Source organism: Kitasatospora sp. NPDC059817 (assembly GCF_042731835.1).
Taxonomy (GTDB): domain Bacteria; phylum Actinomycetota; class Actinomycetes; order Streptomycetales; family Streptomycetaceae; genus Kitasatospora.
Genome location: NZ_JBHWIR010000010.1, coordinates 1 through 55,095 on the forward strand (window position 1 = coordinate 1; position 55,095 = coordinate 55,095).

Here is a 55,095-nt window from a genome sequence, read left to right on the forward strand (position 1 = left end):
GTTCTTACACCCCCCCAATCCAACCACACAAAAATCGCGCCCGCCCCCCCCCCCCCGCGGGCCCCCCCCCCCTCGACGACCCAAGACCGATAGAAATGGGAGGAGCTCGAAAACTCCCGGTCGACAATCAGCTCCGCCACGAGTCGAGAGAGACGCTCGGGCCATCGGTGAGATAGCTGATCAGAGCGCCCCTGGTAGTGGAGACGAATTCCTCCGGTACGGCACCGACGCCGACCCACGCAACGTCCGAGTGCTTGGCGGGTTCCCCGTTCGCGAGCTCACCGGACCACCGGTGAGCCGCGAAAACGACGGTCAGGAAGCCGTTGGGAGCCTCGACGCCGCGAGCACCATGGATGACGTGGACAAGTTGCAAGTCCTCGGGAGCAACGACGAGCCCGGTCTCCTCCCTGAGCTCGCGAACCGCCGTCTCCGTGATCGGCTCGCCTGGTTCGCTCTTGCCGACCGGCAGATCCCACAGGCCCTGCGCGAACTTGGCCTTGGGCCCCCGCCGGAGCAGAACGACACATTGAGCTTCAAGGTCATGGACGATGACGGCGGCGACCAACAGAGTCATCGACTCCGTAGCGGGCTTGAGAGCAGTCGTCTGATCGGCGATCGGCTGAGCCACGTCGGTCGGGTCCTGGTAGCCGCGAAGGCGCGGGTCAGTTTGCTGCATGGGGAACCGCCCGGCGGTAGAGGATCTCTCCCTCGGGGTCCAGGACCGCGATCTCGGCAGGCGGGGGTGCTGCGTCGCTGGCCCACAGCAGCACGCCCATGCCCGGCAGGCGGAGCGGTCGGTGGGTGGCCGGCACGGTGACCGGCGCCGGGAGGTCGCCGGGCAGCAGCACGCCCACAGGATGCTCGTGGCCAGCGGTGGTCGGGCCATCCGGGTCGTACCAGAGAATCGTCGCCGCCCGGCCGTCCGTTGGGGCGGTGGTGTCCAGGGCGCGGGTGAGCACCGCGACAGAGGCGAGCGAGCGGGGCGGCTCCGTGCGCTGGGTGGGGACGGCGGAGGCGAGGCGCACGGTTCCCGCGCTGCCGTCGACCTCGAGGAGCGTGCCGGGGGCGATGGCGGTCAGGGCGTCGGTGACGTTGGTGACGCAGGGGATTCCCAGCTCGCGGGTGATGATCGCGGTGTGGGAGAGCGGTCCGCCGGTGGTGGCCACGACGGCGGCCGGGCGGGCCAACAGTGCGGCGACCGCTCCGGGGTCGAGTGCGCCGCAGACCAGGACGCGGCCGGCGGTATCGGCGTCGAAGGTCGATGGTCCTGCGCCGGTGCCAGGGGCGGCCGGGATGCCGTGGAGCACCTGCGCGTCGGTGAGGGGGGCGGACGCGGCGGCGTCGGTGAGCGGCACGGTCAGCGGGCGCGCCTGGACGAGGTGGAGCTGCCCGTCGGGCGTGATCGCCCACTCGATGTCGATGTGCTCCAGGCCGAGGACGTCTGCGGCCTGGGCGGCGACGGTCAGCAGTCGGGCGCGCAGGTCGTCGGCGAGGACCGGCCCCTCAGACAGGGCGCCGGGGGTGTAGAGGTGGAGGATGCCCGATCCGGACGTCTGGACCTTCGCGGTGGTGGCGGAGCCGGGGGCGAGGGTCACCCACTCGCCCGGGGGCATCGTCAGCTCCTGCGGCGTGCCGGGGAGCAGGAGCACCGATTGGGTGGTGGGGCGAACGGCCGCTTGGCCGTCGGGGCCTGCGGTGTGGATCTCTCCGGTCCGACTGCCGCTGACGAGCGGCTCGGCGAGGCCGTGGACGGCTTCGATCCGCCAGCTGCCGCGGGTGATGTCTGCGGCGAGGACGCCCGCGCAGGCCGGCCGCAGGACCGGCTGCACCAGGACCGCCATCTGAGGCGGCGAGGCTTCGGCTCCCAGGGCGCGGCTGTAGGCGGCGACGGCAGGGTTGTGAACGGAGGCGCGGACGGCGCGGACGGCGTCCAGCAGCGCGGTGGGGTGGGCGAGGCAGATCCGGGAGGTGTAGAGGCCTGCGTAGGAGGCGCTGGTTCCGTCCTCGGCGACGGCGGAGGAGCGGGCGATCAGCCCGTGGGGCGCCGCACAGCTCTTGAGGATCTCAGCGACGGCGGACGGCAGGAGGCCGTCGGGGTAGCCGACGGGGATCACGACGCCTTCGGTGATCGGGAGCCCGGCGGCGGTGAGGCGGGCGAGAGTGGCGGCCTTGGCTCCCGCGCTGGTGCGCTCCAGCGGCTCGTTCAGGGAGCGCAGGGTGGTGCTGGTCATCGGGCGGCTCCCAGGTGGAGGAGGTCGGCGGTGGTCACGGCGGTGGGGTCGATGTCGGCCCGCTCGCAGCAGCGGCGCGCGGCCGCCAGGTAGCGGTGGCGTTGGATCTTGCGGCTCTCCTCGCTGTCGGCCGCCCACCGGCACACGGCGGTGAGCGCCGTCACCTGGCGGGTGGCGGCGGTGTCGCCGGCGGCGGCCAGGAGCGCGGCCAGCGCCCAGGCGTCGCGCAGTACGGTGGCGCGGTGGCGGGCATCACCGATCGCTTGGAGTTGGCCGTCGGTGTCGGTGCGGGCGGTGGTGACGATCAGTTCGGCAACGGCGGTCCGATCTTCGAGCGGCATGGCAGCGGCGGCGGGCGAGCCGTGTCCGTAGAGGGTGCCGGTGCGGGCGCTGACCGCGGTCGCTGCGGCGGCCAGGTCGGTGCCGTCGCGGACGGCGGCGGCGTTGGACAGGAGGAACTGGTGGGCGTCCAGCAGGTGTCCGGCCGCGTCGGGGGTGTTGAGGACGAGAAGGCAGGCGCGGCCCTGGTGCCGGCCGCCCAGGAGGTCGGTGAGCAGGTCTTCCCACTGCTGTTCGGGCAGCAGCCAGTTGACGATGTGCGTGGACATCACGTCGAGGAACGCTGTTGTGGCCCGCGCCAGGCAGGTCCCGGTCTTCCCCCCTGCGACGCGGAGGGCGTGTTCGAGGCTGTCGAGGGCCGTGTCGGTGTGCTGGCGCCGTTGTCGGGCAGCGGCGACCATGGCGGCCGCGTAGTCGGGGTCGCCGAGCTGTCGGTGCCAGGATTCGGTGAGCGTGCGGTGGTCCGGTTCGGGAATGTCGACGATTCCCGCGCGGCGCAGCTGCCCGTAGGGGCGCGGGTCGTTCATGAGGACGGTGGGCCACCTGGTGAGCGAGGTGGTGTAGAGGTCGAGTTCCAGGGCGGTGCTGCCGGGCCTGGTGCGCTCGTAGTCGCAGGTCAGGTGGCCGTTCCAGACGGGTTCCACGGGCCTCTCCATTGGCTGGGTTGACGATGCGCCAGTCGGATCGGTGACTGGTGGGCATGTCGGGGGTGAGGGTTGTGAAAGGCTCGGCCCGGCCGCCGGACCGCGAGGGCCTGGCGGCGTGAAGGTGGGCCCGGTGCCGAGGAGTTGCGGATGATCAAGGAATCGACGGCGAGTGCATTCCTCTTCCACGTGGATGGGGATGGGGTGTGCAGGACGGCTCTGGTGTGGCACCCGCGGTTGGAAGAGTGGCTTCCGGCCGGCGGACACATCGAGGCCGATGAGGGTGCTGCCGAGGCGGCGGTGCGGGAGGTGCGGGAGGAGACCGGGTTCGATGCGGAGCTGCTTCCCGGGCCGTCGCTCGCGCTTCCCGCCGGCTTCCCGCACACCGCGCCCGTCGCGCCGTGGTGGGTGGTGGAGATGGATGCCTGCGCCGACAACCACACCCGTGAGCCGCATCGCCACATCGACCATGTGTTCGTCGCTCGGGTTCACGAGCGGGGCGCGGATGAGGGGGCGGTGCACGAGGTGCGGTGGTTCACCGAGCAGGAGGCCTCCGAGGCCGAGGGGCTCGCGGAGGACTCTCGGCTCCAGCTGAAGGCGTTGTTCGCGATGATCAGCGACGGATCGCTGACCGTCGCTGCTTGATCCGGGATCAGAAGAGAGCGTCCTGCTCCGCCTCCGGCGGGGCGGCGACCTGCTTGGGCTGAAGGCCGGCCGCCGCGTCCAGATCCAGGAGGGTGCGCCACCGCCCGGCGGCGCACCCGTCCGTCAGCAGCCGGGAAAGGACTTGGGCGGTGACCTCGGCGTCCGGCATCGCGCGGTGCCGGCCCGCCGGTTTGGGGATGCCGTAGTAGCCGAGCAGGGCATCGAGCCTGTAGGAGCCGAGCCCCGGCAAGAGCGCCCGGGCCAGGCGCACCGTGTCCAGCAGCGGGGTGCCGGCCAGGACCGGGCAGTGTGCGCCCTGGTGGGCAATCAGTCCGGCCTCGGTGGGGGCATGGTGGGCGACGATCCGGTACGACGGCGAGGCCAGACCGGAGTCCAGCCGGGCCATCACCTCGGCGGCCGGAGCGGCATCGGCGAGCATCTTCTCGGTGATGCCGGCCTGTTGGACGTCGAGCGAGGTGACCGGGACATCGGCGGGAGGGCGGATCAGCGCCTCGAACCGGCCCACCTCGGCCAGTCGGCCGCCGCTGGGGCGCAGGGCCAGGGCGGCGACCTCGATCGGCTCGGCGGGCCGGCCTGCCGGGGTCACGGTCTCGAAGTCCGTGACGAGGAATGTCGTTACGGCGAACCGCGGATCGTGCATCAGCGCGTCCATCGCACGGCCTCCCGTCGAATCGTCAACGCCCTTCGCTGGATGGCCTCGTCGGTGTCGTGTTCGGTGAACGGGACGGCCAGCAGGGCGTCCACCGTAACCCGCGCGTGGGGCAGATCTCCGGAGGCGAAGCGGGAGCAGGCCGGGTGGAGGTGGGCGGCGGTCAGGCGGTGGGTGCCGGTGCTGTTGGGCACGCCCGCCTGAGCGAGGCGGGCGGCGAAGGCCCGCGGGTCGGGCAACGTCAGCCGCCACAGCGCGGCATACCCGTTCGGTTCCTCCCCCGCAGCCGCCGTGATGGGTTCCAGGCCGGGTGTGCCGTCCACGGCGCGGTGGAGGGCGGTGGCCTGCTCGCGGCGCTGCGCCAGGGCTTCGGGGAAGCGGGTGAGGTGGTGGCGGGCGAGGGCCGCCAGTGGCTCGGCCAGCCGGAAGTTGACGCCGAGGTGGGTTCCGGCGGGGGCGTCAGGGGCGTCGCTCTGCCAGTGGGTGCGGTAGGCGGCTGCCCGCGCGGCGAAATCGGTGTTGTCGGTGAGGAGGTATCCGCCTTCCCCGCACGCCAGCAGCTTGCCGTCCTTGAGGGAGAAGCAGCCGATGTCGCCGATGGTTCCGGCCTGGCGGCCGCCGCTGGTGGTGCCTTGGGCCTGGCAGGCGTCCTCGATCAGCCGCAGGCCGGTGGCGCGGGTGTAGGCAGCCAGGTCGTGGATGCCGTCGGTGCGGCCGGCCAGGTGGACGGCGACCACGGCCCGGGTGGCGGGGCCGGTCTTCGCGGCGAGGTCGTTCAGGTCCATGCCCCGGCCGTCGGCGGCGGCGTCCACGAACACCGGGCGGGCGCCGCAGGCGGCGACGGCGGCGACCGTCATGACGACGGTGACGGCGGGCAGGAGAACCTCGTGGCCCTCGCCGATGCCGCAGGCGGCCAGCGCGGTGGTGATCGCGGCGGTGCCGGAGGAGACGGCCACCGCCCGGCAAGTGCCGAAGGCGGCGACGAGGTCGGTCTCCAGGAGGGCGGTCTCCTGGTAGCTCGCCGGGTCGGGCATGCGGGCGACGGCGGCGGCCATCGCCCGGTGCGCGGCGCTGTTGCGGTCAGGCATCCGGCGCCTCCGGTCCGGCGGCGGTGAGGATGCGGTCGAATCCGGTGAGCGGCCACATGTTCACGCAGTCGACGCTGAACAGCGAGCAGTCGGCAGCGCAGGCGGCCGGGGCCGGGAACAGGTCCTGGGCCTTGGCGTCTTTGATGGTGCGTTGCCGCTGCGGCGGCGTGGCGGCGATCTTCAGGGAGGACGGGCAGTCCCACACCGTGCCGTCCGGCTCGATGAAGAAGAGGGTGTTCCCGCCGAAGCACCCCGGCACGAGGCCGGTCGGCTGTGCGACGGCGGAGGCGATCTGCCCCGGGTACGTGCGCGAGGGCAGGGTGATCGGCAGGTTGGCGGAGTACAGGTCTTTGAACCGCTGGCGCAGCTGAGGCAGTTGCTCGGGGGTGAGGGACAGCGTGTCGGCGAGCTTGTGACCCGAGTCGAGGGCGATCGGCTGCGGGACGGCGTAGTCGCAGCCGAGCGAGGCCGCCAGTTCGGGCACGGCGACGACGTCCGCGAGGTTGAGGCGGGTGATGACGCTGTAGATGCCGACCTTCGGCCTGGGCGCGCAGCTGCGGGCCTGGATCAGCGCGCTGATGCCCGACACGACGGCCTCCCAGCCGTCGCCTTCACGGCGCGGCGGCCGCCAGCGGTCGTTGTAGGCGGGGTCGGCCGAGTCCAGCGACACGGACACGGCGTCCACGCCGAGTTCGACCAGTGGCTCGCGCAGGTCGGGCTGGTTCAGGGCGACGCCGCTGGTGCACACCACGACTTCCAGGCCGCCGGCCTTGAGGACCTGGATCAGCTTGATGATCGGCTTCCACAGCAGCGGTTCGCCGCCGGCGAGGAACACCCTGCCGACCGGCGAGTGCGCCAGGGTCTTGGCGAAGGCGAACACTTCGGCGGTGGTCAGGTCGTTGGGCGACAGGTGCGAGAGCACCCCGGGGGCGGTCGGCATCTGTTCGCGGTGCTCGGGGATCGTCCCGAAGTAGCAGGCCAGGCAGCCGTGCGAGGCGCAGAACGAGCGCAGCCCCCACAGCACGCTGATCGGTCCCTTCACTGGTTTGTTCCCTCCGTGTGGTTCGAGGCGGCCGCGGTGCGGCACGCCTCGGCGATGAACTCGATGGCTTCCGCCTCGCCGGTGGTACGCCGGTCGAGCAGCACGTACCGGTCGGGCCGGTCGTTCGCGAGCAGGTGGTAGACGCGGTCGGCCCGGCTGATCAGCGCGCGTTCGCTGCCGGTGCACGGCTGGCCGGTGCGTTCCTCGAACCGGGCCAGACACCTCCCCGGTTCGTCGGTGATCAGCACGGTGGTCGTGGGCGGCGGTCGCCACGCCTCGATGAGGTGCGCGATGGCCTGGGCCTGCTCCAGCGCCCAGGCGTCGGTGGCGCCGTTCGCCTCGGCGAGCACGGCGGCCTGGTAGACGGCGACCGAGGTCGGGCCGCGGTCCTCCAGCACGACCTGGCCGGCGCCCGCCGCGGGCAGGGACTCGAAGCGGTGAACCTGCAAGGCCGCCAGCAGCAGCGTCTCCGTGCGCGGGTGCCCGGTGCGCAGGAACCGGTCACCGCAGCCGTGCAGCGCGGCGATGACCTGCCTGGGCAGGCCGCCGGGCGGAGAGTCGGGAAGTTCGACCATCGGCACGCACAGTTCGCCCAGTACGGCGGCCACGAGTCGTCCGAGGCGAGTCTTGCCGACGCCGTTGATCCCTTCCAGGTCCACCCACGCGGTCACCGCGCACCGCCTGCTAGAGCCGCGACCCGGCGCAGCCGCTCCACCGTCCGGGGGTCGTCGGCCAGGGGCGCCAGCAGGTACTCGGTGGCGGTGCGGGAGCCGTGGGCGCGCACCCCGCGCACCGTCATGCACTGGTGCTCGCCGACCGCCCACACGGCGACCGCCTTGCTGCCGGTCAGCCGGGCGACCTCCTCGGCGACCTGGGCACTGAGGCGTTCCTGCAACTGCAGGGCGTGGGCGTGCCGCTCCACGATGCGCACCAGCTTGGACAGGCCCAGCACCTGGCCGGCGGGCGCGTAGGCGACGCACACCTGGACCGTGAACGGCAGCAGGTGGTGCTCGCACACGCTGGCGGTGCGGATGCCGCCGACGGCGACGCAGCCCTCTCCCTCGGCGTGGTGCTCGAAGACGGTGTCGGTGGTGCCGGGCTCGTACTCCAGGAACTCCTTCCAGAACCGGGCGACCCGGCCGGGTGTGCCGGTCAGACCCTCGCCGGTGACGTCCTGGCCGAGGGCGTTCAGCAGCTCGCCGATGATCGACTCGACCCGCGGGGCGTCGATACCGGGCGTCGCGGGCTTGTCGTGGGCAGCGGTGGGGTTCACGCGTTGGTCTCCTCGATCGTCGGTGCCTGGGGGTGCAGACGGCCTCCGGCTTCCAGGAGCCGGAGGGCACCGGGGCCGTGGTGGGCGAGCAGGTCCAGGGCGGATGCGGCGGCGCCGGTACTCGGGCGCATCACGGCGGGCGGGTGGTAGGTGGCGACCTCCACGCCGATGCCGCGCTCGGTGAGCCAAGCGGTGTCGAGGTAGTCGGCGGCGCCGGTGCCCACCCGCAGCACGTTCGTGCCCATGCGCCGGCACAGGTCCGCGAGCATGGCGGTCTTCGCGCCGTCGGGCGCGATCTCACTGGAGCGCTCAAGCCGCACCTCGAGGCCGAAGGCGTCCAGCATCACCGCCAGCAGCGCCTGGTTCAGGTCCGCGAGGTGCGTCCACGGGTGCTCGTAGATCGGCAGCAGGCGCTGCTCCAGCCCCGGCCAGTGGGCGGCGCGGCCGTAGGCCTCGCGCAGGGTGCGCCAATGCCGGCCGCGCCACCGGTCGTCGGCGACCAGGGCCTTGGCCAGGGGCTCGCCGAAGACGCGGGTGACGGGAACGGTCAGCCGGATGCGTTCCCCGAGCGGGCCGGTGACGAAGTTGCGGTTCTGCCAGCCTCGTTCGCTGTAGGGGACGTGGTCGAGCAACACGAGCCTGTCGACGTCCAGGAGCCGGGAGAAGTAGCCGGGCCAGGGCAGGTAGGCGGGCTGGTGCGCGACCAGCACGTCGTGGCGGGCGGGGCCTCGCATGTCAGGCCGCCATCCGGTAGATAGCGAACCGCTCGGCGAGCCCGGTGCCGATCGCGGCGCCCGCGGCTTCGTCCTGCGCGTGGATCTTCTCCAGGCTGCGCGGGTGCGGGGCCGGGCGCAGCTGGGTGGCGTAGCACTCCAGGGCCTTGCGCTTGGCGGGCCAGTGGCTGCTGGTGTCCACGATCAGCGGCCGGGTGGTCTTCGGGGCGAGGTAGGCGCGGTCCTCGGGCCCGTCGTAGCCGAGCACGGTCCACGGGACGTGCCGGTGGCGGGCGAGGGCGGGGCGGGCGGCGGCCAGGCCTGCGGCGTGGACGGCCTGGTGGTCCTGGTGGTGCGCGTCGGCGGCGGGCAGGAACAGCACATGGGGTCGGCTGGCGGCGAGGGAGGCGACGGGGCCGGCTTCGATCAGCTGGACGAGGTCGGGCAGGTGTACGACGGGGTTGGCGGCACGCGGGTCATCGACCCAGGCGATGGTGCGCGCCTTCACGCCGAGGGCGTCGCAGGCGTCGGTGAACTCGCGGGTGCGGGTGGTGGCGTCGGAGTGGCCGCCGTGCATGGGGCCGCTGGTGAGGGCGACGGCCAGGACGTCCACCCTCACGCCGTGGCCGGTCAGCTTGGCGATGGTGCCGGCCAGGCCGAGCGATTCGTCGTCGGGATGGGGGGCGACCACCAGGGCGCGGTCGCCGGGGGCGAGGTTGAACACGGGTGCCCTCCTCTTGTCCGTGGGAAGGAGTCGACGGGGCCGCACAGCGGGTGCGTGCGACGAGGGTGGAGCTCGTGAGGTGAGGGTGTTACAGGCCGAGGGCGGTGAGCAGCGCTTGGGCGGCGTCCTCGGGGTTGAACGCGGTGATCCGGCCCGGCGCCGCACGGCTGGCGACCCGGTACGCGTCCGGGTCGGCCAGCAGGCGGCTCAGCGCGTCCCACAGGCCCGTCTGCCCGTCGGCGGCGGGAACGGCACGTCCGGCCGGGCCCGTCATCGTGGGGACGTTCCCGAAGTCGAAGCCGATGACGGGCGTGCCGACGGACATGGCCTCGGCGGCGGTGTGGCAGAACGTCTCCGGTTCGGTGGAGGAGATGACGGTGGCGGCCGCCCCGGCCAGGTACGCGGGCACCTCCCGCCATCCGAGCGCGGGCAGGATCCGCACCACGTCCGGGCGGCGGGCGGCCTGCTCACGGCAGGCCGCGAGCACCTGGCCCTGCATGCCGGTGAAGAACTCGAAGTCGGCCTCGGCCAGGACCAGTTCGACGGGCCGGGCCCAGCCCTCGGGCATCGCGGCCAGGAACTCCGCCAGGCCCTTGGCGGGCTCCACCCGGGAGGCGATGCGGATCGGCCCTTCCCTGCGCAACATCTCCCGGGTCCCGTCGGGGACGGGGGCGGGATCGGTGAGCAGCGCGTTGGGCACCGTGACCCACTCGCCGCGGTGCAGGCCGGCCGCTGCGCCCTCCTCGGCGAGGTACTGGCTTGCCGGGCACACCACGTCCACGGCGGCCAGTGCGCGCTGCCACCGGTCCTCGCCGCTGGGCCTGATCTTGTGGACCATCAGCGCCGAGGTCACCCCGGCCGGTGCGGGGTTGAGGTAGCCCAGGCCCCACAGGGTGTCGGCCCAGCAGGCGGCGTCCACCCGGTGGCGGGCCAGGATGCCCTGGACCTCCGCCACCACCGGCGCGGGATCCGCGAGCGCGGCGAGGACGTCCTCGTTCAGCGCCGGGCGCGGCAGGATAACGCTCTCCAGCCGGACCAGGCCCGGTTCCAGCAGGTCGTCCGGCCCGGCGGGACCGGCGGCCAGGATCAGCGGTGTGTGGCCGAGTCGGCGCACGCCCTCCACCAGCGCGGCGATCGATCGCTCGATCCCGCTGGGGTGGTTGGGCCGGTAGGACAGCAGGCAGAACGCGATCGTGCTCACGGTGATCCCTCCCTCTCGGCCGACGCCGGGGCGTTTTCCTCCCATGGGAAGACCACCCAACAGCCGACGGTTTCCCCAATGCAGGTCACGGCCTCGTGCGGCCGCCGGTCTCCGGTCCAGTTCGCCTCGTTGAGCACCAGTACCGCGCTGCGCACCCGCGCCGCTCCCGCCTGCTCCGCCAGGCGGACGGAAGCCGCGAGGGTGTCGCCGGTGCCGGCCACGTCGTCCACCACGAGGACGTCGAGGCCGGACAGGTCTCCGAGGGAGGCGGCGTTGCGCGCCACCGGCCGGGCCGTCTTCGCGGCGTTGGTCGAGTCGTCGACGGTGTGGGTGACCTCCACCGCCCGGACGTCCCTGACAGCGAGGCGGTGCGCCAGCAGCACCGCCGGGACCATGCCGCCGCGGACGACGGCGACGATGGTGTGCGGGATGCCGACTTCGCCCGTCGCCGAGGCGATCCGGCCGGTCTGCGTCTCGATGTCGCCCCAGGTCAGGTTCCTGGGCGCACGATCAGCGGCCACGTTCGTCCCCCCACAGCAGCGTGTGGAGGCGGGGGCTGAGGTTCCAGCGCCGCTCGATCGCGGTGTCGGCGAGAGCACGCATACCGTCGAGAACGGCCGTGGCGGTGGTGGCCTGCGGCATGATCCACACCCGTTCCAGCCCGTACGCTTCCTGGAGGGCGGCGACCTCGTCCGCGTCCTGCGGGCTGTCAAGGACGAACTTGAAGACCGCCCGGTTGGTGGCCTGGAATGCAGCCAGCACGTCGGGCTTGATCCTGCGCACCTGCGGCATGCCCATGTGCGCGAGCTTCGGGGAGACGACGTACAGCGAGATGTGCCGGTCGAAGGCGGACTCGGGGGCGATGGTGCCGTTGGTCTCGACCTCGATGCGGCGTCCGGCCTCGGTGAGGCGGGCGGCCGCCGGCGCCAGCTGGGCCTGCTGCATCATCGGCTCGCCACCGGTGATGACCACGAGCCGGGTCGGGTGCTGGAGGAGTTCGGCGGCGACCTGCTCGGGGGGCACGCGGCGGGTCTGCTCGGAACGGGAGTAGCGGTTCCAGTCCCACGAGTAGGGGGTGTCGCAGGTGTTGCACGCGAGGTTGCAGTCCCCCATCCGCAGGAACGACGCGTGCTGCCCTGCCGAGGGGCCCTCGCCCTGGATCGTCGGGCCGAACGTCTCGCAGAGCACGATGCTCTGGCGCGGGCTGTTCACGGGCAGCAGCGTCCGGCCGGTCATGCGGCTGCTCCGGCGTCCGGGGTGAACTGGGCCCAGGTGGTCTCCGTCTCCGACACGCGCACGGTGTAGGGCCGCCCGGTGGGGCCCGACAGGCCCCGGGCGGAAAGCCAGTCGGCCAGGTGCGCGGCCAGGTTCTCGGAGGTGGGGTTGAGGTCGGGGAGGACGGCGTTGAGGACCTGTCCGTGGAACGCGGCCATCAGGTGTGCGCGCAGTTGGGCGGGGATGGGCAGGTGCTGCCCGTGGTTGGGCCCGGTGGGCAGGGTGATGAGGTAGGCGTGGCCGTGGGGCCGGGCGCACTTGTGTCCGACCGGCAGTCCGCGCAGCCAGTGCCGCGCCCGGAAGTAGACGGCTTCCGGGTCAGGGGGACTGCTGGGGCGGCCGGTGAGGATGCGTACCTCGCTCAGTCGTCCTCGGGCGCCGACGGGCAGGTTCGCCGCCGCCCAGCGGTGGAGGTGGCCGGCGATGCCGGTGTCGGTGACATCGGCGAGCAGGGTGTCGAGGTCCTGGTGGTCGAGGGCCGCCTCGATGTGCCTCTGGAATGCCGCGAGGTCGCCGAAGTCGCAGACGAACCCAGGTCCGGTCAGCTTATGGGCCGTCAGGGTGAGTTCGGCGGTCAGAGAGTCGCTGGCGTCTGCGCGGTTGACGGTTCGGGCGGCCTCGAACTTGGCCCGCTTGCCGATGGTGTAGGTGCCGATCGGGCGTCGTCTCGGGATGACGGGCTTGTTCAGCCGACCTGCGGGCGAGCGATCGAGCGGCGGAGAAGAGTGCGGCATTGACGGTGCACCTTTCGGCGCAGGGCAGCCTGAACTCGACTGCGACAGATGGATGGTGACGGATGGACATGACTGCGTGGACGGATCGCTGCACAGCAACCCCGCGGCGACGAGCGAGCGTCGACGTCAGGTGGGGACTGTCGCGATCTGTGCTGAATCGAGCACACACCGCCAGCGTCGCGACGACAATGGCGTGGCGCGATCCAACAGCGATCCCATTTCCGAGGAGCGCCGCGATGCCCGATCAACTGCGGAACGACATGCGGGAAGCCCGCCGCGCATCCGGCATGGCCTGGGCGGACTTCGCTCGCGCGAGCGGGTTCGGCATGGCGTACATGCGCAACGTCGAGAACGGCAACCGGCGGGTGACCGACTCGGTCGCCGCCGCCTACGACCGGGTTCTCGACACGGGCGGAGCGTTCGCCGCTGCTCTTGCGGATGCCGCCCCTGTGGACGTTCCTTGGAACCAGGCCGGGGCAACCCTGGCGGTTCTCACGAACCTGGTAGACGGGAGAAGAGTGGATCGCAGGGGGTTCCTCGCCGTCGGCGCCGCACTGTCGGCGTCGGCAAACAACTGGATCACGGCCATCCGACGCGCCCTACTGGACCCGCGGGCCACACCAGTGGACGGCCCGGCCCTGTTGGCGGGACTGGAGGGCCGACTCGACCACCTGCGCCGAGTGGACGACGAACTCGGCAGCGGCGAGGTCTACACGGCAGCGCGCAGCGACCTGGCCTTGACAGTGGCTGCGATCAAGTCCGGGCGTTACAAAGGCAGCCACCTCGTGCGGCTGTTCGCGATCGCCGCCGAGGCGGCCCGGCAGGTCGCCTGGAGCGCTTTCGACCAGGACCGCTTCGGAGTCGCCCAGAACTACTTCGACGCCTCCCTGCGGGCATCCGCCGAGTGCGGTGACGTGCTCGCTGGTGCCTACACGCTCTCGTTCGCCGCCATCCAGTGCTACTCCACCCCCAACCTGGCCAACCGGGCGGTGGACCTCCTCGACGCGGCCAGGACCCAGGCGCGAGGCCGGAGCACCCCGCGAATGGAGGCGATGCTGGCCGCCCGCACCGCCCGAGCGCTGTCCAAGGCTGGCGCGAAGGAGCAGGCCAAGCACCAACTTCACCTCGCTCGCGCGGCGTTGGACAAGGGGAAGCGGGAGGACGACCCGAACTTCCTCTACTGGGTGGACTACGGCGAAATCGAGATGATCGCCGGCTCGTCCGCTCTGGAGCTGGGCGACCCAGCCGAGGCCCTGAGGTGCTTCGACGCCGGGATGAAGGCCTCCTACCCGGGCGACGAGGAATTCCCCCGCAGCCACGCCATCTACCTTGCCCGGACGGCGGAGGCACACCTGAAAATGCACGACCTGGACGCTGCCGTGGCGACAGGCAGGCACGCGGCGGCCTGCCTGGGGTCAGTCGACTCCGCGCGCTCCGCCACCCAACTGCGGGGCCTGCGCGAGAAGCTGGCCCCGCACACCGCCCACGCGGGGGTTCGCGCCTTCCTAGAGGCCGGGTAGGTGCAGAAGCTTGCGCAGTTGCCGGGCCACCAGGTCCTCGTCCAGCCCGTGTACCGGGGTGAAGCCGAGCTTCTGAGCAGCGGCGAGATTCTCCTCGCTGTCGTCCACGAACAGGCACTCCGTGGCGCGGACATCAAGGTTTTCCAGCACGATCCGGAAGGCCGCAGGTTCGGGTTTGCGGACACCGTGCTCTGCCGACAGCACCACCACATCGAAGGTGCCGTGCAGGTCGAAGCCGGTGTACGGGTCGTAGGGCTGCCTGCCGAGGCTGTTGGACAGTACCGCGGTCCGGATCCCTGCCGCACGGGCTTCCCGTGCGACCCGGAGGACCGGGTAGGCCGGAAAGGCGTCGTGGAGGTATCGGCCCAGCAGGTTGTCCGGCTTCACGCCCATCAGGGTCGCGAACCCGCTGTTCCAGTCCTCCTGGCTGATCTGGCCGAGTTCGAGGCGGCGGAACAGGTCCTGCCCTCGGGGGTCGGCCCAGGCTCGCAGGAAGGTTCCCCGGGCGATCCTCTCCCGATCCTCGAACCACGTGATGACCTCGACCATGTTCGAGGTCAGGACACCGAAGAAGTCAAAGATCACCGCGCGAAACGAAGGCACTCCAGCTCGCTCCATCCGCAAAGCGTACGGGCCACCCTCAGCGTCCCGACACCCCGCCGAACGAGAGTTGCCTCAGGCCGATCGTCCCGGGCCCAGCCGACAACTTACGGTGGAAGGCGGTGCCGCGTTGGTCGGTCGCGCGTCTTGGCCGGCGGCTGCACCGAACGCTCAAACGGCGCGCTCACCGTCGTCGCCCTCGCTGCGGTGCCGTCGGCCTCCGGGACGACTCTGGGAGCCTGGACGACGTGACCACCACCCGCCTTCACTGGGCAGACCTGCCCGGCTCCGTACACCGGGCCGTCACCGCCCGCCTCGGCGTGCCCGTCCTCGCCGCGCAGACCGTCTCGGCCGGTTTCAACTCCGAGATCGCCGCCAGACTCAGCACCGCCAGGGGCGCCGTCTTCGTCAAGGGGATGCAGCTGAGTCACCCACGCGTGTGGACGCAGCGACGTGAGAGGGAGGTCAACCGCTACGTGGAAGGCCTTGCCCCCACCGTCCTCTGGCACCTGGACGTCGACGGCTGGAGCCTCGTCGCGTTCGAGCACGTCGAAGCCCGCCACGCCGACTACAGCGAAGCCAGGGACCTGGAGCTGATGGTCGACACCCTCAGCCGGCTCGGCAGTACCCCGTGCCCCCCGATCGAGCTGCGCCGTGCCGAGCAGCGATGGGCCGCCTACGTGGACGACCTCGAGGTGCTGTCCCGGTTCGGCGGCAACCACCTGCTGCACACGGACCTGAACAACGAGAATGTCCTGATCCGCGAAGACCATGCACTTCTCGTCGACTGGGCGTGGGCCACCCGGGGAGCGCCCTGGATCGACCCGGCCCTGTGGGTAATCTGGTTGATCGCTGCGGGCGGCCACGGCCCGGCTGCGGCGGAAGCGTGGGCCGCCAGGGTCCCGGCCTGGCACACCGGCGGTCCGACCGTGGTGGACGCCTTCGCGCAGGCTCAGGCCCGGATGTGGGCCGAGATCGCCGGAGACGATCCGGACCCGTGGACTGCCGGGCTGAACCGGGCGGCTCAGCAGTGGGCCCGTTTCCGCGGGCGCAGCTGAGGTCTGCGGCCCCGCCCCCGGCTGCGGATGTCAGTGGGCGGGTGCAGACTCGCAGAGGGTCGGGGAGGGTGCGTGCGCGCGCCCGACGGAACCGGCCTGGTCACGTCTTCCGTCGAAGGGGCACCACCTCATGCTCACCACCGACTTTCCGACCGGCGCGCCCTGCTGGATCGATCTCGGCAGCCCGGACATTCCCGCCACGGCCGAGTTCTACGGCAAGGTGTTCGGCTGGACGTTCCGGTCCGGCGGCCCGGAGGCGGGCGGCTACGGCTTCTTCCAACTGGGCGGCAGGACGGTCGGCGCGGTCGGCCCGCTCGACGAGGGTGACCAGCCGACCTGGACGACGTACTTCCGTACGGCCGACGTGAACGCCACCGCGCAGGCCGCCGAGCAGGCGGGCGGTTCGGTCCTGGTCCCGCCGATGGACGTCATGGGCGAGGGGTGGTTCGCCCAGTTCGCCGACCCGCAGGGGGCCAGGTTCGCGGTCTGGCAGCCGGGCGCGACCACCGGTCTGGACGTGGTGTCGGAGGACGGCGCGCTGGTCTGGTCCGAGCTGCACACTTCGGACCAGAACGCCGGGTTCGGCTTCTACCAGGCGCTGTTCGGCTGGCGGGTGGAGAAGTTCGAGCCGGCTCCGGGCATGGACTACCGGGTGATCTCGACTTCCGAGGGCGACCAGCAGGCCACGGCCTTCGGCGGCATCGCCCCGACGATGCAGCCGGGTCAGCCCTCCGCCTGGACGCCGTACTTCGCCGCCGACGACGTGGACGCGGTGATCGCGAAGGCGACGGCGGCCGGCGGCTCGGTGCTGATGCCCGCGGAGACCGTGCCGAACGTCGGGCGGCTGGCCTGGCTGGCGGACCCGCACGGTACGCCGTTCGCGCTGATCAAGGGCGAGCCGCCGCAGGCCTGAGACAGAAGGCCTGAGAACGCGCAAGGCCTGAGAACGCGGGAGGGCCCGCCATTCCGAAGCCGGAACAGCGGGCCCTCAAGCCGTACGGCCGGTCACCGCACCGGGTGCCCGGCCTCCCGCAGCGCGTCCTTGACCTGCCCGATCCGCAGGTCCCCGAAGTGGAAGACGCTCGCGGCGAGCACCGCGTCCGCACCCGCCTCGACGGCCGGCGCGAAGTCGGCGAGCTTGCCGGCGCCGCCGGAGGCGATGACGGGCACGGAGACGGTCTTGCGGACGGCCCGGATCATCTCCAGGTCGTAGCCGTCCTTGGTGCCGTCGGCGTCCATCGAGTTGAGCAGGATCTCGCCGGCGCCGAGTTCGGCCGCGCGCCCGGCCCATTCGACGGCGTCGAGGCCGGTGCCCTTGCGCCCGCCGTGGGTGGTGACCTCGTAGCCGGACGCGGTCTCGGTGCCGGGGGGGCAGCGCCGGGCGTCGACGGACAGCACCAGGACCTGCCGCCCGAAGCGCTGGGCGATCTCGCGGACCAGTTCCGGCCGGGCGATGGCGGCGGTGTTGACGCCGACCTTGTCGGCGCCGGCTCGCAGCAGCTTGTCGACGTCCTCGACGGCGCGGATGCCGCCGCCGACGGTGAGCGGGATGAAGACCTGTTCGGCGGTGCGGCGGACCACGTCGTAGGTGGTTTCCCGGTCGCCGGAGGAGGCGGTGATGTCGAGGAAGGTCAACTCGTCGGCGCCCTCGGCGTCGTAGAGCTTGGCCATCTCGACCGGGTCGCCGGCGTCGCGCAGGTTCTGGAAGTTGACGCCCTTGACCACCCGCCCGGCGTCGACGTCCAGGCAGGGGATGACACGTACGGCGAGGGTCACGGCTGTTTGCCTTCCAGGGTCTTTGCCAGCCCGGATCGATAGGCGTCGAGCTCGATCTCGACCATCATCCGGGAGTCGATCAGCCCGTCGACCACCACCATGGTGGCCACCGGGCGGGCGGCGTCGAAGAGTTGGTGGTGGGCGCGGCCCACCTCGTCGGCGTCGCGGACGTGGGTGATGTACATCCGGGTGCGGACCACGTCGTCCGCCGTCAGACCGTACGCGGCGAGGGCGTTGAGCCCGACGCCGAACGCGGCGAGGGTCTGCCGGTAGGGGTCTCCCTCGTGCTCGATCCGGCCGTCCACCCAGGCGGTGGAGCCGGCCACGTGCACGTGGTCTCCCGCGGCGACCGCCCGCGAGTAGCCGAACTGGTCCTCCCAGGGGGAGAATCCGCCGACCCTGCCACGTACGATCCGACGTTCCGTCATCCTGAAACCGCCTCCAGGGCCTCTTCGAGGGTGAACTTCTGCTCGTAGAGTGCCTTGCCCACGATGGCGCCCTCGACACCCGCACCGACCAGGCCGGCGATGGCGCGCAGGTCGTCGAGCGAGGAGACGCCGCCGGAGGCGACGACGGGGCGGTCGGTGGCGGCGCAGACGTCGCGCAGCAGCTGCAGGTTGGGGCCGGTCAGGGTGCCGTCCCGGTTGACGTCGGTGACGACGTAGCGGGCGCAGCCCTCCTGGTTGAGCCGCTCCAGCACCTCGAAGAGCTGGCCGCCGTCGCGGGTCCAGCCGCGGCCGCGCAGGGTGGTGCCGACGACGTCCAGGCCGACGGCGATCTTGTCGCCGTGCTCGGCGATGGCCTTGGCGACCCACTCGGGGGCTTCCAGGGCGGCGGTGCCGAGGTTGACCCGGGTGCAGCCGGTGGCGAGCGCGTTGGCGAGCGACTCGTCGTCGCGGATGCCGCCGGACAGCTCGACCTTGATGTCGAGGCGGCCGGTGACCTCGCGCAGCAGCTCGTAGTTGGTGCCGGTGCCGAAGGCGGCGTCGAGGTCGACCAGGTGCAGCCACTCGGCGCCGGCGTTCTGCCAGGCGAGGGCGGCGGCGAGCGGTTCGCCGAAGGAGGTCTCGGTGCCGGACGCGCCCTTGACCAGGCGGACGGCCTGGCCGTCCCGGACGTCGACGGCGGGAAGCAGTTCGAGGCGGCTCATAGTCACAACTCTTCCAAGCTCAGAGGGTGTTGACCCAGTTGGTCAGGAGGGCGGCGCCGGCGTCGCCGGACTTCTCGGGGTGGAACTGGGTGGCCCAGAGCGGGCCGTTCTCGATGGCGGCGACGAAGGGCTGCCCGTGGGTGGCCCAGGTGACGAGCGGGGCGTGGATCCGTGCGCTGTGGGTCTCCAGCTCCCAGTGCCGCACACCGTAGGAGTGCACGAAGTAGAAGCGGCTCTGCGGGTCGAGGCCGGCGAACATCCGGCTGCCCTCGGGCACGTCGACGGTGTTCCAGCCCATGTGCGGGATGACGGGGGCGTCCAGCGGCTCGACGACGCCGGGCCACTCGTCGCAGCCGGCCGTCTCCACGCCGTGCTCGACCCCCTTCTCGAAGAGGATCTGCATGCCGACGCAGATGCCCATGACGGGGCGGCCCCCGGCGAGCCGGCGGCCGATGATCCAGTCGCCCCGGACGGACTTCAGGCCGCGCATGCAGGCCTCGAAGGCGCCGACGCCGGGGACGAGCAGGCCGTCCGCGTTCATCGCGGTGTCGTAGTCGGAGGTGACGGTGACGTCCGCCCCGGTCCGTTCGAGCGCGCGCTGCGCGGAGCGGAGGTTGCCCGACCCGTAGTCGAGGACGACGACGTTCTTGCCCATGTTCAGGTGTCCAGTCTCTCTACGTGTCCGGAGCTCACGTGTCCAGAGCCCATGTATCCGGCGTCCATGCGGCTAGAGGCGCATGATGCCGGAGGCCAGGCACATGACCGAGCCGAACGCGAGCACCAGGATGACGCCCTTGGGCAACTTCTGCTTCCAGAACGAGATCACGCCGCCGGCCAGGAAGAGGCCGACGAAGATGAGGGCGAGGGTCGCCTTGCTCACAGTGCACCCTTGGTCGAGGGGAGGATTCCGGCCGCGCGCGGGTCGCGCTCGGCGGCGTAGCGCAGGGCTCGGGCGAGCGCCTTGAACTGGCATTCCACGATGTGGTGGGCGTTGCGCCCGTACGGCACGTGGACGTGCAGGGCGATCTGCGCCTGGGCCACGAAGGATTCCAGGATGTGCCGGGTCATCGTGGTGTCGTACGAGCCGATCATCGGCGCCATGTGCTCGGGCTCGGTGTGCACCAGGTACGGCCGGCCGGAGAGGTCCACGGTGACCTGGGCGAGCGACTCGTCCAGCGGCACCGTGCAGTTGCCGAAGCGGTAGATGCCGACCTTGTCGCCGAGCGCCTGCTTGAAGGCGGCGCCGAGCGCGAGGGCGGTGTCCTCGATGGTGTGGTGGGTGTCGATGTGCAGGTCGCCGTCGGTCTTGACGGTGAGGTCGAAGAGACCGTGGCGGCCGAGCTGGTCGAGCATGTGGTCGTAGAACCCGACGCCCGTGGAGATGTCGGTCTTCCCGGTGCCGTCGAGGTCGATCTCGACCAGGACCGCGGTCTCCTTGGTGGTGCGTTCGACGCGTCCGATGCGGGACATACGGGTTACAGCTCCTTGATCACTGTTCGAACGGCGTCCAGGAAGGCGTCGTTCTCTGCGGGCGTGCCGGCGGTGACGCGCAGCCACCCGGGGACGCCGTTGTCACGGACCAGGACGCCCTGGTCGAGGATGGCCTGCCAGACGGCGTGGGTGTCGGCGAAGCGGCCGAACTGGACGAAGTTGGCGTCCGAGTCGGTGACCTCCAGGCCGAGCCCGCGCAGCGCGTCGACCAGCCGGTCGCGCTCCGCCTTGAGCCGGCCGACGTACCCGAGCAGGGTGTCGGTGTGCTCCAGGCAGGCCAGCGCGGTGGCCTGGGTGACGGACGACAGGTGGTACGGCAGGCGGACCAGCTGCACCGCGTCCACCACGGCCGGGTCGGCGGCCAGGTAGCCCAGGCGCAGCCCGGCCGCGCCGAAGGCCTTGGACATGGTGCGGGAGACCACCAGGTTGGGGCGGCCCTCGATGAGCGGCAGCAGCGAGGCCCGGTGCGAGAACTCGACGTACGCCTCGTCGACGACGACCAGGCTGGGCCCGGCGGCCTGCGCGGCCTCGTACAGCCGCAGCACGGTGTCGGCGGCGACGGCGGTGCCGGTCGGGTTGTTCGGCGAGCAGATGAAGACCACGTTCGGCCGGTGCTCGGCGATCGCGCCGAGGGCGGCGTCCAGGTCGATGGTGAAGTCGTCGTTGCGCGGGCCGGAGATCCACTCGGTGCCGGTGCCCCGGGAGATCAGCGCGTGCATCGAGTAGGAGGGCTCGAAGCCGAGCGCGCTGCGGCCGGGGCCGCCGAAGGTCTGCAGCAGCTGCTGGAGCACCTCGTTGGAGCCGTTGGCGGCCCAGACCTGCTGCCGGGTGACGGCGAAGCCGGTGGTCCGGCCGAGGTACGCGGCGAGGCCTTCGCGCAGTTCGACGGCGTCCCGGTCGGGGTAGCGGTTGAGGTTGCGGGCGGCCTCGGCGACGCGTTCGGCGATCCGGGCGACCAGCTCCTCGGGGAGCGGGTACGGGTTCTCGTTGGTGTTCAGCTGGACGGGCACGTCCAGCTGCGGCGCGCCGTACGGGGACTGGCCGCGCAGCTCGTCGCGGATGGGGAGGTCGTCGATCCGAGTCACCCGAGTCGCACCAGCCACCGGAGTCGCACCAGCCTCAGAAGTCACAGGAGTCACAGAAGAAGTAACAGCAGTCACGATCCCGGCACCGTCCAGTCGAAGCGCGCCTTGATCGCGTCGCCGTGCCCGGGCAGGTCCTCCGCGTTGGCGAGGTTGACCACGTGCGCGGCGACGTCGGCGAGCGCGTCCCGGTCGTACTCGACGACCTGGACGCCGCGCAGGAAGGTCTGCACGGACAGGCCGGAGGAGTGGCAGGCGCAGCCGCCGGTGGGCAGCACGTGGTTGGAGCCGGCCGCGTAGTCGCCCAGCGAGACCGGCGTCCAGCGGCCGATGAAGACGGCACCCGCGTTGACGACCTTGGCGGCCGCCGCGTGCGGGTCCCGGGTCTGGATCTCCAGGTGCTCGGCCGCGTAGGCGTTGACCACGGCGAGGCCCTGCTCCAGGTCGTCGACCAGGATGATCCCGGACTGCCGGCCGCCCAGCGCCTCGGCGACCCGCTCGCTGTGCTTGGTCCTGGCGACCTGGACGGCGAGTTCCGCCTCGACCGCGTCGGCCAGCGCCGGCGAGTCGGTGACGAGCACCGAGCCGGAGGTCGGGCCGTGCTCGGCCTGGCTGATCAGGTCGGCGGCCACGTCGGAGGGCAGCGCGCTGTCGTCGGCGAGGACGGCGATCTCGGTCGGGCCGGCCTCCGAGTCGATGCCGATCCGGCCGGCGAAGAAGCGCTTGGCGGCGGCCACGTAGATGTTGCCGGGGCCGGTGACCATGTTGACCGGCGCGCACTCCTCGGTGCCCAGCGCGAACATCGCCACGGCCTGGGCGCCGCCGACGGAGTACACCTCGTCCACGCCGAGCAGCGCGCAGGCCGCCAGGATGGTCGGGTGGACGCGGCCGTCGAACTCCTTCTGCGGCGGCGAGGTGACGGCGATGCCCTGGACGCCCGCCTCCTGGGCCGGCACCACGTTCATCACCACGGAGGACGGGTAGACGGCCAGCCCGCCCGGCACGTACAGGCCGACGCGCTCCACGGGCACCCAGCACTGGGTGACGGTGCCGCCCGGCACCACCCGGGTGGTGTGCTCGGTGCGGCGCTGGTCGGCGTGCACGGCGCGGGCCCGGCGGATCGACTCCTCCAGCGCGGCCCGCACCTTCGGGTCCAGCGTCTCCAGGGCCTCGGTCAGCTGCTCGGCCGGGACACGGGTCGACTCCAGCCGGACGCCGTCGAAGCGCTCGGTGATCTCGATCACGGCCGCGACCCCGCGATGGCGTACGTCCTCGGCGATCGGCCGCACCTTCTCCAGGGCGGCCGCCACGTCGAACTCGGCACGGGGCAGCAGGTCACGCGGGTCGTCCAGCGAGCCGCGGAGGTCGATTCGAGAGATCACGCCACCCAGTGTAAGGAGTGGCCGGAACCCCTGGTCCCGCATTTCAGTCCGTGATACGAAAGGCGAGACGACCGGGGGGACGGGGAAAACCATGCTGGAGCACGCTCCGGAGGGCTGGACCGATACGGAGCGTGAGCTCTGGGAGGCCTTCCGTCGCGGCAACGTCTTCGACCGGCGGAGTGGCGACGCCGCCACCGACGACCCGTTCGGGGACGCCGTCTGGGGCCCCGGGCGCACCGTCCGGGCCAGGGTGCTCGCCCATCTGCTGCTGGCCGGCCCGGCCGCCGCCACCGGGCGGGTCGCCTCGCTGCGGCTCAACGGCGTGCTGGTCACCGGCGCGCTCAACCTGGCCGGCGGCGCCATCGGCCACTACGTCGAGCTCCGCGAGTGCCGTTTCGAGCGCAAGATCCTCATCTCGGAGGCCTCGGCCTCGACGCTGCGCTTCGTCACCTGCCTGATCCCCCGCCTGGAGGCCTCCCGGCTCACCACCACCGGCGACCTCCACCTGGCCCGCTGCCGGATACCCGAGGGCGTACGGCTCACCGACGCCAAGGTCGGCACCGACCTGCTGCTCAACCAGACCGTCCTGGGCGGCGACCGCTACGGCCGCGCGCTGTCCGCCGACGGCCTGGCCGTCCACCAGGACTTCGAGGCCGAACGCGTCGATGTGCAGGGCGAGTTGAGCCTGCGCACGGCCCGGATAGGCGGCCGGCTGTCGCTGCGCGGCGCCCAGCTGCACGCCGTCCCGCAGAACCGCACCTGCCTCAACGCCGTCCGGCTCACCGTCGGCCACACCCTCTACCTGACCAGCTCCGCCGACGGCGGCTGGTTCGGCTCCCGCAGCTACTACGGCTCCGGCTACGGCCAGAACCCGCCGCCCGGCGCCCCCAGCACCCCGTTCCGCGCCTTCGGCCGGGTCCGGCTCTCCGACGCCCGCTTCGAGAGCGCCTGCCTGATCTCCGGCGAGTTCCACCTGGAGGGTGACGACGAGCTCTCGCTGCGCCGCATCCACACCCCCGAGCTGCGGTTCACCTGCCGGGTCCGCCCCACCGGCACCGTCTCGCTCTCCCGCGCCCGGGTCGGCAACCTCGTCGACACCCCGGACGCCTGGCCGCGCGGGCGCCACCTGGGCCTGACCGGCTTCGTCTACGAGGTGCTGCGCCCGGTCGGGCCCTTCAGCGTCCAGCAGCGGATCGCCTGGCTGGAGGGCTCCGCGGTGGACTTCCAGCCCGAGTCCTACGAGCAGCTCGCCGCCGCCCTGCGCCGCGACGGCGCCGACGACGACGCCCGCGAGGTGCTGTACGCCAAGCAGCGCCGCCGCCACCGGACCCTCCCGCTGCCCGCCCGGATCTGGGGCCGGGTCCAGGACGCCACCGTCGGCTACGGCTACCGCCCCGGCCGGGCCGGCCTGTGGCTGCTGCTCGCCTGGGCGCTGGGCAGCGTCTGGTTCGCCACCCATCCGCTGGAGCCGCTGAAGGCCGACGAGCACCCGCACTGGAACCCGGTGCTGTACACGCTCAGCCAGCTGGTCCCGGTCGTCGAGCTCGGCCAGCAGGGCTGGAACCCCGGGGGCCTCAGCCAGTACGTCACCGCCGGGCTGGTGATCGTCGGCTGGCTGCTCGCCACCACCGTCGTGGCCGGCGCCACCCGCATGCTGCAACGGGGCTGACCGCCCCGGCGGGCCGCCCTCGGGCCCGCCGTCGGGCCCGCCCTCGGGCACAACCCCGACGCGCCGCGACCGCGCGGGGAACTACGCTGTCCGCCGTGACAGAACGGCTCCCGCTCTTCCCGCTGAACAACGTGCTCTACCCGGGCCTCGTGCTGCCCCTGAACGTCTTCGAGGAGCGTTACCGCCGTCTCGTCGCCGACCTGCTCCAACTACCGGCCGACACGCCGCGCCGCTTCGGCGTGCTCGCCATCAAGGACGGCCGCGAGGTCTCCCCGGTCCGCCCCGAGGAGGGCCCGGCCGGGCCGCTCGACGGCCTCGGCACCGCCACCGGGGACCCGCTGGAGGCGATGTTCCACATCGGCTGCGTCGCCGACGTCGCCTCCGTCCAGGAGCAGCCGGACGGCCGCTACGAGCTGCTGGTCACCGGCACCACCCGGTTCCGGCTCCGCTCGGCGGACGTCTCCGGCCCGTACCTGACCGGCGAGGCCGAACTCGTCGAGGAACAGCCCGGCGAAGGCTCCGGCGCCCTCGCCGCCGAGGTCGAGCGGGCCTTCCGGGTCTACCAGAAGCGCCTCGCCGGGGCCCGCGAGGCCAGCACGGTCGGGCGCCAGGAGCTCCCGGACGACCCGCAGGTGCTCTCCTACCTGGTCGCCGCCGCCTCGGTGTTCGAGACCCCGGTCAAGCAGCAGCTGCTGGCCTGCCCCGACACCGCCCAGCGGCTGCGCACCGAACTCGACCTGCTGCGCCGCGAGAGCTCCGTGCTCAGCTGGCTGCCGTCGCTGCCAGCCGTCGACCTCACCCGCCAGTCGTTCAGCCCCAACTGATCCGGGAAGCCCGCACGCTGACCCGGAGAACCCGCACGCCGACCCGGGAAGCCCGCACGCTGACCCGGAAAACCCGCACGGCGAAGAAGGAGCCCCACATGGCGAAGAAGCCGAAGAAGGGCGGGCAGGGCACTCCCGCCACCGTCGCCCTGGAGACCGCCGCCGTCCCGTTCACCGTGCACGCCTACGAGCACGACCCGGCCGCCGCCTCCTACGGCGGCGAGGCCGCCGAGGTCCTGGGCGTCGCCGCCGAGCGGGTCTTCAAGACCCTGGTCGCCGACGTGGACGGCGTGCTCACCGTCGGCGTGGTCCCGGTCGCCGGGCAGCTCGACCTCAAGGCCCTCGCCGCCGCCGTCGGCGGCAAGCGCGCCGCCATGGCCGATCCGGCGGCCGCCGAGCGCAGCAGCGGCTACGTCCTCGGCGGCATCTCCCCGCTCGGCCAGCGCCGCCCGCTGCGGACCGTGGTCGACGCCAGCGCGCTCACCCACCCCACCGTCTACGTCTCCGGCGGGCGCCGCGGCCTGGAGGTCGAACTCGCCCCGGCCGACCTGGTCACCCTGACCGGCGCCCGCACCGCACCGATCGCTCGCTGACCCCGACTGACGGGCCCACCCGCGGGTGGGCCCGGGCCTACGCGGTCAGCCCTGCCCGCGCTCCCCTGGCCGTGCAGCATCCTCCGGCCGAACACCGTCGTCCGCCCGCACGGCGTCCTGCGGCCGCGCCGCGCCGTCCGCCCACACAGCGCCGTCCGCGGGGGCCTGCGGCGCAGCCGCCCCGTACGGCCCGGCCCAGTACGGCGGCGGGTCCTCCTCGCGCTTGCCGAACGCCGCCGACAGCGCCAGCAGCACCACCATCGCCGCCATCGGCCACACCAGCAGCGCCCCCAGCGCGCCGAGGTCGATGCTCGCGTCGAAGTGCCCGCCGTTGCCGACCCGCCGGGCTTCGGCGATCAGGTCGTTGCTGGGGCCGAGCCACCGGCCGAGCCGCCAGGCGCCGACCGAGCCGAGGAGTCCGCCGACCATCAGTCCGAGCGCGACCGCGATGCCGCCGCCGCGCTGCCGGGTGGCCAGGAAGGCCCCGAGCGCGGTCAGGAGGCCGGCGCCGAGCGCGATCAGGGCGAAGACCGCGTCGGCCCCCGCCCGCTGTTCGCCTTCGGGGTCGGCGTAGAGGATGCGGTCGCCGTCCACGACCAGCGGCACCTTGGGCGCGAGCCAGACCCACAGCCCTGCCATCACCAGTCCGACCGCGATGCAGGCCAGTACCGTGCCCGCGCCGAGCCGCAGCTCGGGCAGCAGCCGCTCCTTGAGCGTGGGGCCCGGCGACTGCGCGACCGCGAGGCCGGCCGGCGGCGGGGTCCCGGCGTCGGGGGCGGGCGGCGGCGCGTACGGATCGGGGGTGATGTCCGGCACCGCGTCCGCGGCGGCGCGGGTGGGGTCCGGAGGTGTGTTCGGTACGGTCACAGGCCCCATCGTTTCACGATCGCGGCCGGGACGAGCCGCCGCCCGTGCCTCCCGGAACCCGAACCCCGCACCTCGCGGAGCCGGACCCCGGGCGACCCCCGGGACACCCCCTACCGGGAGACGGCCCGCCGGTAGGCCCAGGTGGCGATCGCCAGCGACACCACGCCGACGCCCGCGCAGACGGCGAGGTCGCCCGCGATCAGCGCCCAGTCCGGGTCGGGTTCGAACGTCCGGGCGAAGGCCTCGACGCCGTACGTGGAGGGCAGCAGGTCGCGCAGCCACAGGACGGGCTGCGGGAGGTGGTCGACGGGCAGCACGCCGAGCAGCAGCGCCGCCGACATGCCGAGCTGCCCGAGCATGGTGGCGATCTCCTGCCGGGGCGCGAGCAGCCCGCAGGCGGCCCCGAGCCCGGACAGGGCGGCTCCGGCGAGCGGGACGACGGCCAGCAGCACCCACAGCTGCCCGAGCGGCAGCCCGAACATCACGGCGCCGAAGGCCGCGGTGAGGACCGTCCCGGGCAGCGTGAACGAGGCGTAGGCGGCGGCCGCGCCGAGCACCACGGAGGCGGCGGGTACGGGCAGCGTCGCGTAGTGGTCGAGTCCGCCGGTGGCCCGCAGCTTCCCGAAGTACTGGGCGAGCAGGTTGAGGGCGACGAACGCCACCACCAGCACGCTGGACCCGGCGACCACGGACCGCGCGGCCGAGGTCTGCCCGGCGTCCACCACGCCCCGCATCATCACGAGGATGCCGACGGACTGGAAGGTGGCGACGAACAGCAGCGGGATCCGCGCCACCCGGGCCCGGGCGAGCTGCGCCCGGTAGACGGCGGCGAGGGCGGGCAGCAGCCGGGCCGCGGGGGCGAGCGGGGCGGGGGTGCCGCCGGTCGCGGGGGCGGTGGCCTGCGGCGGCACCGAGAGCAGCGTCACTTGGCCAGTCCTCCGTGGCGGCCCCCGAGCTTGAGGTAGGCGTCCTCAAGGCTCGGGGTGGCGAGGGTGAAGTCGTCGAGGGCGGCGAAGGCCGGGCCGGTGGTGACGGCGGCGACCAGTTCGCGGGCCTGTTCGGGGGTGGTGCGGACGGTCCAGCGGCGGCCGGTGCGTTCGGCCCGTTCGGCGAGTTCGGCGACGGCGGGGACGGCGAGCGGCGCCTCGTCCCGCCAGACCAGGTCGAGCCGGACGTCGCCGTCGACGAGGGCCTTGAGCCCGCCGGGGGTGTCGCAGGCGATGACCCGCCCGTCGTCGATGACGGCGACCCGGTCGAGCACGGTCTCGGCCTCGATGACGTTGTGGGTGACCAGCAGGACGGTGGCGCCGCGTTCGGTGCGGCGCCGGTCGACGGCGGTCCAGACGGCCCGCCGGGCGACGGGGTCCATGCCGGTGGTGGGTTCGTCGAGGACGAGCAGCGGCCGTTCCCCGACGAGGGCGGCGGCGACGCAGGCGAGTCGGCGCTGGCCGCCGGAGAGCTTGGCGAGCGGCCGCTGGGCGAGGGGTTCGAGCCCGAGTTCGGTGAGGACGTCGGCGGCTTCGGCGCGGGCCCGGGCCCGGGTGAGGCCGCGCAGCCGTCCGGTGGTCTCGGCGGCGAGCGCGACGGTCAGTTCGTCGAGGGCGCTGGATTCCTGGCCGAGGTAGCCGAGCAGCCGGGCGGCCCGTTCGGGGTGGCGGACGATGTCGTGGCCGAGGAGTTCGACGGATCCGGAGTCCGGCCGCAGCAGGCCGGTGAGCTGGCGGACGAGGGTGGACTTGCCGGCCCCGTTGGGTCCGAGCAGCCCGAAGATCTCGCCCTGGCGGACGGTGAGGCTGATTCCGTCGTTGGCCCGGATCTCGCCCGCGGCGGCTCCGCGCCCGGTGCGGTAGGTCCTGACGAGGTCGCGCACGGCGACGCACGGCGGGGTGTTCTGGGGTACTCGCCCTGCCGACTCGGTCACGACCGAAGACTTTACGCGTTCGCCCGGGCGAACCGGACAAGGGGGCCTGATCACCGAAAACCGGCACGCGGCTCGCCGGGTCCAACCCGGGCCGTGCGCCCGTCAGTCGTCCACGACGACCATCGATCCGCCGGGCACCCGCACCGCCAGTTCCTTCCAGAATCCGGCCCGGATGGCGTAGCGGTCGTGTTCGTCGATCTGGTCGTCCTTGTGCGCGAGCAGTCCGAAGCGGGCGGCGTAGCGGAGGAGTTCGCCGTCGACCCGGTGCGGGATGCGGGGGTAGTCGGGCCAGAGCACGGTGAGCCGTTCGACGTCGCCCAGCCGTTCGCTCCAGCGGCGGGCGAAGACCTGGCCGACTTCGTGGGCGTCGCCGCCGATGGAGGTGATGTCCTCCTCGCGGTCGGCCCAGCGCTGTTCGGCGGTGGTGAGGTGGGCGAGGGTGGGGAGGCTGTCGCCGGCGGTGACGGCGGGTTCGGGGGCGGGGCGGTCGACCCATCCGCGGTCGGAGGACCAGCGCAGGACGGGGCCGGCCTGTCCGGGGGCGCCCGTCGTGCCGACGGCCTGCCCGTTGGTGCCGTGCCCGTTCGCCTGCCCGTTCAGGAACCCATTGCCGCCGTGCCCGTTGGCGCCGTGCCCGTTGACGAGCCCGTTGCCGCCGTGGCCGTTCGCGAGTCCGGTGCCGCCGTGCCCGTTGACGGCCGGGGCGACGGCGGGGGTGCGCCCGGCGAGGTCCTTGGGGGTGGGGACGACCTTGAGCGCGGCGGCCGGCTGGGGCCGCCCGGCCCCTGGGACGGCCCCGACGGCGGAGGCCCCGAGGGCAGCGGGCACGGCGGCAGCGGGCACGGCGGCCGGGGCGACGGCGGCCGGCTGGACGACCGGGGGCGCCACGACCGGCGCCGCGGCGGGTGCCACCACGGGCGGGGCGACGGGCGGGGCGGCGAGGATCTTGGCGATCTCCTGGCGGGCGCCGGGCGCGGGAAAGACGTTGGCGTTGTCCCGGAGGCTGAAGGAGCCCTCGATCCACTCGCGGTCGAGCACTCTTCGCTCGTCGGCCTCGCCGACCAGGTCCTCGGACTGGTTGAAGTCGCCGTCGGCGGCCTGGAGCGCCCACAGGTGGACGGCCACGCCGTGTTCCTTGGCGGTCATCATGCCGGGCAGCAGGTCGCCGTCGCCGGTGATCAGGACGACGTCGGCGCAGGCCCGGTTGCGGGCGAGTTCGGAGAGTTCGGCGTGCATGGCGGCGTCGACGCCCTTCTGCACCCAGCGCCCTTCGGCGCGGGTGAGGGCGCCGAGCCGCACGGTGACGCGGGGCAGGACGCGCAGCCGGCGGTGTTCGGGCATCGGGCGCCGGTCGGGGGCGGCGTCGAACCAGTAGATGCGCAGCAGCGGAAGTCCGGTCTCGGCTTCGGCGCGTTCGCGCAGCGCGGTGATCAGCGCGGTGTGGTCGACGGTGACTCTGGAACGGGATGGGTCACCGGCGAGCAGGCTGGCGGCGGCGCCCAGCAGGTATCCGGCATCCACCAGGACGACACAGCGGTCCATCGCGCACCTCTTTCCACTCGCCCTCGTGTGGGGGGTCGGGCCGGGTGGGCGCGGATCCGCCCGTCGTCCGGACGTGGTGGGGTGAGGGGCCCCCGTGGCCGCCCGATCGTTGGGTCACCTTTTCCCCCTGGTTCGCGCGCCGAACCTCGACGGATGTCGCGGTACCGCAACGGCAAGCCCAACGGAACGCAAAGGCGGGCCCCGTTCAACGACGGGGCCCGCCCTTGGTCACGCCGGGGAGTGCGAGCGGGCGCCCGCCGCGGGGTGCGAGGCGCTCGCCCGCGAGGTGCGAGGCGCCCGCCGCGAGGTGCGGGGTGCGAGCGCCCGCGGCCCGGCGGGCCGGGTGTCAGCCCTTGAGCTCGGCGGCGACCAGCTCGGCCAGCTGGACGGCGTTGAGCGCGGCGCCCTTGCGCAGGTTGTCGTTGGACACGAACAGCGACAGGCCGTGCTCGACGGTCTCGTCGGCCCGGATGCGGCCGACGTAGCTCGGGTCCCGGCCGGCGGCCTGGAGCGGGGTGGGGATGTCGGACAGCTCGACGCCGGGGGCGGCGGCGAGCAGTTCGGCGGCGCGCTCGGGGCTGATCGGGCGCTCGAAGCGGGCGTTGATCTGGAGCGAGTGGCCGGAGAAGACCGGGACGCGCACGCAGGTGCCGGCGACCTTGAGGTCCGGGATGCCGAGGATCTTGCGGCTCTCGTGGCGGAGCTTCTGCTCCTCGTCGGTCTCGTTGGAGCCGTCCTCGACGATGGAGCCGGCCAGCGGCACCACGTTGAAGGCGATCGGGCGCTGGTAGACCTTGGGCTCGGGGAACTCGACGGCGGAGCCGTCGTGGGCGAGCGCGGCGGCGCCGTCGACGACCTTGGCGGCCTGGTCCTGGAGTTCGGCCACGCCGGCCACGCCGCTGCCGGAGACGGCCTGGTAGGTGGAGACGACGAGCGCGGCGAGGCCGGCCTCCTCGTGCAGCGGGCGCAGCACGGGCATGGCGGCCATGGTGGTGCAGTTCGGGTTGGCGATGATGCCCTTGGGCCGGTCGGCGATGGCGCCGGGGTTGACCTCGGAGACGACCAGCGGGACGTCGGGGTCGCGGCGCCAGGCGGAGGAGTTGTCGATGACGACGGCGCCGGCCGCGGCGGCCTTGGGGGCGAGGGCCTTGGAGGTGGAGCCGCCGGCCGAGAAGATCACGATGTCCAGGCCGGTGTAGTCGGCCGTGGACGCGTCCTCGACGGTGACCTCGGTGCCCTGCCAGGGCAGGGTGCGTCCGGCCGAGCGGGCCGAGGCGAACAGCCGCAGCTGCTCGACCGGACCCAATCCGCCTTCACGACCAGCGCGCTCCGCCAGGATCTCGCGGACCACTGCGCCGACCTGGCCGGTGGCCCCGACAATGCCGATCTTCATTCCGACTACTCCTCTGGATGGTGCTGTCTACAGCCGCACTCTGCCCATCATGCCTTGTCACGAGGGTGCGGCGGCCTGGTGTTCCACGGTGTGAGAGCGACTAGTGGTCCAGACCACTCACGAGCTTCAGCGCCGCCTCGACCTCCGCCCCGCCGGCCGGCAGCAGCGGCAGCCGGACGTCCGGGGTGGGGATCCGGCCCTGGGCGTGCAGCACGCCCTTGATCACCGTCGGGTTCGGCGCGGCGAAGGCGGCCAGCGCCAGCCCGGTGAGCCGGTGCCCGAGCGCCCGGGCCCGGGCGGCGTCCCCGGCCTGCCAGGCCTGCGTCAGCTCGACGAACCGGGCGGTGGCCAGATGGGCGGAGGCGAGGATGCCGCCGGCCGCGCCGAGCGCCAGCAGCGGGGACAGGAAGGCGTCCTCCCCGGTCAGCACCGCGAAGTCGGCGGGGGCGGTGGCGAGCAGTTCCACCGCCGTCTGGTCGACTCCCCCGGTCGCGTACTTGACGCCCACCACGCCGTCCAGCGCGGCGAGTTCGAGCAGCGCGGCGGCGGACAGCTGCTGCCCGGTGCGGTACGGGATGTGGTAGACGACCAGCGGCAGCGGGCTGCTCCCGGCGAGCGCCCGGAAGTGCGCGACCGTCCCGGCCTCGCCCGGCCGCAGGAACGCCGGGACGGTGACCAGCGCGGCCGCGGCCTGCGGCACCCGCTTGCCGAGCGCGGCCAGCGACTCGGCGGTGGAGCGGGTGTCGCCGCCGTGCGCGCCGACGGTCAGGAGGGCCCCGCGGGCGGCGCAGGCGGCCGCGGCGGTCTCGACCACGGCCCAGCGCTCGTCCTCGCTCAGCGCGGCGGGCTCGCCGGTGGTCCCGAGGGCGACCAGCCCGGCCGCACCGGCCTCCAGCAGCTCGGCGGCGAGCACGGCGAGGGCGTCCAGCGCGACCGTGCCGTCCGCGGCGAAGGGCGTGATCAGGGGGACGTGGATGCCGGTGAGTTCCATGGCCACGATCCTGCGGCCCGCCGATCACCCAGGTCCAGTTCACATTCGTGATGCTTCTCGTAAGCTGAGCCGATGCTCGATGTCCGACGCCTGCGCCTGCTGCGCGAACTCGCCCACCTCGGCACCATCGCCGCCGTCGCCGAGGCGCTCTCCTTCAGCCCTTCGGCGGTGTCCCAGCAGCTGTCCGTCCTGGAGAAGGAGGCGGGCGTCCCGCTGCTGGAGCGGACCGGGCGGCGGGTCGCGCTCACTCCGGCCGGGCGCAACCTCGTCCGGCACGCCGAGGCGGTACTCGCCCTGCTGGAGCAGGCGGGCGCCGAACTCGCCCACGCCCGACGGGGGTTGGCCGGCCCGCTGCGGATCGGCACCTATCCGTCGGCGGCCCGCGCGATCATCCCGTCGGTGCTGGGCGAGCTGGCCGCCTGGCACCCGGGCCTGGAGCCGATGGTGACGGAGGTGGATCCGGCGGGCGTCGCGGCGGCGCTGCGCGCGGGCGAGCTGGACGTCGCCCTGGTGCACGAGTACGACCTGGTCCCGGCCGATCCGGAGCCGGGCCTGGCGGTGACCCGTCCGGTGTTCACCGAGCCGATGTACCTGGCGGCCCGTAGTCCGGGCACGGTCGCCGAGCAGCGCGGCGCGCCGTGGATCATGGCCCCGCCGGGCACGCTCTGCCACAGCATGGCCGTCCGGGCCTGCGAGGCCGCCGGGTTCGCGCCCCGGATCCGGCACCAGATCGACGACTTCGCGACCGTCCTGGCCCTGGTCGCGGCCGGCCAGGGCGTGGCCCTGGTCCCGCAGCTGGGCGCCGCGCAGCCCCCGCCCGGCGTGGTCCTCACCCGGCTGCCGATGTACCGCCGCACCCGGGCCGCCTTCCGCGCGGGCGCCGGTTCCCACCCGGCCATCTCGGCCTTCGTCTCCGCCCTGCACACGGCCGTCCCCCCAGGCCTGGGCGGGCACGGCTGATCCCCCGGGCCTCGCTAAGAGGCACGGGGGATCAGGCGCACGTCAGCCCGCCAGGCAGCTCGGCCCGAGCAGCTGCTTGAGGTCCCCGAACAGCGCCGGGTCCGACTTCACCCGGTGCCGGTCCAGCCGCAGCACGGTCGTCTTGTTCCGGCTCTCCAGCCGCACCCGGACCTCCGTGGTGCCCCGGTGGCTGCCCAGCACCTCGCCGAGCCGGGCGATCAGCGGCGGGGTGATCTTCACGCTCGGGATGTTGATGATGATCGGCGCCTCGGCGTGCGCGTTCGACAGGTCCGGGACGGTCAGCTCCATCCCCATCAGTCGCGGCACGTCCTCCCGCTTGTCCAGCTTGCCGCGCACGAACACCACGGCGTCCTCGACGAGTTGGGCCGAGACCAGCTGGTAGCTGGCGGGGAAGAACATGCAGTCGATCGAGCCCGCGAGGTCCTCGACGGTCGCGATCGCCCAGGCGTTGCCCTGCTTGGTCATCTTGCGCTGGAGGCCCGAGATGATGCCGCCGATGGTGACGATGGTGCCGTCGGGCCGTTCGGCGAGGTCGGCCACCGCGCAGTCCGCCTTGTCGGCGAGCACGTGCTCGATGCCGTGCAGCGGGTGCGAGGAGACGTACAGGCCGAGCATCTCGCGCTCCTGGGTGAGCAGGAAGGACTTCTCCCACTCCTCCTCGGAGAAGACGACGTCGAGGCCGAAGCTGGGCTCGTCGGAGACGGCGTCCCCGCCGAACAGGTCGAACTGGCCCTCGGCCTCCTTGCGCTTGACCCCGACGACGTTGTCGATCATCGGCTCGAACTGCGCGCTGAGGCCCTTGCGGGTGTGCCCGAGCGAGTCGAAGGAGCCCGCCTTGATCAGCGATTCGACGGTCCGCTTGTTGCAGACCACCGACTCCACCTTGTCGAGGAAGTCCGGGAAGGAGCTGAACTTCCCCTTCGCCTTGCGGGTGCGGATCATCGAGTCGACGACGGGGCCGCCGACGTTGCGGATCGCGGTGAGGCCGAACCGGACGAGCGTGTCACCGTGCGGGGTGAAGTCCGAGTCCGACTCGTTGACGTCCGGCGGCAGCACCTGGATGCCCATCTTGCGGCACTCGTTGAGGTAGATCGCCGACTTGTCCTTGTCGTCCTTGACGGACGTCAGCAGGCCGGACATGTACTCGGCCGGGAAGTTCGCCTTGAGGTAGGCCGTCCAGTACGAGACCAGCCCGTACCCGGCGGTGTGCGCCTTGTTGAACGCGTAGCCGGAGAAGGGGACCAGGACGTCCCACACCGCCTGGATCGCCGCGTCCGAGTAGCCGTGGTCCCGGCAGCCCTTCTGGAAGGGCACGAACTCGGCCTCCAGGATCTCCTTCTTCTTCTTGCCCATGGCCCGGCGCAGCAGGTCGGCCTGGCCGAGCGAGTAGCCGGCGAGGATCTGGGCGGCCTTCTGCACCTGCTCCTGGTAGACGATCAGGCCGTACGTCGGCTTGAGGATCTCCTCCAGGGGCTTCTCCAGCTCCGGGTGGATCGGGGTGATCTCCTGCTGGCCGTTCTTGCGCAGCGCGTAGTTGGTGTGCGAGTTGACGCCCATCGGGCCCGGTCGGTACAGCGCGAGGACGGCGGAGATGTCTTCGAAGTTGTCGGGCTTCATCAGCCGCAGCAGCGAGCGCATGGGGCCGCCGTCGAGCTGGAAGACGCCGAGCGTGTCACCGCGTGCCAGCAGTTCGTAGGTCGGCTTGTCGTCCAGGGGCAGATCAAGCAGGTTGATCTTGATGCCCTTGTTCTTCTCGATCGCCTTGACGGCGTCGTCCATGATCGTCAGGTTGCGCAGGCCGAGGAAGTCCATCTTGAGAAGGCCGAGGCCCTCGCAGGTGGGGTAGTCGAACTGCGTGATGGTGACGCCGTCGGTGTGCCGGGTCCAGACCGGGATGTGGTCGGTCAGCGGCTCGGCGGACATGATGACGCCGGCCGCGTGCACGCCGGGCTGGCGGATCAGGCCCTCGATGCCGCGCGCGGTGTCGATGACCTTCTTCACGTCCGGGTCGCTCTCGTACAGCCCCCGGATCTCGCCGGCCTCGCTGTAGCGCGGGTGGCTGTTGTCCGTGATGCCGGACAGCGGGATGCCCTTGCCCATCACGTCCGGCGGCATCGCCTTGGTGATCCGGTCGCCCATCGCGTACGGGTAGCCGAGGACGCGCGAGGAGTCCTTGATGGCGGCCTTCGCCTTGATGGTGCCGTACGTGACGATCATGGCGACCTTGTCGGATCCCCACTTCTCGGTCACGTACCGGATCACGTCACCGCGCCGGCGCTCGTCGAAGTCGATGTCGACATCGGGCATGGAGATGCGCTCGGGGTTGAGGAAGCGCTCGAAGATCAGGCCGTGCGGGATGGGGTCGAGGTCGGTGATGCCCATCGCGTACGCGACCAGCGAGCCCGCCGCCGAACCACGGCCGGGGCCCACCGCGATGCCCTGCTCCTTGGCCCACATGATGAAGTCGGCGACCACGAGGAAGTACGCCGGGAACCCCATCTGGATGATGGTGTCCATCTCGTACTCGGCGAGCTTCTTGTGCTCCTCGTCGTACCCGCCCGGGAAGCGCCAGTCCATGCCCTTCCACACCTGGGACTTGAAGAAGTCCGCCTCGGACTCGAAGCCCTCCGGGATCGGGAAGCGCGGCATGAGGTTGCGGAACTTGAACATGCCCTCGGTGTCGACCCGGGAGGCGACGAGCAGCTGGCTGTTGCGGCAGCCCTCCTGCCAGGCGTCCGAGGAGTCCAGGGCGTACATCTCGGCGGCCGACTTGATGTAGTAGCCGGTGCCGTCGAAGCGGAAGCGGTCCGGGTCCGAGAGGTTCTTGCCGGTCTGCACGCAGAGCAGCAGGTCGTGCGCCCCGGCGTCGGCCTCGGTGGTGTAGTGCGAGTCGTTGGTGACGACCGGGGGGATGTTCAGCTTCTTGCTGATCTCCAGCAGCCCGTCGCGGACCCGCTTCTCGATGTCGAGGCCGTGGTCCATCAGCTCCAGGAAGTAGTTCTCCTTGCCGAAGATGTCCTGGTAGTCGGCGGCCGACTTCACCGCCTCGTCGAACTGGCCCAGGCGCAGCCGGGTCTGCACCTCGCCGGACGGGCAGCCGGTGGTGGCCATCAGGCCGCCGGACAGGTCGGAGATCAGCTCCTTGTCCATCCGGGGCCACTTCACCAGCCAGCCCTCGGCGTACGAGCGCGAGGTCAGCTTGAAGAGGTTGTGCAGGCCCTCCTTGTTACGGGCCCAGATGGTCTTGTGGGTGTAGGCGCCGGAGGCGGAGACGTCGTCCCGCTTCTGGTGCGGCTGGCCCCACAGGATGCGCTTGGTGTTGGAGCGGGACTCCGGCGCGACGTACGCCTCGATGCCGATCACCGGGGTGATCCCGGCGGCGGTCGCCTGCTTGTGGAACTCGGCGGCGCCGTACATGTTCCCGTGGTCGGTCATCGCGACGTGGGTCTGGCCCAGCCGCTCGACCTCCTTGAACATCTGCTTCAGCCGGGCGGCACCGTCCAGCATCGAGTACTCGGTGTGGACGTGCAGATGCGCGAACGGCTGATCGCTCAAGGCGGGGCCTCCGGAGGCGAGTGCGGGTCTGGTGGGCCGGCGAACGCGCAGGTACGCGCAGGTCACGGAAGGTGCCTGGAAACGGATGTGGCCCGGACCACCTCGTGGGGTCCGGACCATCACTCACACGTTCACCCGTCTACTCTAGCTCCCCTTCGGAGCCGGCTCCCTCCGGCTCGGAGCCTCCCGAGCTCAGCCCGGCGAGTCGCGCCCCGGCGGCCTCACGGACCTCCGCCTCCTCCATCGGATCGTCCCGCAGGTGGGCGAGGCGTTCCCGGACGTGGGGGCGGTCGGGGGCGTGCGCGACGGCCGGCAGGCGGGCGCCGGCCTCGCAGTCCCAGAGGCACTCGGTGTACACCTCGGCCAGCCCGACGGGGGCGACGGCGGCCAGTGCCTCCAGGTAGGCGGGGCGCTCGGAGGAGTGCGGCGTCCACAGCCAGAAGCGGCGCAGCAGCGACGCGGCCCCGGCGGCTTCGGGGCCGAACCGGGCCAGGCCCCGGGCGGTGTGCATCGGGCCACACCACTCCTGGGACGCCCACTGCCGCTCCAGCTCTCCCGTCGCCGTCGGCAGATCACTCGCGATGTGCAGATCACTCGCGCCGCCGTGCTCCGGCAGCAGGGCGCGCGGGCCACGCCGCTCACGGACGTCCTGCCCGGCCGCCAGGTCCTCCCACCACGGGGTCGGCCAGAGCATGGCCACCGACTCCAGGGCGGCCACCCGGTGCTCGCCCTCGCGGACGTGGGTACGGAGTGCTTCCCGGGCCTCGGCGGAGCCGCCGAGCGCCAGCAGCTCCAGGACTCCGGTGGCCCGCAGGCAGGTGTCCTCGTCCCCGGTCAGCAGGTCGACGATCGGTCCGACCGGCAGTTCCAGGTCCCGGACGAGCCGCGCCAGGTAGAGGTGCCGGTCGTCCGCCTCTCGGTCCCAGCGCCAGTCCCAGCGGATGCACCCGTAGACCAGGTCGGCGGCTGCCGCCGGGTCCTCCGCCGCCATCTGCGCGCCCAGGCCCCGGCCGCGCTGCAACAGCCCGGGCAGGGTGCCTGCCGGGGCGTACTCGTATCTCCGCTGTGCCACGTGCCCAATCGTCCCTTAGCCCCCGACGGCTGGGCGGCGGGGGCTGGGGGGGGTGAGGGTGAGGGAGCTGGGGGTTAGGTGTCCTCGTCGGGCGGGGTCGCCTTGAGAGCCGTGATGACACCGAGGACGACCGTGGCGATCGCCAGAGCGAGGAGGACGGCGAAGGCGGTGGCGATCAGGAAACGCACGAGTCGTCGCCTCGCTCGGCGGCGAGGAGGAGGGAGAGGAGGTTGAGGAGAGTGGAGGCGGGGGCGGCGTTGAAGCGGACGAGGATGCGGCCGTCGATGGTCTTGTCGGTGGTGGCCGAGGGCCAGATCAGGCCGAACCTCCGGCCACGTTCCTGGACTTCGGCGAGGAGCGTGTGGATGTGGTCGTCGGTGTAGTGCCGGATCCGGGGGTCGGTCGGCAGCATGGGGCGACGGCGCGGGAGCGGGAAGGACATCAGGCGGCGTCCAGCTCGAACCAGACCATTTTGCCGCGTTCCTGGGGGTCCACGCCCCAGCGGTGGGTGAGGCCTTCGATGAGCTGGAGGCCCCGGCCGGACTGCGCGAGGGGCGCCGGCGCTTGCTTCTTGGGGAGGTCCGGGCTCTCGTCACTGACGGACACCCGGAGGGTGGGGCCGACGGCGAGGATGAGGACGAGCGGCGCGGGGGTGCCGCCGTGCCGCCAGGCGTTCACGAGCAGTTCCACGAGCGCGAGTTCGGCATCGTCGGTGACCGAGGGCAGGTACCCGCAACGACCCATCGCGTCCCGGAGGGACTGGCGGGCGATGGCGAGGGAGGGCGTGTTGAGGTGGCGCATGGGAGTTCTCCCGAGGCGTGATGGTGAGGGAAGAACCGGCGGGCATGCCGCCGAAGGCCCAACGAGAGGGCCCTATTGACGATCCGTCGGATCGCCATGACACCGAACATACAGCAGCGGTATCACGTGTAGAACGAAAACCGGATAGGTTCACCCTGAAGTGCCACCCTCCGCCCCCAGGTGGACCCGCGCCAAGCGGCGCGGCAGACTTGGAACACACCGGCAAGGAAGGACCCAATGCCGCCACGACTCAATCCGACGCTCCGTCAACGTCGTATCGGTGCCGAGCTTCGGAAGATGCGCGAGGCCGCCGGTCTTCAGACGGTGAACCTGAGCAGGGCCCTTGGCATCGACAGAACTCAGGTCAGCCAGATGGAGTCTGGCAAGATCGGCGTGAGCCCAGAACGGCTCCGCTCCTTCGCCGCAGCCTGCAAGTGCACGAACATGCCCTTGATCGAGGCTCTGGAGTCCATGGTCCAGGACCGCTCCAAGGGTTGGTGGGAGGAGTACCGAGGGTCCCTCCCTGACGGCATCCTTGAGAACGCGGAGCTGGAGAAGCGTTCGAACGGGCTCATGATGTGGCTCCTCACCCACATGCCGGGCCCCTGCCAGACCATCAACTACGCCTCGTCAGTCTTCGGTCGGGTATTTCCTCCACTCCCTCGGCACGAGTTGGAGGCCCGCACCGCATTCAGAATGCAGCGCAAGGCCGACCTGCGCCGCAATCCGAAGCCGCTGACCGCTTTCATCTACGAGTCGGTACTGTGGACTCGGTTCGGCGGTACCCAGATCCTCAAGGAACAACTCGGCTCCCTGCTCGAAGACTCCGAACTGCCCTGGATGACCATTCGAGTCGTACCGTTCAACGTCGAGACCTTCCCCGGGGCCGCCGAGAACCTCGCCTATGCGTTCGGCTCGGTCCCTGAGCTCGACACTGTCGAACGGGAACTCTCCCAGGGCCCCGAATACCTCGACGCCGTCAACGAGCTGGCCAGCTACCGGTACATCTTCGAGCGCACTGAATCGGTTGCGCTGAGCGCGAGCGGCTCTCGCGACCTGATCCGCAAAATCGCACGAGACCTATGAAAGGCCCATCATGACCGACACCGAGTGGCAGAAGTCTTCCTTCAGCGGCAGCGTCGAGAACTGCGTCGAGGTACGCACGGCCAACGGGACGGTCGAACTCCGCGAGTCCGACGAGGCCCACCTCGTCATCCCCACCACCCACGCCCACTTCGCGGCCTTCCTCCAGGCCGCCAAGGCCGGCGAGTTCGACCACCACGCCTAGACACACCACAGCGCAGGAAGTCGGCCAGCCCGACTTCCTGCGCCAAACAACCAACGGGGCCCCAGATGACCAACACCAACTGGCAAAAGTCCAGCTACAGCGGGGCATCCAACGAGTGCGTGGAGATCCGCACCGCCGACGGCCTCGTCGAACTCCGCGAGTCCGACCAGGGCCACCTCACCCTCCCCACCACCCCCGCCCACTTCGCCGCCTTCCTCCAGGCCGCCAAAGCCGGCGAGTTCGACCACCACGCCTAGTACTGCAACCGCATCTGCGTGACGGATGTGGTGTTGGGCTCGTTGGTATGTCTGTGTGCTGATGAGCTGATGGTCGAGCAGGTCGAGTCGCCCCTCGGGTAGGACGATTTGCAACTCGGGGCTCGGCGCCCCGCAGTGCGGCGGGACGTCGAGCGGGTCCTATCGAATCTCCCTACCCGGAGCTGGAATCGGTGGCCTATTCGCGGCCGCTTCGAGACGGCCTCGGGGTGCCGACGGTGGCACCTCCATCGCCGGCTCCGAGCGACGGGTCGCCGCAGCTGACCGTGATGGACTGCACCGATCTCCAAATCGCCAGGCAACTGCGCATCAACGCAAGTAGGGTGGAGCAGCGCCTGACACGCGTGTACCGGAACTCGACGTCAAACGCCGAAGAGACCTTCCCGTGGACCTGCGCAACGACGGAACCACGACCGGGCGGACAGGCCCCGGAGGCCTCTGACACGGAGCACTCCCAGCCGTCCTCGTCCCCACCGCGGAACCGACTGCCCCTGCCTAAGGATTCATGTGCCGCACACCTCGGACGACCGACCGACCACCCTTGCAGTCGGCACCTACACCATCGACGCCGGACGCAGCACGATCGCCTTCACCACGCGCCACTTCTTCGGCCTGGGCGCCGTGCGTGGAACGTTCGACCTTACCTCGGGGCAGGTGCACGTCGCCGCCGAGCCCACGCAGTCGTCGGCCACGGCTGTCATCGATGCCGACAGCTTCTCGACCGACAGCGGTACCCGCGACAGGGTCGTGCGCTCACCCAAGTACCTGGGCACAGCCGCACACCCCCACATGGCCTTCGCCTCGAACGCCGTCCAGTCCACGGACACCGGGTACGTCCTGCGCGGAGAGCTGACCGTCAAAGCCACCACGCGGCCCATCGAACTTACCGTCGAGCAGCCGGAATTCACAGCCGATGGAATCCGGTTCCGCGCCACCACCAGAATCGACAGGTACGCATTCGGTATCACCGTCGACAAAGGCATGACCGCCCGTCACCTCACCCTTTCCCTCGACATTCTCGCCGTGCCCGCCGTAGGCGGCATCCCCGGCGACTAGTACTGCAACCGCATCTGGGGGTTGTGGCCTCGGTGTTTGCAGTGGGAGCGGCGGGCTCGGGCCTGGCTGCGTCGGCGGAAGCGTGACCAGCGCAGATGGTGCTCGTTGGCGTGGTGGCGGGGTGTGACGATGAGGTGGCCTGCCGAAACGGTGCGCGAAGCGGGCATGGAAGCCCACTATCCCTCGGGCCACGACTCGACCTGTTCAACCGTCAGCTCGTCAGCACACAGTCATACCAACGACGCCGAACGCCAGCGGTAACGACAGATGCGGTCGCAGTACTAGACACACCACGGCGCAGGAAGTCTGCCAGCCCGACTTCCTGCGCCAAACAACCGACGGGACCCCAAATGACCGACACCAACTGGCAGAAGTCGTCCTTCAGCGGATCCGGTGGCGACTGCGTGGAGATCCGCACCGCCGACGGCCTGGTCGAACTCCGCGAGTCCGACCAGGGCCACCTCACCCTCCACCCCACCCCCGCCCACTTCGCCGCCTTCCTCCAAGCCGCCAAAGCCGGCGAGTTCGACCACCACGCCTAGTGCAGCGCCACGTTGATCCTTCGGGGGTTCATGCGGCTTTGAGTGGGCTGCCGTCGTAGGTCCAGCGGCAGGGCTTGGCGTCGTGTTCGTCGTAGCCCAAGACGAAGGTGGCACTCGACGATGCCGGCGAAGGGAACCCCGCGCCGCACGACATAATCCCGGCGGATGACTCCGGTACCTCGCGGAGGCTACGAACGACACCAGAATGTCTACATCCATGGGCTGATTCGATACGGAGCTGCGGAACCTAGCGTCGATCCCATGAAACGCAATCGCCGTATCAGCGCTGTCGCGGTGTTGGCGCTCGCCGCCCTCGTCACCGGAACCGGCGCCGGGTTCGCCGCCACGACCACACCGGTGGCCACACCGTCGGCCACACCGGTGGCCACGCACGCGTTAGACACCGCACCGGCCACGGCCACCGCGCCCACGCGGTCCTTCCAAGGCGCGCTCCCCGCGCCGACCGGCCCCTACGCCGCCGGCGAGGACGTCATCCACCTCACCGACGAGAGCCGTCCCGACCCGTGGGTGCCGTCATCCGGCCCCCGCCAACTGACCGTCACGATGGTCTACCCGGCCGTCCCCGGGACCGGGACTCCGGCCCCTTACATGAGCCTCGCCGAGGCAGCCGGAGTCATCCAGCGGCGGAAGTTGCCGGCGAGCTACGGCGTCACCGCACAGAACCTTTCCGGCGTCACCACTCACGCCTTCGACGGCGCGCGGCCGCAGCGCGGCAAGCATCCGCTGGTGGTCCTCTCACCCGCGTACGAGGACCCGCGCATGACGCTCACCTCGCTCGCGACCGACCTGGCCAGTCACGGCTACGTCGTCGCGCTCGTCGGCCACACCTACGAGGACAGCGGCGAGACGCTGGCGAACGGCCAGACGCCGCCGTGCGCGATCTGCGATGACCCGAAGACGCTCGACTTCGACTCCGTCGCCGCCAGCCGCGCGCTGGACGTGTCCTTCGTGATCGACCGGTTGACGCACGGCAATACCGCGTGGCCCCTGGCGCACCTCATCGACAAGCACGAGATCGGCATGGCCGGGCACTCCCTCGGCGGAGCGGCGGCCGCCGCCACGATGATCGCCGACCCGCGAGTACGGGCCGGAGTGAACATGGACGGCAGCTTCCACCCGGCCCCGATGCCCGGCCAGATCAACCGGCCGCTCCTCATGCTGGGTACGGCCGACTACCACTCGGTCGGCGGCCACGACACCTCGTGGGGGCAGACCTGGGCCGCCCTCGGCGGCTACAAGAAGTGGCTGACGGTCGCCGGAGCCGACCACTTCAGCTTCGCCGACCTGGACCTGCTTCTGGAGCAGGCCGGGTTCCCGACGCCGCCCCTCTCCCCGGAACGCGGGGTGGCGATCACCCGCGAGTACGTGGCAGCGTTCTTCGACCAGACGCTGAAGGGGATCGACAGTCCGCTGCTGGACGGCCCCTCGCCGAACAATCCGGAAGTGCTCTTCCAGTCCTAGTGCAGCGCCGCGTTGATCCTTCGGGGGTTCATGCGGCTTTGAGTGGGCTGCCGTCGTAGGTCCGGCAGTAGGGCTTGGCGTCGTGTTCGTCGCAGGACAGGACGAAGGTGTCGATGGCCGCGGCCAGTTCGTCGCGGGAGGCGAACTGGCCGCGGCGTCGTAGACGTCGGGTCAGGGTGGAGAAGAGCAGCTCGACTTGGTCGAGCCGGCCGGCCTGTTCGGGCGTGTGGTGGATGTTGAAGCGGGGACGGGACCTGTGCTCTCCGGCTGGGGCGGCTGGTGCTGCCGCGAGACTCCGCCGAACCGGCCCATGGGACTGGCCCGTTACTCGCGCGGTGACGCCTGCTGGCTGTCGTAGTGCTCCTGGGCGGCGAGCAGCTCGCCTCCGTGCCGGCCGAACCACTGGATCAGTTCGGTCAGCGGCCCGGCCAGGCTGACACCGAGTTCCGTCAGGCTGTAGGTGACCTGGGGCGGGTTGGTGGGCGCGACCTGGCGGTCGACGAGCCCGGCCCGGGCCAGTGCCTTGAGGTTCTGCGACAGCATCTTCTGGCTGATGCCACCGACTCGTTGGTGCAGCTGCGCGAAGCGGTGCGGGCCGGCGATGAGGGCCGAGATGATCAGTGTCGCCCAGCGACTTGTCGTCTGGTCCATGATCGGCCTGAGCGCGCACTTGTTGTCGAAGGTGTCGTGGGCCAGGAGCCGGGCGGCTGTCGCGACCTGCTGAGTTTCCATCACAGCAGGAGCTTACAAAAAAGTAGGTACTTCCCAGCAGTAACTGGCTTTCCTACGGTGACCTCGTAAGCACCAACGTTCGAGGAGCCACTGTGAGCAGCAGCAACGCGCGTACGGCGATCGTCACGGGCGCATCGAAGGGCCTGGGCGCGGGGATCGCCAAGGCGCTGGCCGGGACCGGCGCAGCCGTCGTGGTGAACTACCGGGAGGATGCGAAGGGCGCCGAGCGGGTCGTCGCGGGCATCACCGCCGAGGGCGGCCGGGCGATCGCGGTCCGGGCCGACGTGGCCCGCAGCGACGAAGTGCGCCATCTGTTCGATCGGGCGCGCGAGGAGTACGGACCGGTCGACGTGCTCGTGAACAACGCGGCCGTCGCCGCCTTCGCGCCGCTGTCGGGCATCACCGAAGAGGAGTTCCAGCGCGAGATGACCACGAACGTCCTGGGCACGATCCTCACTACGCAGGCCCTGGCCGCGCAGGACGACATCGGCGCCGCTTCGATCATCAACGTCTCGACGGCCGGCACACTCACCCTCCCGCCGTACGCCTCGCTCTATGTCGCGTCCAAGAGCGCTGTCAACGCGTTCACCATCGTTGCGGCCAAGGAGCTGGGCCCGCGCGGCATCCGGGTCAACGCGATCATGCCCGGACCGTCGGACACCGAGGGCACCAGGGCCATGGGATTCCCCGGCTCGGCCCAGGAAGCACAGGCGATCGCCGGCACCCCGCTGGGCCGAACGGGCACCCCGGACGACTACGGCCCGCTGGTGGCTTTCCTGGCTTCCGACGGCGCGCGCTGGATCACCGGGGATGTCATCCTCGCTTCCGGCGGCATGCGCTGACGTCCCGTCCGTTCGGCTCCGGGCTCCGGGCTCCGGGCTCCGTCGGCTACGAAACACGCCCTGAACACACCACAGCGCAGGAAGTCGGCCAGCCCGACTTCCTGCGCCAAACAACTAACGGGACCCCGGCTGACCGACACCAACTGGAAGAAGCCCAGCTACCGCACCTCTACATGAATGAGTCCAAGGGATCCGGGTCGGCCGCAACGAGGCTCACTGCGCCTGCTCAGTCCCGGCGCCGCCGGTAGTAGGAGATCGTGACGACCGCGAGCAGCGGCCCCCACAGCAGCAGTGGGGCGTAACAGGCGTCCATCACGACGAGCGCCGGCCCGGTCGGGGCTCCCTGCGCCCCTCCGAAGCCGCCCGCCCGAGGGATCGTCAACAGTATCACAACGGCCGCACCGAGCAACGCCGGAATCACCGCCGCCAGCGGCGCGACACGCTTCCCCCCGATCAGCGGGATCCAGCCCGGCACCACCTCGCCCCAGGGCTTGACCAGCCCGAGGGTGAGCAGCGTGAGCCCTTCGGTACCCAAGCTCATCGCGATGCACATGACGCTGAACCAGCCGGGGATGTCCAATCCCGTGGTGTTGAACCCCACCGGCATGCCGATCCCCATCGCGATCCGCCAGATCCCGGACGGCACAGCGGTGAGTGCCGCAATGTGCGCGACTCGGACCACCCAACGGGCAGGAGACCGACTCTCGGAGGCGGCAGCGGCTGTCGGTATCCCAAACGTGACCATGGCCCCATGCTGTCTCGCGGTCCGCCCCGCCGAATCATGCGCAAGGTCCAACTCGACTCCCCCGCGCGGAGGATGCAGAACCCCGGCTTCGACCGGCCAGCCGCCGACACCCCTTGGACTCATTCATCTGGACACACCACAGCGCAGGAAGTCGGCCAGCCCGACTTCCTGCGCCAAACAACGGGACCCCGGCTGACCGACACCAGCTGGCAAGAGTCCAGCTACCGCGCCCCTGGCCCATTCGAGGCCGGAAGATAGCCAACAAACCGGGGCCGCCCGGCACCGAAGTGCGCCGGGCGGCCTCGGCGCCGGGACGTCAGCGGCCTCAGCGGCCTCAGCGGCAGAGGGCGGCTTCCACCAGGCCCTCGACGTGCTTCATGGCCGCCGGGTCGGCCGGCCGGTTCGTCACCGCGATGTTCGCCGCAGCGCTGCCGTCCTCCGTGACGCCGCCCCGGGTCTCGTAGCCCGGGAAACTGCCACCGTGGCCCCAGTAGAGGCCGCCGCCGCAGGGCAGGGGCTTGCTCACGAGGCCGAGCCCGTACGCAGCGCCGGGGCCGAGGTAGTCGGCGGGGACGGTCTTCTTCATCTCGGCGAGCTGGGCGGGCCGGAGCAGGTCGCCGTGGAGCAGTTCGGAGAAGAACCGGTTGAGGTCGGAGTTGGTGGAGATCATCTGACCGGCTGCCCAGCCGAAGGACGGGTCCGTCTCCGTGACGTCGCCCAGCGGCGCGTCCGGGGTGTCCCGGTAGTAGCCCTTGGGGTGCGGCTCGCGGATGGTCACGTCGCCGGGGGCGGGGAAGTAGGTGTGGCGCAGGCCGATGCGCTTGACGATGCGGCGGTCGATCTCCGCCGCGAGCGGGCGGCCGGTGACCCGCTGGACGATCAGGCCGGCCACGATGTAGTTCGTGTTGCTGTACTTGGACCGGTCGCCCGGGGCGAAGTCGGCCTTGAACTTCAGTGCGGTGTCGAGGAGGTCGCGCGGCTCGTAGTAGCGGGGCGGGACATCGCCCTTGAGGTAGTCCGGGAGCCCGCTGGTGTGCTGGAGGAGCTGACGGACGGTGATCTTTCGCCCGTCGATGCCGTCCCCGCGGAGGAGGCCCGGCAGGTAGGTCTCGACGGGCCCGTCGAGGTCGATCTTCCCCTCTCCGACCAGTTGCAGCACGACCGTCGCCGTGAACGTCTTGGTGTTGCTGCCCATCCGCACCTGGCCGTCGACCGGGACCTTCGCCTTGGTGGCCAGGTCACCCACCCCGGCGGTGTAGTTGCGGGCGCGGCCGTGCCCCTTCTCGACGCTCGCCAGCGCGCCGGGAATGCCGTCGTCCCGCACCAGCGCGTCGAGGCCCTGCTGGACGATGTCCGGCTTCGGCGCCGCGAACGCCGCGGTCGGGGCCAGTACCCCCGTCGCCAGGGCACCGACGGCCATGGCGGCCACCAGGACCTTCCGGTGCCGGGACGGATGGACGGTCTGCCGCGCCTGCTTGCGCATGTGTCAACTCCGGTTGTTCGTCGAGGGAAACGGCGGATCGCGCCGTTACCCCCACCCTCTCCGGAACAAACCACCTGCGACGATGCTGCTACCCACCCGGTCTTGGGTGGGGTTATCCCCCTATGTCCGTAGGAGTGCGGGTTCACGGCAGCACGGCCACCGCCTCCACTTCCACCAACTGGTCGTTGAGGCTTCCTTGTCAGCGGACCTGGCCGCTCTTCGGCCCGACGCCTCCGACCCTGGCCGGAGTTCCGTCCGGGGCGAACGCGTGGTGGAAGGTGAAGGCGTGCGGCGCGGAGCCGTGGTCGTGGAGGTGTTCCAGCCTCGAAACCCCGTCCTGCCAGCGGCCGGGGGCAGGCCTGCGGTGCCGTCGGTGCCGGCCTGGCTTCCGGGGCTGGAGTCCGGCCCTCCGCCGTGGCCGCCCGCACCGCCCGGTGCCGGTTCCGGCGGAAGGGGCGGGTGTGCTGGTGGGGAGTGTCGCGTTGAACGGGCTGGTGAAGGACCGGCGTAAAGGCCGGGGCGACTGAAGCTGTCGCCCCGGCGTTCGCGTGAGGCGGGGTCAGAAGGACCAGTGGATGGTCACGTAGCCGCGCACGCCTGCAGTACCGGGCGTCGCGGAGATTGGGGGAATCACCATCGTCCGGGCCCGCCAGCACTCGGCCGGCGCCCGCACCGATTCGCCACCTGCCCTGGCCTCGAAGGAGGCTGGGCCGGGAGAGCACCAGGACGAGACTCAGTCGCTCACCACGTCAAGAGAATCGCCCCGTTGCCGCCGGTGGTGCCCGGGTTTCCGGTGTCGCCGTTCTTTCCGAGGCCGCCGCTGCCGGGCTGGCCGCCGTCGCTGCCGCCGTCGCCGCCGTGCCCGCTGTCGCCGCCGTGCCCGCCTGCGCCGCCGGCGCCGCCCGCTCCGTAGGCATGCGTGCCCGAGGAGGTGGCGGCACCGCCAGCGCCGCCCTGGCCGCCGATGCCGCCCAGGACACCGGAGCCACCCGTGCCGGGACTGCCCGTGGTGCCGCCGATCGGCCCGTTGCCGTTGAGGCCCCGGCGCCCGTCCTTTCCGGCCGCACCGGTGCTGCCTTGGGAACCGACGACGGTGCGCTTGCTTGTCCCCATACAACCGGGCGAGTAGGTGCCCTGGTCGCCGCTGCCGCCGCTGCCAGCCGACCCGCCAGGCTCGCCGGACCCGGCCCCTTCGAGCACCGCCCCGGCGCCGTCGCCGCCAGTGCCACCCGTGCCGCCGTCCCCCGCGTACCCGGGAGCGCCCGCGTAGGCCCGCGCGGCTGTAGCCGGAAAGGGCACCCCAGGGACCCCGAAGATGATGGAGGTCCTCGGGGTGTTGACATTGTTCTGCACCGTCTGGCCGCCCCGCGCACCGTTGTCGCCGCCGCTGCCGTCCTCGTCGTTCCCGACGCCACCCGCACCCCCCGCGCCGCCCGCACCACCGGCGGCGGTCGCCAGCGGCGCGTCTACCCTGAGGATGAACCCGGGGACGCCGTTCTTGACGAGCTTGGCGACGTCCACCACACAGGTGGCGAAGCCGCCGGCCTGGCCACCCTGCCCACCGCCGGCACTCCCGCCACTGCCCCCGCCGCCGCCACCGGACCCGAGCGAACTGCTCTTCTCGCCTGCGCCACCGCCCGCCCCGCCGCCGCCGCCACCGCCACCGCCACCGGGCCCCCCGGGGCCCCATACCGAGACGGTCATCTTGGTCACCCCTGCGGGGAAGACGAAGTTCTGCCTGCCTGGCTTGTCGAGCAGCAGGGACCCCGTGGCCCGCACCGACGCCGTCGGCCGCACCGCGGCACCGGGTGCCACAGCGCCAGCCGGGGCCGGCGCGGCGAACGTCGTCCAGCCCAACGCCACAGCGCCCACGGCGGCCACCCCGCGCACCCCGCGCCGCCCCGGCTCCCGGACCGCCGACCCCTTCTCCATCCCGGACAAAGCCATCACCTTTTCCATTGAACGAACCAGCCGACGGAGGCCCACTGCGCACCGTCCGGATCTGCGGCCATCCTCACCATCCGCCGACGGCCCCGCCCGCCCTGGTGGGCTGTCCGAACGTCGCGGTGCGTCGATCCGGAGCACCGCGGCACACCGACGGTGGACGAGCCCGCAGCGTGTTCCCGTCCGCCCCAATCTCGACGACCGCAAGCGACAGGAGGCGTCCGCCTTCGTCTGGGCCTACGTCACCCGAGGCGAACCCCGGTTCGCTCCGCGCCCATCGAGGCGGCACAACCCCTTGACGTCCGCCGGGCCTGGCACCTCCGGCGCAGTAGCACATGGTCCCAGCTCTCACGACCCGACCCGCTCAACCACTCGCGATCGCGAGAAGCGCCTCCCAAGCAACCTCGGCAGCGGCGCCGGGCTGACCAGCGTCGAGTTCGGCGAACAGCCGCTTGCAGAGAACGTTGGTGACGTCATACAGGGCGCCCGAGGCACGAGCCGCATCGGCCACACCAGAGTCCGCAGCATGAGGCGCCTCGCCGGGAAGCCGAATGGCAACCGAGCCAGCGGAGCAACTCCGCCCATGAACGAAGTCACGCAGGGCGCAGAGTTGATCTCCGGTCGGCAGGGAAGGCTTGGGCAATGCGCTCGGTCACGAGCCGACTCTCTCGGTGCCGTCCCCGCCCGCCGCCCCCGATGCCGGTTCCAACTAACGTGTCACGGCTCAACTCGGGACCCGCACCCTGGTGATCTTGGTGACAGGTATCGCGCAAATGTGACGCCTGTCGTGCGTCGACACAGCTGGGGCACTCCGGTTCCAGTCACGACCGGCGGAACTCTCAACCGGTCTCGCCGGGCATCGCCGACGGTCACACTCCGGGCCTCAGCCTGGCCGGAGTTCCGTCCGGGGCGAACGCGTGGTGGAAGGTGAAGGCGTGCGGCGCGGAGCCGTGGTCGTGGAGGTGTTCCAGCCTCGAAACCCCGTCCTGCCAGACGGGTATCACGCCGTCGGAGACCCACCAGAACACGTAAGCCGGGCGTCCTGTCCTCTCGAACCAGTCGTGACGCCTGTTCAGCGCCTCGCGGTGCAGGCCGGTGTAGATGGCGTCGAAGGCGGAGTGCGGGTCGGTCCAGAGGGAGAGGGTCGCGGCCAGGGCGGTCGTTTCCGCCGTGCAGCCCTTGCCGTACCAGGCCGGTACGGCAAACTCTCCCCATGCGCCCCAGTCCAGGTCGAAATGCGGGCCCTGGCCGCCGCCTGCCGCTTCGGCATGGGCGAGGTACCCGGGGTGCCGGCTGATCTTCCGGTAGACGGCCTCGCCGGTGTCGTGGAGTTCGCGCGTGAGAGGTGCGGGATCGGCGAGAGGTGACTTCAGGACGCCGAACGTGTACAGCGCAAGATGAGGCATGCGTCTCTCCCTGGTTGGGGGTGCCTGGTGTGGGCCCGGCCGCGGGCGGCGCAGCCCGAGGGAACTCCCGTGCGACCGTGGGCGATCGCCGAGGACCAGGTGAAGATAGCCGCCTCCGCAGCCCCTGTCGAAGTTGCGTTTTCCCCGCCAAAATGGCCTCTTGCGCCGACCATTGCGGGCGCGGGCGACGTCGCGGTCCTCGGCGAAGAACGGGTCGGCCTCCTTCGCGTGCACCTGTACGGGCACGCCGCCGGGCCAGTCCGTGCCGAACTCGCCCGGGTTTCCGCTGTGCCCGTTCCTACGGCCCGCGCACCGCTAACGTCGAGCCCGTGATCGTATGGCTCAACGGCACCCACGGCGCGGGCAAGACGACGACCAGTGCACTCGTGCAGCAACTGATCCCCGACTCCCGGGTGTTCGACGCCGAGAAGGTCGGCGAGACACTCATGGACATCACGCCGGGCCTGCCCGGGACGGACAACTTCCAGCACTGGCCGCCGTGGCGGCCACTCGTAGTCGAGACCGCCCGCCACGTGCTCGCCTACACCGGCGGGACTCTGGTGATGCCGATGACCGTCCTGGTCGAGCAGTACTGGCGCGAGATCAGCACGGGCCTCGCCCAACACGCCATTCCGGTGCGGCACTTCGTCCTCCACGCCGACCAGGAGACCCTCCGCGGCCGCATCGCGGGGGACACTGTGGTCGGCCCCAACTCCCGGTTCCGCCTCAACCACCTTGAGCCCTACGCCGAAGCGGCCCGTACCTGGTTGCACGCCGAGGCCGAGGTCGTCGACACCACGCACCTCACGCCCGCCCAGGCCGCCCTGCAGATCGCAGAGGCCGTCAGGAGTTGAGGTCCGCCCGCCACCCGCAACAAAAAATGGCCTTCCGGTGTCGAGTAGCGCGAACAGCCTCCACCAGGGACCGGCTCAGCCCGCCCAACGCCCGACCGCGCAGGAAGTCGGCCGGCCCGACTTCCTGCGCAGCCCCGGCGCAGGATCAGACGCTGCCCGCCTTTTCCTCGACCAGGACGGCGCCGGATGCCGGTTCGGGCTTGCGCAGCGGGAGCTTGGACCAGCGGAACGGAGCCAGCAGCAGGCCGAGGTAGGAGTCCGGCAGCCGGACCTGGTCGGCCAGGCCGATGTCCTCGGGCGGCATCCGGTCAGCGGGCAGGTAGAAGGTCCCGAACAGCAGATCCCACACGACGACCTTGCCGCCGAAGTTCTTGTTGGCTTCGCGCAGGTCCCTTGAGTGGTGCCAGCGGTGCCCTTCCGGTCCGGGCACCAGGTAGTTCAGCGGTCCCAGCCGGACGTCCATGTTGGAGTGCATGGTGACGCCGTGGCAGTTGTAGAAGGTGAGAAGGATGATCAGGCCGGAGATGCTGTGCAGCGTCCACCCGGTCAGGGCCAGCGGGAAGACGATCGCCACGTCGTCGAGGAAGAAGTCAATGGGGTGGAACCGGGCGGAGTTGAGCCAGTAGAGCCGCTCCGAGCTGTGGTGCACCGCGTGGAAGCGCCAGAAGACCCGCGAACCGTGAATCCAGCGATGCATCCAGTAGTAGAAGAACTCTCCCACCAGGAGCGCCAGTGCGGCCTGGGCGACGGGAGGCCAACTCGTCGGCCACAACGTGCTGTCCAGCTCTTCGGACAGCAGGACGGATCCGGCGAACAGGACCGAGAGGAACAGCGGCTCGATCAGCCGGGCGACCACCAGCAGGGCCACCAGACTGGAGGTGGCGTCCGACACGACGTCCTTGCGCGAGCGGTTCCAGCCCTCGTAGAACGGCTGGACCCGCTCCAGGACGGCCACGTACACCGAGGCGAAGAGGGTGACCATCGGCACGATGGCCCACTGCGGGAACGAGGTGTCGACCAGGGTGATGGACGCCCCGAGTGTCAGCACCATGAGGATCGGATAGCTGAGATAGCGGATGGTGAAACGCAGGGTTCTGCGCGCGGCGCCAAGTTCTCTTGCGGTTGCTAAGTTCATTCCTGATCTCCCCCTGGACTTCTTCGGACTTCTTCTGCACCCCTCCGCGCGGGACGGGCAGGTATTTATTGGCTTCCGGCCATCTGCTGCCATATCCGAACCGGCCCAAGCGGCGCGAATCCGTTTTCCTCGGCGGCCGCCAGCTCCGCGTCCCGCTCATATCCGACCAGGTCGACTCCCGGCGCCTCTTCGTGAGCACAGGAGATGAGACCGGCCCATGTCCGGGCGGATTCCCCCGGGGGGCCGAAGACGTTCGTCACCCCCGCCACACCATGGCTCAGGTGAAGCACGGCTCCCGCCACCAGGCCGTCGCCCGAGAACCCCCCGAGGAAGATCACGTCGTCATCGAGCAGAAGGGTTTCTGGGAACGTGTTCACCGACGCGTCGCCGCCCGCCCATGCCCGCTCCCACGCACGCAACTCATCGGCACCGGTGATACGCCGCCACCGCTGGTCGGCGCCGCCCCGTGACGCCACCGGCACCGAGGCCGCGACCGCAGCCGGCCGATGGATCCACTCCGCCTCGATGAGAATTCGATAGTTCCCCGGGAGGAGGTCGGCGTTGGCGAAACTGTCCTTGACGAAAAGCGGCCCCAGCGGTGCCTCCCGCAGGACGTCGAGAACCTCAGAGCCGGACATCGACGGGCTCAGAATCACCAGATTCGGGTAGTACGTGAGGCTCTTCTTCAGATTCACCCACGCGACGTCGGAGAGTTCTCCGGAGAACCCGTGCGCCCGACACATCGCCTCGCACCAGGACGAGTTGTTCCGGGCCGCGGCGAGCAGCATCGGCGCCACCGGGGCGTCGGCAGCCGCAGCCCGGTCATTGCCGAACCCTCTCACCGCGAAGGCCCCAACCGGGAGAACCGATCGACACCAGCGGACCCACAGCCTCGCAACATCCACCAACTCCCTTTCATCAAGGCCGAATCCGCACCCGGCCGGCTTCCGCACCGCCGACCCTTCGAAAGGGATGGGTCCTGTCCGGGAAATCCCCGGACTGCACTCCGGCCGCCCGAGCAAACGCCCCGACCGGCACACCCGAACACGACGGGCTACTGGACCGCCACTGACGCCTCGGGCCGAACGCCTTCAACGACCTTCTCGCGCATCAGCGTTGCGCAGTGCTCCGCTATGATCACCCCTGCTCATGACCACGTCAAGATCCTTTCCGGGGTCACTCCTACGGCACCCGCACACGCCCGCCGGCGTCGACGCGTCCGTGGACCGGAAGCGCGGTCGGGCCGACAATTACCGCGCACACTCGCGGTTTCGTGCACCACAATGCCCGCATGGAAACGGACACCGTGGCGGAGCTGGTCACGCGGGCACTGTCGGCAATGCGCGCCATCATCGCCTCGGACGACCCGGACGACCACGACGGCTGGGACGAGTACGCACCGCTGCTGTGGCGCGCGTCCGCCGACGAGGCGGCGCTGCCGCTCGGCCTGGAGCTCATCGGCTCCGCCGATCCGATCGAGCGCGCGACAGGCTGCGACCTGCTGCGCGACACCAACTACCACCACGAGGCTGTCCGCACCGAAACGGCCACCGCACTCGTCGCCCTCGCCCAGCGGGAGACCGACGAGCACGTGCTGCGCGCCCTGGCACGCGCGATCGAGAAGACGCACGACCCGCGCGCCGTCCCCGTCCTCGTCATCCTCGCCGGGCACCCCGACGCCGAGGTCCGTGAGGGAGTGGCCCGCTCGTTCGCGGAGGTCCTCACCGGCCTGCCGGACGGGCCGGACATCCGCACCCTCATCGGGCTGACCCAGGACCAGAACCCGCACGTCCGCGACTGGGCGACGTTCACCCTCGGCGTCCAGTCCAGGGCGGACAGCCCCGCGATCCGGGCCGCGCTCTGGGAGCGGACGGCCGACGAGCACGACGAGACCTGCATGGAAGCAATCCACGGACTGGCCAGTCGGCACGACCCCCGCGTCGTCCCGCTCCTGGCCGAACTGATCGGCAACCCCGAGGGCGCACACGTCCTCACGTTCAGCGCGGAGCCGATCACGGGCGACCCCGAACTCCTGCCGCCCCTCCCGGAGTACGAGCCCGGCGACGACTGGACCACCGACGCCGTGAACGCCTGCAACCCGGTGCGGCGGGCCCGCCTGGACGCCTTCGCCTGGGAACTGGTCTGCACGCTCCACCGGCTCCGCCCCGACCTGGACGCCGCCGTCTCGATGGAACGCTGCGGCTGGGGCCGCTCCCTCGACATCCACGCCGCCCCGGAGTCAACGGGCTACGACATCGAGGCGCTGCTCACCCGCGCGGACGGCGACCCCATACGCGCTGCCGAACTGGTCTCAACCGACCTGCCGAGAACCCAGCCCGCCTGATCTAGCAGTTGGTGCCCCTGCCGCGCAGGAGGTCCGCGATGCGCGCGTCGACCTGCTCGCGGTCGTAGCCGCGCCGCACGATCTCGAACGCCGGCGGGGGCGGCGGTGAACCGGCTTCGG

At 71.4% G+C, this 55,095-nt stretch carries 59 protein-coding genes and 1 pseudogene (1 of these 60 only partly in view); 17 read left to right on the forward strand and 43 right to left on the reverse strand.

The features are described from left to right. Positions 1-127: 127 nt before the first annotated feature. Genes ACFV61_RS03580 through ACFV61_RS03590 form a run of 3 tightly spaced genes read right to left on the reverse strand, consistent with a single transcriptional unit; the run spans position 128 to position 3,214 of the window. Positions 128-676: an NUDIX domain-containing protein gene (locus ACFV61_RS03580; RefSeq protein ID WP_380489886.1), complete on the reverse strand. Its 549-nt coding sequence runs from the start codon at positions 674-676 to the stop codon at positions 128-130. Next, positions 663-2,231 (reverse strand): PEP/pyruvate-binding domain-containing protein, encoded by a 1,569-nt coding sequence (locus tag ACFV61_RS03585; protein ID WP_380489888.1) that lies wholly within the window; start codon positions 2,229-2,231, stop codon positions 663-665. Before ACFV61_RS03585 ends, ACFV61_RS03580 begins: the two co-directional genes overlap by 14 nt. Beyond that, positions 2,228-3,214, reverse strand: a complete 987-nt coding sequence (locus ACFV61_RS03590) for a hypothetical protein (RefSeq protein ID WP_380489890.1) — start codon at positions 3,212-3,214, stop codon at positions 2,228-2,230. Before ACFV61_RS03590 ends, ACFV61_RS03585 begins: the two co-directional genes overlap by 4 nt. Before the next feature lie 150 nt (positions 3,215-3,364). On the opposite strand from ACFV61_RS03590, the gene ACFV61_RS03595 reads away from it, so the two are divergent. Then, a complete protein-coding gene (locus ACFV61_RS03595; RefSeq protein ID WP_380489892.1) occupies positions 3,365-3,859 on the forward strand; it encodes an NUDIX domain-containing protein in 495 nt (164 codons plus the stop codon). Positions 3,860-3,866: 7 nt separating this feature from the next. On the opposite strand, the gene ACFV61_RS03600 is transcribed toward ACFV61_RS03595, so the two are convergent. The 11 genes from ACFV61_RS03600 to ACFV61_RS03650 all read right to left on the reverse strand — a co-directional run bounded on the left by ACFV61_RS03600 (position 3,867) and on the right by ACFV61_RS03650 (position 12,579). After that, positions 3,867-4,532 carry a PolC-type DNA polymerase III gene (locus ACFV61_RS03600; RefSeq protein ID WP_380489894.1) on the reverse strand — a complete coding sequence of 222 codons (666 nt, stop codon included), beginning with the start codon at positions 4,530-4,532 and terminating at the stop codon, positions 3,867-3,869. Beyond that, on the reverse strand, positions 4,520-5,617 hold the full coding sequence (locus ACFV61_RS03605) for a DegT/DnrJ/EryC1/StrS family aminotransferase (RefSeq protein ID WP_380489896.1): 1,098 nt from the start codon (positions 5,615-5,617) through the stop codon (positions 4,520-4,522). The genes ACFV61_RS03600 and ACFV61_RS03605 overlap by 13 nt, the downstream gene beginning before the upstream one ends. Further along, a complete protein-coding gene (locus ACFV61_RS03610) occupies positions 5,610-6,659 on the reverse strand; it encodes a radical SAM protein (RefSeq protein WP_380489898.1) in 1,050 nt (349 codons plus the stop codon). Before ACFV61_RS03610 ends, ACFV61_RS03605 begins: the two co-directional genes overlap by 8 nt. Then, positions 6,656-7,330 carry a thymidylate kinase gene (locus tag ACFV61_RS03615; protein WP_380489900.1) on the reverse strand — a complete coding sequence of 225 codons (675 nt, stop codon included), beginning with the start codon at positions 7,328-7,330 and terminating at the stop codon, positions 6,656-6,658. The genes ACFV61_RS03610 and ACFV61_RS03615 overlap by 4 nt, the downstream gene beginning before the upstream one ends. Continuing rightward, positions 7,327-7,932: a GTP cyclohydrolase I gene (folE, locus tag ACFV61_RS03620; protein WP_380334064.1), complete on the reverse strand. Its 606-nt coding sequence runs from the start codon at positions 7,930-7,932 to the stop codon at positions 7,327-7,329. Before folE ends, ACFV61_RS03615 begins: the two co-directional genes overlap by 4 nt. After that, the gene (locus tag ACFV61_RS03625) at positions 7,929-8,666 is read right to left on the reverse strand and encodes a WbqC family protein (protein ID WP_380489902.1); all 738 of its coding nucleotides are present in this window, start codon (positions 8,664-8,666) and stop codon (positions 7,929-7,931) included. The genes folE and ACFV61_RS03625 overlap by 4 nt, the downstream gene beginning before the upstream one ends. A gap of 1 nt (position 8,667) precedes the next feature. Then, the gene (locus tag ACFV61_RS03630) at positions 8,668-9,369 is read right to left on the reverse strand and encodes a PIG-L deacetylase family protein (RefSeq protein WP_380489904.1); all 702 of its coding nucleotides are present in this window, start codon (positions 9,367-9,369) and stop codon (positions 8,668-8,670) included. An 88-nt stretch (positions 9,370-9,457) separates the two neighbouring features. Beyond that, positions 9,458-10,570: a glycosyltransferase family 4 protein gene (locus ACFV61_RS03635; RefSeq protein ID WP_380489906.1), complete on the reverse strand. Its 1,113-nt coding sequence runs from the start codon at positions 10,568-10,570 to the stop codon at positions 9,458-9,460. Continuing rightward, positions 10,567-11,091, reverse strand: a complete 525-nt coding sequence (locus ACFV61_RS03640) for a phosphoribosyltransferase (RefSeq protein WP_380489908.1) — start codon at positions 11,089-11,091, stop codon at positions 10,567-10,569. The genes ACFV61_RS03635 and ACFV61_RS03640 overlap by 4 nt, the downstream gene beginning before the upstream one ends. After that, a complete protein-coding gene (locus tag ACFV61_RS03645) occupies positions 11,081-11,806 on the reverse strand; it encodes a 7-carboxy-7-deazaguanine synthase QueE (RefSeq protein ID WP_380489910.1) in 726 nt (241 codons plus the stop codon). Before ACFV61_RS03645 ends, ACFV61_RS03640 begins: the two co-directional genes overlap by 11 nt. Beyond that, positions 11,803-12,579 carry a 6-carboxytetrahydropterin synthase gene (locus ACFV61_RS03650; RefSeq protein WP_380489912.1) on the reverse strand — a complete coding sequence of 259 codons (777 nt, stop codon included), beginning with the start codon at positions 12,577-12,579 and terminating at the stop codon, positions 11,803-11,805. The genes ACFV61_RS03645 and ACFV61_RS03650 overlap by 4 nt, the downstream gene beginning before the upstream one ends. Before the next feature lie 236 nt (positions 12,580-12,815). On the opposite strand from ACFV61_RS03650, the gene ACFV61_RS03655 reads away from it, so the two are divergent. Continuing rightward, complete coding sequence (locus ACFV61_RS03655) at positions 12,816-14,099, forward strand: helix-turn-helix domain-containing protein (protein WP_380489914.1); 1,284 nt, start codon at positions 12,816-12,818, stop codon at positions 14,097-14,099. On the opposite strand, the gene ACFV61_RS03660 is transcribed toward ACFV61_RS03655, so the two are convergent. Further along, positions 14,085-14,717, reverse strand: coding sequence for an HAD family hydrolase (locus ACFV61_RS03660; RefSeq protein ID WP_380489916.1), 633 nt, complete (start codon positions 14,715-14,717; stop codon positions 14,085-14,087). The two genes, ACFV61_RS03655 and ACFV61_RS03660, sit on opposite strands and share 15 nt — an antisense overlap. 230 nt (positions 14,718-14,947) lie before the next feature. Between ACFV61_RS03660 and ACFV61_RS03665 the strand changes: the two genes are divergently transcribed. Together ACFV61_RS03665 and ACFV61_RS03670 are read left to right on the forward strand one after the other, a co-directional pair. Continuing rightward, positions 14,948-15,757 (forward strand): aminoglycoside phosphotransferase, encoded by an 810-nt coding sequence (locus ACFV61_RS03665; protein WP_380489918.1) that lies wholly within the window; start codon positions 14,948-14,950, stop codon positions 15,755-15,757. A gap of 130 nt (positions 15,758-15,887) precedes the next feature. Further along, positions 15,888-16,670: a VOC family protein gene (locus tag ACFV61_RS03670; RefSeq protein ID WP_380489920.1), complete on the forward strand. Its 783-nt coding sequence runs from the start codon at positions 15,888-15,890 to the stop codon at positions 16,668-16,670. 92 nt (positions 16,671-16,762) lie between these two features. On the opposite strand, the gene hisF is transcribed toward ACFV61_RS03670, so the two are convergent. The 8 genes from hisF to hisD form a co-directional block, all read right to left on the reverse strand. Then, the gene (hisF, locus tag ACFV61_RS03675; protein ID WP_063347178.1) at positions 16,763-17,533 is read right to left on the reverse strand and encodes an imidazole glycerol phosphate synthase subunit HisF; all 771 of its coding nucleotides are present in this window, start codon (positions 17,531-17,533) and stop codon (positions 16,763-16,765) included. Beyond that, positions 17,530-17,961, reverse strand: coding sequence for a RidA family protein (locus ACFV61_RS03680; protein WP_063347179.1), 432 nt, complete (start codon positions 17,959-17,961; stop codon positions 17,530-17,532). Before ACFV61_RS03680 ends, hisF begins: the two co-directional genes overlap by 4 nt. Then, entirely contained in the window at positions 17,958-18,683 is a 726-nt protein-coding gene (priA, locus tag ACFV61_RS03685) for a bifunctional 1-(5-phosphoribosyl)-5-((5-phosphoribosylamino)methylideneamino)imidazole-4-carboxamide isomerase/phosphoribosylanthranilate isomerase PriA (protein WP_350885736.1), read from the reverse strand. Before priA ends, ACFV61_RS03680 begins: the two co-directional genes overlap by 4 nt. 19 nt (positions 18,684-18,702) lie before the next feature. Next, positions 18,703-19,338, reverse strand: a complete 636-nt coding sequence (gene hisH / locus ACFV61_RS03690) for an imidazole glycerol phosphate synthase subunit HisH (RefSeq protein ID WP_063347181.1) — start codon at positions 19,336-19,338, stop codon at positions 18,703-18,705. Positions 19,339-19,410: 72 nt separating this feature from the next. Then, on the reverse strand, positions 19,411-19,563 hold the full coding sequence (locus tag ACFV61_RS03695; protein WP_167745856.1) for a hypothetical protein: 153 nt from the start codon (positions 19,561-19,563) through the stop codon (positions 19,411-19,413). Then, positions 19,560-20,153 carry an imidazoleglycerol-phosphate dehydratase HisB gene (hisB, locus tag ACFV61_RS03700; protein WP_030239805.1) on the reverse strand — a complete coding sequence of 198 codons (594 nt, stop codon included), beginning with the start codon at positions 20,151-20,153 and terminating at the stop codon, positions 19,560-19,562. Before hisB ends, ACFV61_RS03695 begins: the two co-directional genes overlap by 4 nt. A gap of 5 nt (positions 20,154-20,158) precedes the next feature. Beyond that, positions 20,159-21,259, reverse strand: a complete 1,101-nt coding sequence (locus tag ACFV61_RS03705; RefSeq protein WP_063347183.1) for a histidinol-phosphate transaminase — start codon at positions 21,257-21,259, stop codon at positions 20,159-20,161. A gap of 71 nt (positions 21,260-21,330) precedes the next feature. Next, positions 21,331-22,638, reverse strand: coding sequence for a histidinol dehydrogenase (hisD, locus tag ACFV61_RS03710; RefSeq protein WP_380489922.1), 1,308 nt, complete (start codon positions 22,636-22,638; stop codon positions 21,331-21,333). Positions 22,639-22,729: 91 nt separating this feature from the next. On the opposite strand from hisD, the gene ACFV61_RS03715 reads away from it, so the two are divergent. From ACFV61_RS03715 to ybaK, 3 genes are all read left to right on the forward strand, one after another. Then, on the forward strand, positions 22,730-24,307 hold the full coding sequence (locus ACFV61_RS03715) for an oxidoreductase (protein WP_380489924.1): 1,578 nt from the start codon (positions 22,730-22,732) through the stop codon (positions 24,305-24,307). Positions 24,308-24,402: 95 nt separating this feature from the next. Next, positions 24,403-25,131, forward strand: a complete 729-nt coding sequence (locus ACFV61_RS03720) for an LON peptidase substrate-binding domain-containing protein (RefSeq protein WP_063347186.1) — start codon at positions 24,403-24,405, stop codon at positions 25,129-25,131. Positions 25,132-25,229: 98 nt separating this feature from the next. After that, positions 25,230-25,724 (forward strand): Cys-tRNA(Pro) deacylase, encoded by a 495-nt coding sequence (ybaK, locus tag ACFV61_RS03725; RefSeq protein ID WP_063347187.1) that lies wholly within the window; start codon positions 25,230-25,232, stop codon positions 25,722-25,724. 45 nt (positions 25,725-25,769) lie between these two features. Here ybaK and ACFV61_RS03730 read toward each other — a convergent pair whose 3' ends face one another. From ACFV61_RS03730 to ACFV61_RS03755, 6 genes are all read right to left on the reverse strand, one after another. Further along, positions 25,770-26,591 (reverse strand): hypothetical protein, encoded by an 822-nt coding sequence (locus ACFV61_RS03730; RefSeq protein ID WP_380489926.1) that lies wholly within the window; start codon positions 26,589-26,591, stop codon positions 25,770-25,772. Positions 26,592-26,701: 110 nt separating this feature from the next. Continuing rightward, positions 26,702-27,517 (reverse strand): ABC transporter permease, encoded by an 816-nt coding sequence (locus tag ACFV61_RS03735; RefSeq protein WP_063347189.1) that lies wholly within the window; start codon positions 27,515-27,517, stop codon positions 26,702-26,704. Beyond that, on the reverse strand, positions 27,514-28,512 hold the full coding sequence (locus tag ACFV61_RS03740; protein WP_380489928.1) for an ABC transporter ATP-binding protein: 999 nt from the start codon (positions 28,510-28,512) through the stop codon (positions 27,514-27,516). The genes ACFV61_RS03735 and ACFV61_RS03740 overlap by 4 nt, the downstream gene beginning before the upstream one ends. Positions 28,513-28,614: 102 nt before the next feature. Continuing rightward, on the reverse strand, positions 28,615-30,054 hold the full coding sequence (locus ACFV61_RS03745; protein ID WP_380489930.1) for an NYN domain-containing protein: 1,440 nt from the start codon (positions 30,052-30,054) through the stop codon (positions 28,615-28,617). A gap of 346 nt (positions 30,055-30,400) precedes the next feature. Then, entirely contained in the window at positions 30,401-31,447 is a 1,047-nt protein-coding gene (locus tag ACFV61_RS03750; RefSeq protein ID WP_380489932.1) for an aspartate-semialdehyde dehydrogenase, read from the reverse strand. Between the two features lie 100 nt (positions 31,448-31,547). Beyond that, a complete protein-coding gene (locus tag ACFV61_RS03755) occupies positions 31,548-32,438 on the reverse strand; it encodes a dihydrodipicolinate synthase family protein (RefSeq protein ID WP_380489935.1) in 891 nt (296 codons plus the stop codon). A 72-nt stretch (positions 32,439-32,510) separates the two neighbouring features. Between ACFV61_RS03755 and ACFV61_RS03760 the strand changes: the two genes are divergently transcribed. Then, entirely contained in the window at positions 32,511-33,398 is an 888-nt protein-coding gene (locus ACFV61_RS03760; protein ID WP_380423265.1) for a LysR family transcriptional regulator, read from the forward strand. A 42-nt stretch (positions 33,399-33,440) separates the two neighbouring features. Here ACFV61_RS03760 and dnaE read toward each other — a convergent pair whose 3' ends face one another. The 4 genes from dnaE to ACFV61_RS03780 all read right to left on the reverse strand — a co-directional run bounded on the left by dnaE (position 33,441) and on the right by ACFV61_RS03780 (position 38,847). Beyond that, positions 33,441-36,974 carry a DNA polymerase III subunit alpha gene (gene dnaE, locus ACFV61_RS03765; RefSeq protein WP_380334013.1) on the reverse strand — a complete coding sequence of 1,178 codons (3,534 nt, stop codon included), beginning with the start codon at positions 36,972-36,974 and terminating at the stop codon, positions 33,441-33,443. Positions 36,975-37,113: 139 nt separating this feature from the next. Further along, positions 37,114-38,046: a hypothetical protein gene (locus tag ACFV61_RS03770; RefSeq protein ID WP_380489937.1), complete on the reverse strand. Its 933-nt coding sequence runs from the start codon at positions 38,044-38,046 to the stop codon at positions 37,114-37,116. Positions 38,047-38,221: 175 nt separating this feature from the next. Then, positions 38,222-38,488: a hypothetical protein gene (locus ACFV61_RS03775; RefSeq protein WP_159398403.1), complete on the reverse strand. Its 267-nt coding sequence runs from the start codon at positions 38,486-38,488 to the stop codon at positions 38,222-38,224. Then, positions 38,488-38,847: an ATP-binding protein gene (locus ACFV61_RS03780; protein ID WP_063347198.1), complete on the reverse strand. Its 360-nt coding sequence runs from the start codon at positions 38,845-38,847 to the stop codon at positions 38,488-38,490. Before ACFV61_RS03780 ends, ACFV61_RS03775 begins: the two co-directional genes overlap by 1 nt. 237 nt (positions 38,848-39,084) lie before the next feature. Between ACFV61_RS03780 and ACFV61_RS03785 the strand changes: the two genes are divergently transcribed. The 6 genes from ACFV61_RS03785 (at position 39,085) to ACFV61_RS03810 (ending at position 43,490) form a co-directional block, all read left to right on the forward strand. Beyond that, positions 39,085-39,933, forward strand: coding sequence for a helix-turn-helix domain-containing protein (locus tag ACFV61_RS03785; protein WP_380334006.1), 849 nt, complete (start codon positions 39,085-39,087; stop codon positions 39,931-39,933). A gap of 10 nt (positions 39,934-39,943) precedes the next feature. After that, positions 39,944-40,135: a DUF397 domain-containing protein gene (locus ACFV61_RS03790; RefSeq protein ID WP_380489939.1), complete on the forward strand. Its 192-nt coding sequence runs from the start codon at positions 39,944-39,946 to the stop codon at positions 40,133-40,135. A 65-nt stretch (positions 40,136-40,200) separates the two neighbouring features. Further along, the gene (locus tag ACFV61_RS03795; protein ID WP_380489941.1) at positions 40,201-40,392 is read left to right on the forward strand and encodes a DUF397 domain-containing protein; all 192 of its coding nucleotides are present in this window, start codon (positions 40,201-40,203) and stop codon (positions 40,390-40,392) included. A gap of 525 nt (positions 40,393-40,917) precedes the next feature. Further along, a complete protein-coding gene (locus tag ACFV61_RS03800; protein WP_380489943.1) occupies positions 40,918-41,466 on the forward strand; it encodes a YceI family protein in 549 nt (182 codons plus the stop codon). Between the two features lie 350 nt (positions 41,467-41,816). Continuing rightward, entirely contained in the window at positions 41,817-42,008 is a 192-nt protein-coding gene (locus ACFV61_RS03805; protein WP_380341949.1) for a DUF397 domain-containing protein, read from the forward strand. A gap of 261 nt (positions 42,009-42,269) precedes the next feature. After that, positions 42,270-43,490 (forward strand): alpha/beta hydrolase family protein, encoded by a 1,221-nt coding sequence (locus ACFV61_RS03810; protein ID WP_380489945.1) that lies wholly within the window; start codon positions 42,270-42,272, stop codon positions 43,488-43,490. A 324-nt stretch (positions 43,491-43,814) separates the two neighbouring features. On the opposite strand, the gene ACFV61_RS03815 is transcribed toward ACFV61_RS03810, so the two are convergent. After that, positions 43,815-44,222, reverse strand: coding sequence for a winged helix-turn-helix transcriptional regulator (locus tag ACFV61_RS03815; RefSeq protein WP_380489947.1), 408 nt, complete (start codon positions 44,220-44,222; stop codon positions 43,815-43,817). Positions 44,223-44,314: 92 nt separating this feature from the next. On the opposite strand from ACFV61_RS03815, the gene ACFV61_RS03820 reads away from it, so the two are divergent. After that, positions 44,315-45,064 (forward strand): SDR family NAD(P)-dependent oxidoreductase, encoded by a 750-nt coding sequence (locus tag ACFV61_RS03820; RefSeq protein WP_380489949.1) that lies wholly within the window; start codon positions 44,315-44,317, stop codon positions 45,062-45,064. Positions 45,065-45,290: 226 nt separating this feature from the next. Here the strand turns inward: ACFV61_RS03820 and ACFV61_RS03825 are convergent, their stop codons facing one another. The 6 genes and pseudogenes from ACFV61_RS03825 to ACFV61_RS03850 all read right to left on the reverse strand — a co-directional run bounded on the left by ACFV61_RS03825 (position 45,291) and on the right by ACFV61_RS03850 (position 50,642). Further along, complete coding sequence (locus ACFV61_RS03825) at positions 45,291-45,710, reverse strand: hypothetical protein (protein ID WP_380489951.1); 420 nt, start codon at positions 45,708-45,710, stop codon at positions 45,291-45,293. Positions 45,711-46,143: 433 nt separating this feature from the next. Continuing rightward, the gene (locus ACFV61_RS03830; RefSeq protein WP_063347206.1) at positions 46,144-47,292 is read right to left on the reverse strand and encodes a serine hydrolase; all 1,149 of its coding nucleotides are present in this window, start codon (positions 47,290-47,292) and stop codon (positions 46,144-46,146) included. A 199-nt stretch (positions 47,293-47,491) separates the two neighbouring features. Further along, positions 47,492-47,635 (reverse strand): annotated as a pseudogene (locus ACFV61_RS03835) (DUF3291 domain-containing protein); the annotation flags it as partial. A gap of 398 nt (positions 47,636-48,033) precedes the next feature. Then, positions 48,034-49,173, reverse strand: coding sequence for a hypothetical protein (locus tag ACFV61_RS03840; RefSeq protein WP_380489953.1), 1,140 nt, complete (start codon positions 49,171-49,173; stop codon positions 48,034-48,036). Positions 49,174-49,600: 427 nt separating this feature from the next. Next, positions 49,601-49,747: a hypothetical protein gene (locus ACFV61_RS03845; protein WP_380489955.1), complete on the reverse strand. Its 147-nt coding sequence runs from the start codon at positions 49,745-49,747 to the stop codon at positions 49,601-49,603. A 358-nt stretch (positions 49,748-50,105) separates the two neighbouring features. Then, entirely contained in the window at positions 50,106-50,642 is a 537-nt protein-coding gene (locus ACFV61_RS03850) for a DUF3291 domain-containing protein (RefSeq protein ID WP_380489957.1), read from the reverse strand. A gap of 329 nt (positions 50,643-50,971) precedes the next feature. Between ACFV61_RS03850 and ACFV61_RS03855 the strand changes: the two genes are divergently transcribed. Next, entirely contained in the window at positions 50,972-51,496 is a 525-nt protein-coding gene (locus ACFV61_RS03855) for an ATP-binding protein (protein ID WP_380489959.1), read from the forward strand. 145 nt (positions 51,497-51,641) lie between these two features. Here ACFV61_RS03855 and ACFV61_RS03860 read toward each other — a convergent pair whose 3' ends face one another. Together ACFV61_RS03860 and ACFV61_RS03865 are read right to left on the reverse strand one after the other, a co-directional pair. Continuing rightward, entirely contained in the window at positions 51,642-52,547 is a 906-nt protein-coding gene (locus ACFV61_RS03860) for a sterol desaturase family protein (protein WP_380489962.1), read from the reverse strand. Positions 52,548-52,696: 149 nt separating this feature from the next. Next, positions 52,697-53,419 (reverse strand): hypothetical protein, encoded by a 723-nt coding sequence (locus ACFV61_RS03865; protein ID WP_380489965.1) that lies wholly within the window; start codon positions 53,417-53,419, stop codon positions 52,697-52,699. Positions 53,420-53,922: 503 nt separating this feature from the next. Here ACFV61_RS03865 and ACFV61_RS03870 point away from each other — a divergent pair. Next, complete coding sequence (locus tag ACFV61_RS03870) at positions 53,923-54,975, forward strand: HEAT repeat domain-containing protein (protein ID WP_380423278.1); 1,053 nt, start codon at positions 53,923-53,925, stop codon at positions 54,973-54,975. A 1-nt stretch (position 54,976) separates the two neighbouring features. On the opposite strand, the gene ACFV61_RS03875 is transcribed toward ACFV61_RS03870, so the two are convergent. After that, positions 54,977-55,095, reverse strand: partial view of a hypothetical protein gene (locus tag ACFV61_RS03875; RefSeq protein WP_380423279.1) — the 3' portion only. It continues 130 nt past the right edge of the window; only the last 119 of its 249 coding nucleotides appear in the window; its start codon lies off the right edge, out of view; the stop codon is at positions 54,977-54,979.

Bases quoted from the DNA above. Each gene is read 5' to 3' on its own strand.
- ACFV61_RS03580 (WP_380489886.1), bottom strand. From the start codon at position 676: ATGCAGCAAACTGACCCGCGCCTTCGCGGCTACCAGGACCCGACCGAC.
- ACFV61_RS03585 (WP_380489888.1), bottom strand. From the start codon at position 2,231: ATGACCAGCACCACCCTGCGCTCCCTGAACGAGCCGCTGGAGCGCACC.
- ACFV61_RS03595 (WP_380489892.1), top strand. From the start codon at position 3,365: ATGATCAAGGAATCGACGGCGAGTGCATTCCTCTTCCACGTGGATGGG.
- ACFV61_RS03600 (WP_380489894.1), bottom strand. From the start codon at position 4,532: ATGGACGCGCTGATGCACGATCCGCGGTTCGCCGTAACGACATTCCTC.
- ACFV61_RS03605 (WP_380489896.1), bottom strand. From the start codon at position 5,617: ATGCCTGACCGCAACAGCGCCGCGCACCGGGCGATGGCCGCCGCCGTC.
- ACFV61_RS03625 (WP_380489902.1), bottom strand. From the start codon at position 8,666: ATGCGAGGCCCCGCCCGCCACGACGTGCTGGTCGCGCACCAGCCCGCC.
- ACFV61_RS03645 (WP_380489910.1), bottom strand. From the start codon at position 11,806: ATGACCGGCCGGACGCTGCTGCCCGTGAACAGCCCGCGCCAGAGCATC.
- ACFV61_RS03650 (WP_380489912.1), bottom strand. From the start codon at position 12,579: ATGCCGCACTCTTCTCCGCCGCTCGATCGCTCGCCCGCAGGTCGGCTG.
- ACFV61_RS03655 (WP_380489914.1), top strand. From the start codon at position 12,816: ATGCCCGATCAACTGCGGAACGACATGCGGGAAGCCCGCCGCGCATCC.
- ACFV61_RS03660 (WP_380489916.1), bottom strand. From the start codon at position 14,717: ATGGAGCGAGCTGGAGTGCCTTCGTTTCGCGCGGTGATCTTTGACTTC.
- ACFV61_RS03670 (WP_380489920.1), top strand. From the start codon at position 15,888: ATGCTCACCACCGACTTTCCGACCGGCGCGCCCTGCTGGATCGATCTC.
- ACFV61_RS03680 (WP_063347179.1), bottom strand. From the start codon at position 17,961: ATGACGGAACGTCGGATCGTACGTGGCAGGGTCGGCGGATTCTCCCCC.
- priA (WP_350885736.1), bottom strand. From the start codon at position 18,683: ATGAGCCGCCTCGAACTGCTTCCCGCCGTCGACGTCCGGGACGGCCAG.
- hisH (WP_063347181.1), bottom strand. From the start codon at position 19,338: ATGGGCAAGAACGTCGTCGTCCTCGACTACGGGTCGGGCAACCTCCGC.
- hisB (WP_030239805.1), bottom strand. From the start codon at position 20,153: ATGTCCCGCATCGGACGCGTCGAACGCACCACCAAGGAGACCGCGGTC.
- ACFV61_RS03715 (WP_380489924.1), top strand. From the start codon at position 22,730: ATGCTGGAGCACGCTCCGGAGGGCTGGACCGATACGGAGCGTGAGCTC.
- ybaK (WP_063347187.1), top strand. From the start codon at position 25,230: ATGGCGAAGAAGCCGAAGAAGGGCGGGCAGGGCACTCCCGCCACCGTC.
- ACFV61_RS03745 (WP_380489930.1), bottom strand. From the start codon at position 30,054: ATGGACCGCTGTGTCGTCCTGGTGGATGCCGGATACCTGCTGGGCGCC.
- ACFV61_RS03750 (WP_380489932.1), bottom strand. From the start codon at position 31,447: ATGAAGATCGGCATTGTCGGGGCCACCGGCCAGGTCGGCGCAGTGGTC.
- ACFV61_RS03755 (WP_380489935.1), bottom strand. From the start codon at position 32,438: ATGGAACTCACCGGCATCCACGTCCCCCTGATCACGCCCTTCGCCGCG.
- ACFV61_RS03760 (WP_380423265.1), top strand. From the start codon at position 32,511: ATGCTCGATGTCCGACGCCTGCGCCTGCTGCGCGAACTCGCCCACCTC.
- ACFV61_RS03775 (WP_159398403.1), bottom strand. From the start codon at position 38,488: ATGTCCTTCCCGCTCCCGCGCCGTCGCCCCATGCTGCCGACCGACCCC.
- ACFV61_RS03780 (WP_063347198.1), bottom strand. From the start codon at position 38,847: ATGCGCCACCTCAACACGCCCTCCCTCGCCATCGCCCGCCAGTCCCTC.
- ACFV61_RS03785 (WP_380334006.1), top strand. From the start codon at position 39,085: ATGCCGCCACGACTCAATCCGACGCTCCGTCAACGTCGTATCGGTGCC.
- ACFV61_RS03790 (WP_380489939.1), top strand. From the start codon at position 39,944: ATGACCGACACCGAGTGGCAGAAGTCTTCCTTCAGCGGCAGCGTCGAG.
- ACFV61_RS03795 (WP_380489941.1), top strand. From the start codon at position 40,201: ATGACCAACACCAACTGGCAAAAGTCCAGCTACAGCGGGGCATCCAAC.
- ACFV61_RS03805 (WP_380341949.1), top strand. From the start codon at position 41,817: ATGACCGACACCAACTGGCAGAAGTCGTCCTTCAGCGGATCCGGTGGC.
- ACFV61_RS03810 (WP_380489945.1), top strand. From the start codon at position 42,270: ATGAAACGCAATCGCCGTATCAGCGCTGTCGCGGTGTTGGCGCTCGCC.
- ACFV61_RS03815 (WP_380489947.1), bottom strand. From the start codon at position 44,222: ATGGAAACTCAGCAGGTCGCGACAGCCGCCCGGCTCCTGGCCCACGAC.
- ACFV61_RS03830 (WP_063347206.1), bottom strand. From the start codon at position 47,292: ATGCGCAAGCAGGCGCGGCAGACCGTCCATCCGTCCCGGCACCGGAAG.
- ACFV61_RS03850 (WP_380489957.1), bottom strand. From the start codon at position 50,642: ATGCCTCATCTTGCGCTGTACACGTTCGGCGTCCTGAAGTCACCTCTC.
- ACFV61_RS03860 (WP_380489962.1), bottom strand. From the start codon at position 52,547: ATGGTGCTGACACTCGGGGCGTCCATCACCCTGGTCGACACCTCGTTC.
- ACFV61_RS03865 (WP_380489965.1), bottom strand. From the start codon at position 53,419: ATGCTGCTCGCCGCGGCCCGGAACAACTCGTCCTGGTGCGAGGCGATG.
- ACFV61_RS03870 (WP_380423278.1), top strand. From the start codon at position 53,923: ATGGAAACGGACACCGTGGCGGAGCTGGTCACGCGGGCACTGTCGGCA.